At 67.3% G+C, this 57,671-nt stretch carries 51 protein-coding genes and 2 tRNA genes (2 of these 53 only partly in view); 15 read left to right on the top strand and 38 right to left on the bottom strand.

Annotated elements, in window-relative coordinates; genetic code table 11:
- A protein-coding gene (locus BSZ40_RS02345; protein WP_073822942.1) for an isochorismatase family protein crosses the window boundary here: on the top strand, nt 1-209 show its final stretch. 352 nt of this gene lie to the left of the window's left edge; 209 of the gene's 561 nt are visible here — the last part of the coding sequence; its start codon lies off the left edge, out of view; it ends in the stop codon at nt 207-209.
- Here BSZ40_RS02345 and coaE read toward each other — a convergent pair.
- The 9 genes from coaE to rpsA all read right to left on the bottom strand — a co-directional run bounded on the left by coaE (nt 206) and on the right by rpsA (nt 9,972).
- Nucleotides 206-859 (bottom strand): dephospho-CoA kinase, encoded by a 654-nt coding sequence (gene coaE, locus BSZ40_RS02340; RefSeq protein WP_084542552.1) that lies wholly within the window; start codon nt 857-859, stop codon nt 206-208. The genes BSZ40_RS02345 and coaE overlap by 4 nt on opposite strands.
- Before the next feature lie 9 nt (nt 860-868).
- The gene (locus BSZ40_RS02335; RefSeq protein ID WP_073822940.1) at nt 869-1,501 is read right to left on the bottom strand and encodes a pyroglutamyl-peptidase I; all 633 of its coding nucleotides are present in this window, start codon (nt 1,499-1,501) and stop codon (nt 869-871) included.
- 31 nt (nt 1,502-1,532) lie between these two features.
- Entirely contained in the window at nt 1,533-2,666 is a 1,134-nt protein-coding gene (locus BSZ40_RS02330; RefSeq protein ID WP_073822938.1) for a hypothetical protein, read from the bottom strand.
- A gap of 217 nt (nt 2,667-2,883) precedes the next feature.
- Nucleotides 2,884-3,129 (bottom strand): hypothetical protein, encoded by a 246-nt coding sequence (locus BSZ40_RS11485; protein ID WP_124911356.1) that lies wholly within the window; start codon nt 3,127-3,129, stop codon nt 2,884-2,886.
- Nucleotides 3,130-3,167: 38 nt separating this feature from the next.
- Nucleotides 3,168-4,454: a hypothetical protein gene (locus tag BSZ40_RS02325; RefSeq protein ID WP_143180854.1), complete on the bottom strand. Its 1,287-nt coding sequence runs from the start codon at nt 4,452-4,454 to the stop codon at nt 3,168-3,170.
- Between the two features lie 77 nt (nt 4,455-4,531).
- Nucleotides 4,532-5,839: a YncE family protein gene (locus BSZ40_RS02320; RefSeq protein WP_222842726.1), complete on the bottom strand. Its 1,308-nt coding sequence runs from the start codon at nt 5,837-5,839 to the stop codon at nt 4,532-4,534.
- Between the two features lie 37 nt (nt 5,840-5,876).
- Complete coding sequence (locus BSZ40_RS11480) at nt 5,877-7,220, bottom strand: PH domain-containing protein (protein ID WP_143180853.1); 1,344 nt, start codon at nt 7,218-7,220, stop codon at nt 5,877-5,879.
- Between the two features lie 37 nt (nt 7,221-7,257).
- Complete coding sequence (locus BSZ40_RS02315) at nt 7,258-8,442, bottom strand: serine/threonine-protein kinase (protein ID WP_073822934.1); 1,185 nt, start codon at nt 8,440-8,442, stop codon at nt 7,258-7,260.
- 69 nt (nt 8,443-8,511) lie between these two features.
- Nucleotides 8,512-9,972, bottom strand: a complete 1,461-nt coding sequence (gene rpsA / locus BSZ40_RS02310) for a 30S ribosomal protein S1 (protein ID WP_073822932.1) — start codon at nt 9,970-9,972, stop codon at nt 8,512-8,514.
- 123 nt (nt 9,973-10,095) lie between these two features.
- Between rpsA and BSZ40_RS02305 the strand changes: the two genes are divergently transcribed.
- From BSZ40_RS02305 to BSZ40_RS02265, 9 genes are all read left to right on the top strand, one after another.
- Complete coding sequence (locus tag BSZ40_RS02305) at nt 10,096-10,926, top strand: class I SAM-dependent methyltransferase (protein WP_073822930.1); 831 nt, start codon at nt 10,096-10,098, stop codon at nt 10,924-10,926.
- Entirely contained in the window at nt 10,919-11,626 is a 708-nt protein-coding gene (locus BSZ40_RS02300; RefSeq protein ID WP_073822928.1) for a 2'-5' RNA ligase family protein, read from the top strand. The genes BSZ40_RS02305 and BSZ40_RS02300 overlap by 8 nt, the downstream gene beginning before the upstream one ends.
- 9 nt (nt 11,627-11,635) lie before the next feature.
- A complete protein-coding gene (locus tag BSZ40_RS02295) occupies nt 11,636-12,445 on the top strand; it encodes an SDR family oxidoreductase (RefSeq protein ID WP_073822926.1) in 810 nt (269 codons plus the stop codon).
- Between the two features lie 78 nt (nt 12,446-12,523).
- A complete protein-coding gene (locus tag BSZ40_RS02290; protein ID WP_158020854.1) occupies nt 12,524-15,766 on the top strand; it encodes an ATP-binding protein in 3,243 nt (1,080 codons plus the stop codon).
- A gap of 80 nt (nt 15,767-15,846) precedes the next feature.
- The gene (locus BSZ40_RS02285) at nt 15,847-17,013 is read left to right on the top strand and encodes a hypothetical protein (RefSeq protein WP_073822922.1); all 1,167 of its coding nucleotides are present in this window, start codon (nt 15,847-15,849) and stop codon (nt 17,011-17,013) included.
- Between the two features lie 29 nt (nt 17,014-17,042).
- Entirely contained in the window at nt 17,043-18,368 is a 1,326-nt protein-coding gene (locus tag BSZ40_RS02280; protein WP_073822920.1) for a tetratricopeptide repeat protein, read from the top strand.
- Nucleotides 18,369-18,397: 29 nt separating this feature from the next.
- On the top strand, nt 18,398-19,219 hold the full coding sequence (locus BSZ40_RS02275; RefSeq protein WP_073822918.1) for a hypothetical protein: 822 nt from the start codon (nt 18,398-18,400) through the stop codon (nt 19,217-19,219).
- Nucleotides 19,220-19,335: 116 nt separating this feature from the next.
- On the top strand, nt 19,336-19,977 hold the full coding sequence (locus BSZ40_RS02270) for a hypothetical protein (protein ID WP_073822916.1): 642 nt from the start codon (nt 19,336-19,338) through the stop codon (nt 19,975-19,977).
- Nucleotides 19,974-20,762 (top strand): hypothetical protein, encoded by a 789-nt coding sequence (locus BSZ40_RS02265; protein ID WP_073822914.1) that lies wholly within the window; start codon nt 19,974-19,976, stop codon nt 20,760-20,762. The genes BSZ40_RS02270 and BSZ40_RS02265 overlap by 4 nt, the downstream gene beginning before the upstream one ends.
- Before the next feature lie 194 nt (nt 20,763-20,956).
- Here the strand turns inward: BSZ40_RS02265 and BSZ40_RS02260 are convergent, their stop codons facing one another.
- Entirely contained in the window at nt 20,957-22,291 is a 1,335-nt protein-coding gene (locus BSZ40_RS02260) for a PAS domain-containing protein (protein WP_073822912.1), read from the bottom strand.
- Nucleotides 22,292-22,671: 380 nt separating this feature from the next.
- The gene (gene polA / locus BSZ40_RS02255; RefSeq protein ID WP_281246627.1) at nt 22,672-25,326 is read right to left on the bottom strand and encodes a DNA polymerase I; all 2,655 of its coding nucleotides are present in this window, start codon (nt 25,324-25,326) and stop codon (nt 22,672-22,674) included.
- An 18-nt stretch (nt 25,327-25,344) separates the two neighbouring features.
- Between polA and BSZ40_RS02250 the strand changes: the two genes are divergently transcribed.
- Nucleotides 25,345-25,755: a PaaI family thioesterase gene (locus BSZ40_RS02250; protein ID WP_073822910.1), complete on the top strand. Its 411-nt coding sequence runs from the start codon at nt 25,345-25,347 to the stop codon at nt 25,753-25,755.
- A gap of 55 nt (nt 25,756-25,810) precedes the next feature.
- On the opposite strand, the gene BSZ40_RS02245 is transcribed toward BSZ40_RS02250, so the two are convergent.
- A complete protein-coding gene (locus BSZ40_RS02245; protein ID WP_222842737.1) occupies nt 25,811-26,422 on the bottom strand; it encodes an ANTAR domain-containing response regulator in 612 nt (203 codons plus the stop codon).
- 75 nt (nt 26,423-26,497) lie between these two features.
- Between BSZ40_RS02245 and BSZ40_RS02240 the strand changes: the two genes are divergently transcribed.
- Nucleotides 26,498-26,571: transfer RNA gene (locus BSZ40_RS02240), tRNA-Leu, on the top strand.
- Between the two features lie 94 nt (nt 26,572-26,665).
- Here BSZ40_RS02240 and pyk read toward each other — a convergent pair.
- The 9 genes from pyk to hisF form a co-directional block, all read right to left on the bottom strand.
- Complete coding sequence (pyk, locus tag BSZ40_RS02235; RefSeq protein WP_073822908.1) at nt 26,666-28,096, bottom strand: pyruvate kinase; 1,431 nt, start codon at nt 28,094-28,096, stop codon at nt 26,666-26,668.
- Between the two features lie 158 nt (nt 28,097-28,254).
- Nucleotides 28,255-29,304, bottom strand: coding sequence for a prolipoprotein diacylglyceryl transferase (gene lgt / locus BSZ40_RS02230; RefSeq protein ID WP_073822906.1), 1,050 nt, complete (start codon nt 29,302-29,304; stop codon nt 28,255-28,257).
- The gene (trpA, locus tag BSZ40_RS02225) at nt 29,301-30,095 is read right to left on the bottom strand and encodes a tryptophan synthase subunit alpha (RefSeq protein WP_073822904.1); all 795 of its coding nucleotides are present in this window, start codon (nt 30,093-30,095) and stop codon (nt 29,301-29,303) included. The genes lgt and trpA overlap by 4 nt, the downstream gene beginning before the upstream one ends.
- Nucleotides 30,092-31,357, bottom strand: a complete 1,266-nt coding sequence (gene trpB / locus BSZ40_RS02220) for a tryptophan synthase subunit beta (RefSeq protein WP_073822902.1) — start codon at nt 31,355-31,357, stop codon at nt 30,092-30,094. The genes trpA and trpB overlap by 4 nt, the downstream gene beginning before the upstream one ends.
- The gene (gene trpC / locus BSZ40_RS02215; RefSeq protein ID WP_073822900.1) at nt 31,354-32,187 is read right to left on the bottom strand and encodes an indole-3-glycerol phosphate synthase TrpC; all 834 of its coding nucleotides are present in this window, start codon (nt 32,185-32,187) and stop codon (nt 31,354-31,356) included. Before trpC ends, trpB begins: the two co-directional genes overlap by 4 nt.
- 81 nt (nt 32,188-32,268) lie before the next feature.
- A complete protein-coding gene (locus BSZ40_RS02210) occupies nt 32,269-33,450 on the bottom strand; it encodes a mannosyltransferase family protein (RefSeq protein WP_073822898.1) in 1,182 nt (393 codons plus the stop codon).
- A gap of 3 nt (nt 33,451-33,453) precedes the next feature.
- Nucleotides 33,454-34,965 (bottom strand): chorismate-binding protein, encoded by a 1,512-nt coding sequence (locus tag BSZ40_RS02205; RefSeq protein WP_073823267.1) that lies wholly within the window; start codon nt 34,963-34,965, stop codon nt 33,454-33,456.
- Between the two features lie 5 nt (nt 34,966-34,970).
- Nucleotides 34,971-35,339, bottom strand: coding sequence for a phosphoribosyl-AMP cyclohydrolase (hisI, locus tag BSZ40_RS02200; protein ID WP_073822896.1), 369 nt, complete (start codon nt 35,337-35,339; stop codon nt 34,971-34,973).
- Nucleotides 35,336-36,109, bottom strand: a complete 774-nt coding sequence (gene hisF / locus BSZ40_RS02195) for an imidazole glycerol phosphate synthase subunit HisF (RefSeq protein WP_073822894.1) — start codon at nt 36,107-36,109, stop codon at nt 35,336-35,338. The genes hisI and hisF overlap by 4 nt, the downstream gene beginning before the upstream one ends.
- A gap of 35 nt (nt 36,110-36,144) precedes the next feature.
- Between hisF and BSZ40_RS11475 the strand changes: the two genes are divergently transcribed.
- The gene (locus BSZ40_RS11475; protein WP_073822892.1) at nt 36,145-36,678 is read left to right on the top strand and encodes a nucleoside/nucleotide kinase family protein; all 534 of its coding nucleotides are present in this window, start codon (nt 36,145-36,147) and stop codon (nt 36,676-36,678) included.
- Between the two features lie 3 nt (nt 36,679-36,681).
- Here the strand turns inward: BSZ40_RS11475 and BSZ40_RS02185 are convergent, their stop codons facing one another.
- Genes BSZ40_RS02185 through BSZ40_RS02160 form a run of 6 tightly spaced genes read right to left on the bottom strand, consistent with a single transcriptional unit; the run spans nt 36,682 to nt 44,097 of the window.
- Nucleotides 36,682-38,526, bottom strand: coding sequence for a hypothetical protein (locus tag BSZ40_RS02185; protein ID WP_124911386.1), 1,845 nt, complete (start codon nt 38,524-38,526; stop codon nt 36,682-36,684).
- Entirely contained in the window at nt 38,523-39,884 is a 1,362-nt protein-coding gene (locus BSZ40_RS02180; protein WP_073822888.1) for a proteasome accessory factor PafA2 family protein, read from the bottom strand. The genes BSZ40_RS02185 and BSZ40_RS02180 overlap by 4 nt, the downstream gene beginning before the upstream one ends.
- A complete protein-coding gene (locus BSZ40_RS02175; protein WP_073822885.1) occupies nt 39,881-40,060 on the bottom strand; it encodes a ubiquitin-like protein Pup in 180 nt (59 codons plus the stop codon). Before BSZ40_RS02175 ends, BSZ40_RS02180 begins: the two co-directional genes overlap by 4 nt.
- A gap of 35 nt (nt 40,061-40,095) precedes the next feature.
- Nucleotides 40,096-41,643: a proteasome accessory factor PafA2 family protein gene (locus BSZ40_RS02170; protein ID WP_073822883.1), complete on the bottom strand. Its 1,548-nt coding sequence runs from the start codon at nt 41,641-41,643 to the stop codon at nt 40,096-40,098.
- Nucleotides 41,640-43,103: an AAA family ATPase gene (locus tag BSZ40_RS02165; protein WP_073822881.1), complete on the bottom strand. Its 1,464-nt coding sequence runs from the start codon at nt 43,101-43,103 to the stop codon at nt 41,640-41,642. The genes BSZ40_RS02170 and BSZ40_RS02165 overlap by 4 nt, the downstream gene beginning before the upstream one ends.
- Nucleotides 43,096-44,097 carry a tRNA (adenine-N1)-methyltransferase gene (locus BSZ40_RS02160; protein ID WP_073822879.1) on the bottom strand — a complete coding sequence of 334 codons (1,002 nt, stop codon included), beginning with the start codon at nt 44,095-44,097 and terminating at the stop codon, nt 43,096-43,098. Before BSZ40_RS02160 ends, BSZ40_RS02165 begins: the two co-directional genes overlap by 8 nt.
- A 33-nt stretch (nt 44,098-44,130) precedes the next feature.
- Here BSZ40_RS02160 and BSZ40_RS02155 point away from each other — a divergent pair, with 33 nt between their 5' ends.
- Nucleotides 44,131-45,009, top strand: coding sequence for a RecB family exonuclease (locus tag BSZ40_RS02155; RefSeq protein ID WP_187343201.1), 879 nt, complete (start codon nt 44,131-44,133; stop codon nt 45,007-45,009).
- On the opposite strand, the gene BSZ40_RS02150 is transcribed toward BSZ40_RS02155, so the two are convergent.
- The 11 genes from BSZ40_RS02150 to BSZ40_RS02105 all read right to left on the bottom strand — a co-directional run bounded on the left by BSZ40_RS02150 (nt 44,983) and on the right by BSZ40_RS02105 (nt 57,086).
- Entirely contained in the window at nt 44,983-45,504 is a 522-nt protein-coding gene (locus BSZ40_RS02150) for a hypothetical protein (RefSeq protein WP_124853033.1), read from the bottom strand. The two genes, BSZ40_RS02155 and BSZ40_RS02150, sit on opposite strands and share 27 nt — an antisense overlap.
- A 92-nt stretch (nt 45,505-45,596) precedes the next feature.
- Nucleotides 45,597-46,274 (bottom strand): HAD family hydrolase, encoded by a 678-nt coding sequence (locus BSZ40_RS02145; RefSeq protein WP_073822875.1) that lies wholly within the window; start codon nt 46,272-46,274, stop codon nt 45,597-45,599.
- A 10-nt stretch (nt 46,275-46,284) separates the two neighbouring features.
- Complete coding sequence (gene uppP, locus BSZ40_RS02140; protein ID WP_073822873.1) at nt 46,285-47,160, bottom strand: undecaprenyl-diphosphatase UppP; 876 nt, start codon at nt 47,158-47,160, stop codon at nt 46,285-46,287.
- A gap of 19 nt (nt 47,161-47,179) precedes the next feature.
- Nucleotides 47,180-47,473, bottom strand: coding sequence for a hypothetical protein (locus BSZ40_RS02135; protein WP_073822871.1), 294 nt, complete (start codon nt 47,471-47,473; stop codon nt 47,180-47,182).
- Between the two features lie 71 nt (nt 47,474-47,544).
- Nucleotides 47,545-48,639, bottom strand: a complete 1,095-nt coding sequence (locus BSZ40_RS02130) for an FAD-dependent oxidoreductase (RefSeq protein WP_073822869.1) — start codon at nt 48,637-48,639, stop codon at nt 47,545-47,547.
- 49 nt (nt 48,640-48,688) lie between these two features.
- The gene (locus BSZ40_RS02125) at nt 48,689-50,755 is read right to left on the bottom strand and encodes a M3 family metallopeptidase (RefSeq protein WP_073822867.1); all 2,067 of its coding nucleotides are present in this window, start codon (nt 50,753-50,755) and stop codon (nt 48,689-48,691) included.
- Nucleotides 50,756-50,765: 10 nt separating this feature from the next.
- Nucleotides 50,766-51,833 carry a GNAT family N-acetyltransferase gene (locus BSZ40_RS02120; protein ID WP_073822865.1) on the bottom strand — a complete coding sequence of 356 codons (1,068 nt, stop codon included), beginning with the start codon at nt 51,831-51,833 and terminating at the stop codon, nt 50,766-50,768.
- Between the two features lie 47 nt (nt 51,834-51,880).
- The gene (locus BSZ40_RS02115; protein ID WP_073822863.1) at nt 51,881-55,453 is read right to left on the bottom strand and encodes a bifunctional proline dehydrogenase/L-glutamate gamma-semialdehyde dehydrogenase; all 3,573 of its coding nucleotides are present in this window, start codon (nt 55,451-55,453) and stop codon (nt 51,881-51,883) included.
- A 234-nt stretch (nt 55,454-55,687) separates the two neighbouring features.
- Entirely contained in the window at nt 55,688-55,831 is a 144-nt protein-coding gene (locus BSZ40_RS11820; RefSeq protein WP_158020853.1) for a hypothetical protein, read from the bottom strand.
- A gap of 197 nt (nt 55,832-56,028) precedes the next feature.
- Nucleotides 56,029-56,113, bottom strand: a tRNA-Leu gene (locus BSZ40_RS02110).
- Between the two features lie 76 nt (nt 56,114-56,189).
- Nucleotides 56,190-57,086 carry a D-hexose-6-phosphate mutarotase gene (locus tag BSZ40_RS02105; RefSeq protein WP_073822861.1) on the bottom strand — a complete coding sequence of 299 codons (897 nt, stop codon included), beginning with the start codon at nt 57,084-57,086 and terminating at the stop codon, nt 56,190-56,192.
- 79 nt (nt 57,087-57,165) lie between these two features.
- Here BSZ40_RS02105 and BSZ40_RS02100 point away from each other — a divergent pair, with 79 nt between their 5' ends.
- Nucleotides 57,166-57,671: the beginning of an AI-2E family transporter gene (locus tag BSZ40_RS02100; protein ID WP_084542547.1), read on the top strand. The gene runs 751 nt beyond the window's last position; the window shows 506 of its 1,257 coding nt (coding positions 1-506); the start codon lies at nt 57,166-57,168; its stop codon lies off the right edge, out of view.

The following is a 57,671-nucleotide window of genomic DNA, read 5'->3' as shown; positions in this document are numbered from 1 at the left end:
GGCTCGCTAAGTGGCTGGAGCTGCACCAGGTGCGGGCCGTGGACGTGGTCGGGCTGGCAACCGACTATTGCGTACGCGCCACCGCCGCCGATGCGGCCCGCCACGGCCTGGACACGCGTGTCCTGGTTAACCTGACGGCGGCGGTGCACCCGGAACGGGTGGAGGCGGTGCTCGCCGAGCTGGCCGCCCAAGGGGTGCAGGCGGCCTAGCGCTCCGGCGTGCGGGCCAGCAGGGCGTGGGCCCGCTGCCGCCACCGCTGCAGGTGAGGCTCCACCTGCCGGGCCAACTGCTCTAGGTTGCCAGAGTTGTCGATGATGACGTCGGCCAGGGCGCGGCGTTCTTCGTCGCTGGCTTGCTGCTCGATGCGCGCCAACGCCGCGGCACGGTCCAGGCCACGGTCCGCCAGGCGGGCCAGACGGACTTCGAGAGGAGCCTCAACTACGCACACCTCGTCGAAATCTGCGGCATCTGCCGCCTCCACGAGCAGCGGGATGTCGTAGATGACGGTAGCGCCCGTGGGGGCGCTGGCAAACGCGTGCTTGGCCATGGCTTGGATGCGCGGATGCAGGAGCTTTTCCACGCGCCGACGCGCCTGCGGGTCGGCAAAAATGCGCTGACCGAGCGCCGCCCGGTCGAGACTGCCATCGGCGAGGAGCAGCTGACCGCCGAACTGGCGAGCCAACTGGGCGAGCGCCTCGCTGCCCGGTTCCACGACCCGGCGGGCCAGTTCGTCGGCGGACACCACGCGGGCGCCCCGCTGGGCGCACAGCTGGGCGACGGTACTTTTGCCGCTGCCGATGCCGCCGGTCAGGCCGATGAGGTAGATGCGTCCCCGGTGATGCCCACGGTGTGCTGCCATGTTGCCAGTCTAGGGGGCGGATTGGGTCCCTGGCTCGGGGGCGGCGGGGTGTCCCCACCAGGAGGTAGCGTTGGCGAGCGCCAGCACCAGGCGGGCAGCGACGGCGGTCTCAACGAAGGGCGGCTCGGCGATGTGCACGAATAGTCCCCCGTCGCCACTGGCGGGCCCCAGGTGGTGGCAGGTCACGGCCAGGGCGGCGTTGCAGAGATAGCGCCCGGCGTCGTCGGACCGCTCCACGGGATAGCCCGAGGCCCGCAGGGTGGCCACCGCTTCGTCGACCGCGAACGGACTGGGCCAGCTGGCGGGCCCGGTTGGGAACAGGGGGCCGCCCGTCTGCGTCACCCCGTCGACGTCGGGCTTGCCTGCCGCCACCTCGTTGACGGCCGTGGCTTCCAGCGCGATGTTGCGGCGGGAGACGTCCACCCCCAGGCAGATGGTCAGCGCCGGGCGGTGCCGGGTGAGCAACTCCTGCAATTGCGTGGGTGCCTGCGTGTAGGAAACCGGCAGCTCGACCGCCACCAGCGGACGGGACGGGCCGAATTCCTCCCAGTCGCGCTGCACCTGGGCCAGCACGGCACCAGTTGGGTTGACGGGCACCCCCGGGAACGGACCGTAGGCGGTGACGAGGATAGGGCGAGGCATGGGCGCGATGCTACCCCACGGCCGCGGAAACTCACTCGAACACCGGCATAGAGGTAATGTCGACTGGGTCGGCAACCTCCATATCGATGATCTCCCCAACGAGGGCCAACCGGTTCTTGATCGTGCGGGTAGGGATATCCAGCACCACGACCTCGTCCCGCAGGGGTGACAGCAGGAAGGCCAAGTCTCTGCGCGCCTGCACTATTGGCGCGTCGGGCGGCTGCGCACCAGTAGCAGTGGAAAACACCGGAATCTGGTCCACTATGGTGGCCCGCTCGGGGTCAAGTATGAGCAGTTGCCCGTCGCTGGTCAGGACCAGCCCCTCCCCATTGGGGCCGCGAGCCAGGGTCTGGGCGCTGGCGGCGGCTGGCAGCTCCAAAAGTTTTAGCGAGGCGTCACGGATGTCGATAAGCGCCAGTGTGGTGGTCTGTGCAGCTCCGGACGCTACCCGGGCAAGCACCCAGGGAGAACTGTCACTCCCCACTAGATCAGTGAGCTGCGCGGCCGCGGCAGACTGAGGCAGCGTAAAACGATAGAGCTCCCCCGCCTGGTAGAGCAGGAAAGCTCCCCGGCAGCCGACGACGTAGACGCTGCCGTGGTCAGTTTCTGCGCCCGCGGTGCCCGGCTGGGCCTGCGGACAGTCCACCACCTCGCCAACAGGCTGCCCGTCTCTGATCACCTGCACCCCGGTAGCGCCACTGCGGTCGCCTTGCGTTAGCAGGAAGTCGCCCCCAACCCAAACGGCGAAGCCGGCATGTGGGGACTGTGCTTGCAGCGGCAAGGCTCCAGTTGGGTTCCCGAGGGAGCCCACCTCGATGGCGGAGGCCTGCCCCGTACCGTTGGCGAAAAAGGTGGTAACCCCAAGGTTCGTCACCACGTGGCCGGCTTGCGGCGCGGGATAGAAGATGCTGGTCAGCAAAGGCGTGTCGCCGTGGTAGTGGATTCCGTCGTCGTTACCGAAGGCCTGGAGTCCAGTGGCAAAAACGCCGAATTGGTCCGCCTCAGTATAGATAACGTACTGACTGTCGCCGCTATTGCTGAGCGCCGAGGTGCCTGCCCGCCGCATGAACGACAATAGCTCACCGGTCTGGCTATCCCGGGTATCGATCCCGTTGCTCTCTGCCAACACGATACGCGGCGCAGGCAGCTCACTACCGGCGGTCACCGGTGTCTCCGCCGGTTTCGGCACCACCGAGGCGCGCGGATAGGGACTCGCTGGTGACGGGGTGGCTCCGGGCGGTGGGACCGTGCCGGAAGCGCAGGCCGCCAAGGTAAGACTGACCGCCAGCAATGGGAGAAACGGTTTTCGCACCCCCCTAGGCTGGCACAGACATCCCGGACCGCACAGCTTTTTTGGGGTCCGGGATGTGTAAGGTGGTGCGCTACCGGCCTGCCTGAGTGGACAAAACTAGTGTTTGGCGGCGTGGCCGTCGACCACCGTCATCTCGACGGCGGGGGCTGCCCGTCTGCGTCACCCCGTCGACGTCGGGCTTGCCTGCCGCCACCAGCGGACGGGACGGGCCGAACTCCTCCCAATCGCGCTGCACCTGAGCCAGCACGGCACCAGTTGGGTTGACGGACACCCCCGGGAACGGACCGTAGGCGGTGACGAGGATAGGGCGCGGCATGGGCGCGCTGCTACCCCACGGCCGCTTAACGCCGAGCGCTACGCCGGTACCGGCTGCATGTCGCCAAGCGTATCGACCACCTCCATGTCGATGATCTCGTCGAGGTCGGCGATCCGGGTCTTGATTTGGCGGCTGGCAATGTCCAGCACGACGACCTCATCCCGGGCCGGGGACAGCAGGAAAGCCTGCTCTCCGTACGCTTGCAGGAGTGGGGCGGCGGGCTCTCGGCCGCCCGCGGGTGCGGAAAACACCGGCACCTGGTCCACTGTGGCGGCCCGCTCAGGGTCAATTATCAGCAGCTGGCCGTCGGCGGTGAGGGCGAGCCCTTCGTGGCCCGGCCCGCGGGCGAGGGACTCCGCGCCGATGGGCGACGACACCTCCAGTAGCTTTATGGAGTCGTCACGGGTGTCGATGAGCGCGATCTGGGTGGACGGAGTCGTGTCGCCTTCGACGCGGGCCAGCACCCACGGCGAGTTGTAACTGCCCGCCAAGTCGGTCAGGCGAGCGACCGCAGCGGGCCCGGGCAGCGGAACGCGGTGTAGTTCTCCCTCCCGGTACATCAGGAACGCTCCCTGGCAACCGACGACATAGACGTGGCCGTGGTCGGTGCCCGCTCCTGGAGCACCCGCCTGGGCCTGCGGGCAGTCCACCAGCTCGCCAACAGGCTGCCCGTCTCTGATCACCTGCACCCCGGTAGCGCCACTGCGGTCGCCTTGCGTTAGCAGGAAGTCTCCCCCAACCCATACGGCGAAGCCGGCATGTGGGGACTGTGCTTGCAGCGGCGGGAAGGCGGCGTCCGGGTTCAGGTAGGACCCCACCGGCCGGGCGAACGCTTGCCCGGTGCCATCGGCGAAGAGGGTGAGCACCCCGAGGTTGGTTGTCACCTGGCCGGCCCGCGGCGCGGGATAGAAGTGCTTGGTCAGCAAGGGCGTGTCGGTGTTGTAGTGCGCCCCGTTGACATCAAACCGGAGGTACAGCCCGGAGTCAAAGACGCCAAATTGATCTGTCTCGGTATAGATGACGCTGCTGCCGTCACCACCGTCGCTGAGCGCCGAGATGAGCGGTCGCCTTATGAACGACAGCATCTGTCCGCTCTGGCTGTCCCTCGTGTCTATGCCGGTGGGGGTGGCCAGCACGATGCGCGGGCCGGGAATTTTCTCGCCGTCGGCGGCGGTTGGTGAGGCGGACGGGCTCGCCGCGGACGATCCGTTGGGGCCGAAAGTGGGGTGCGGGCCCGGAGGTGTCCCGGCCTGTGGGGCGGCATTGGCGGCGCAGGCCGCCAAGGTCAGACCAGCGGCCAGCAATGGGAGAAACGGTTTTCGCACCGTTACAGGGTGACACAATCATCCCGGGCTCCGCAGGCATTGCGAAGCCCGGGATGGGACCCAGCGCCCCGGACTGGCTAGTGTTTGGCGGCGTGGCCGTCGACCACCGTCATCTCGACGGCGGGGGCCGCCAAGGGGAAGCGGGATCGCACCTCCTGGCTGGTCAGGTCCACGACTACCAGTTCGTTCTTGACCGCATCGGTCACGTAGGCCTTGTCACCGCGCACTCGCAGGATGGGCCCGGGCTCCTGCCAGTTCTGCTTTTCTTCCCACGGGGAGATGACGGGGATCTTTTTGGTGACGGCGGCGCCGGCCATGTCGATGACCTGCAGGTGTCCGTCGTAGGTCAACACCAGGCCCTCCCCGTTGGGTCCACGGCCCAGGGACCGGAACCAGTAGGACGAGCCAAGGTCGACCAGTTGGAGGGTGTCGTGGTGCGCGTCAATGATCGCCACCCGGGTCGGGCGCTCCTGTTCGGCGTCCTTGTCTACCTTGTAGTCACCAAGCACCAGTGGGGAGGCCTCGCTCCCGGCAAGGTTGCCGGACCGGGCATAGGCGTCGGCAACGGCCACCTTATGGAATGCCCCGTCGCGGTAGACGACGGGACCGTTGGTGCAGCCGATGACGATAACGTCCCCGTTTGCGGTGGGTGCGGCGGCGGCTTCTCCGTGCGAACCGGGACAGTCGGTGGTCTCGGCCGTCACCTGGTTGTCTTTGCGCACCTGCACGGTCTTTCGTTCCTCCTCCGTGCCCTGGGTCACAAAGAGGGAGCCGTCGGTGAGGGCCACGGCGACACCGTGGTGCGGGGAGTCGGCCTGAAACTTGGAAACCTGCGCCTGTGGGTCCGCCACGGTGGCGGAGTCGATGACCTGCACGGACCCGTCGCCGTCGGCGAAAAGTACCGTCTTGTTGCCGTGGGTGACGACGTGCCCGGCCTTGGGGGCGGGGTACGACGTTTCGGTCAGCTTGGGGGCCTCCTGGTAGTAGTGGTAGTGGTCGCCGTGCTTCTCCGCCTCCAGGCCGGTGTCGAACACCAGGAATTGGTCGGAGTCGGAAACCAGAACATGGCGGCCATCGCCAGCGTCGTTGAGGCGGAGGAATCCCGGCCGCGGGATGGTGGCCACCACCTCGCCGGTTTCGGCGTCCAGGGTGGTCAGGCCGCCGTCGGCCGCCAACACAATCCGGGGCGTGAGCGCAGCTACCTCCTGGCGCTGCCCAGCGGAGTCGACCTCCGGGGCCACTGTCGAGGTGGGGGAATTCGATGCGGCGGTCGGGGCCACGGCGGGAGAACTGCTGGTTGGGCTACTGCCCGACGCTGGGGCCCCTGCCGAGCAAGCGACGAGCACGAGGGCGGCCGCAGCCGCGGGGAACATGAGTTTTCGCATGCCCCCACCCTGACATAGATGAGAACGATTCTCAATCTCATTCGAAGAGATAAACCGTTCTCCGACTGGGGGACCGGGCCCGCACCTCACCCCGGCCGTCTCGCCCACCGTCGCGTGAGACGACCACATCATCCCGGCGGCGCACACCGCGCCGCGGCGGGAGCACACGGCACGCCCCCTCATCCGCTTCCGTCGCTTCCATCCGCTCACCTACCGCCGCCAACCAGCGCAAATAAAACTCCCGTTGCAGGTCGGACAGGAATTGCCGCCCGTTTACTCGTTGGCCCGCGCCGCAGCACCCCGGCAGCGGTATTTCTCTCCCGCGTCTGTCCAACACCAAAAATAGCGAGACGGAGCGCGAACCATAGTGGCCATTGTGATGCTTAGTTGTCTTGGTCCGCAGCCCCCTCACATCCAGCCAGGCCAGGTGCCGTGTGCGCCCGAAAAGTGGATGAAAATGTACGCCCTCTTCGTCCACATTGGTCGTCCCCAGATGAAAGCGAAGGCGCCGACCGCAGAAAAATAGACCGCCAGCCAACACGGCACAGAGCAGCGACGCCATCAGCGGGGCATCATGAAATCCCATCACGGACGCGCCGAACAATAGTCCCCACACTGCGAATACCACTAGGCCCACCAGGATCCACCACCACCAAAGTAGCGCGCCCTTGCGCACCACGAAGGACCCCAGACCGGCATCCGGGACGGACACTTGATAGCCGGTACACTGCGGCGCCTCCTGGGATTGTTCCGCAAACCCCAGCACCCAGCCATCCGGCAATAGTGTCACAAATTCGCCTGGACAAAGCACCGAAAACTGGTTACCTGCTGCATCCGTCAGCACTGGCGCGGGCTGTCCCATCGTCGAGCCAGATTCCCGCAGCAATCTCGCCAGCCCCCGCCACGGACCATCTTCCCACGAGGCATGTTGGGCGACGGCGCGAGACCGCGCCAGCAGCGACTGGCGATCCTCGCCTGGCTTACCTAACAAGGCCACTCGCCACCGGCCAGTTAAGTCACAGGGCAGCAGCATATCCACTTGTCTGACCATCCGCCCTCGGGCGGCGACGAAAGCGTAGTTTCCGGCCGCTTGCCGGGCTTCTAGTCGCGCATACGAGGCGGGTCTCAACGCGAACCAAAACAGCAGAGCCGCTATGGCACCGTAAGCCAGAAAAGCGAAAAAGAATCCAGTATCTTTTCCAGCCTGGAACAAAGAAAGCAGGCAGAGAACCGAGGCCGCCAAGGCGACCACGAGCTTGGGGGCAAAGGCGGTCCAGGGCGGCGCCCAGCGGCTGGAGCTCCACGGCAGGCCGCGCGCCCGCTCAGCAAAAACTTCGCGGTCGGACAGTCCCGTCCATCGCTGTGCTCGGCTTGACAACACGCACCTCCTGAGGCCCGCCGCCGAAAGCCTGCCAAAGTTAATCTAAGTTACCGCTGTCTCGAAAGCGCTGGAGTTCACGACACTGACGCACCGCCTCCGGATGCCAGCCGCAGCGCGGCGCGTCGCGTTCGAAACCGGCAAGCAGCCGTAGCCGCCAGTCATCGTCAACTACCGCCAAGCGCGCGGCGACGGTGCGACGGCCCGGATGCAGGGTGTAGCGGTGGACGGGCACGAAACCCCGCACCCGCGTCCACGGCAGGTGACGGGGCAGAAAACCGAGACGGTAGGTGTGCACCCCGCTGGCGTCCAGCACCGTCCGTCCCAGATTGGCCGTGGCCACCTGCCAGGCGATTAGCAGGAAGGTGCCCGCCAGCAGGGCGCCGGTCAGATAGCCGACCCACGGCACCGCCGTGCGGTAACGCCAGGCCATGCCCCCGAACACCGCGGCAATGACCAGCGCGGCCGCGGCGAGCGCACCGTGGGCGAGGCGTTCAGGCCGACCGCGGTGCAGCACGTAGGGGGCGCTGCCGGGCGGCGGCCCGGAGGAGCTCGCGACGCTGGCGGCGGCCTGCGCCTGCCCGGCTATCCCCAGCACCTCCCCGTCGGGCAGCAGCACAACGAACCGTCCCGGGTGCAAAGGCGCCAGGCGGTGGCCCTGTTTGTCGGTGACACTGCGGGGCGGAGACCACTTGGCGCTCAGGCCGCGCTCCCAGCGGGCAAAGGGCAGGTCCTTGCCCCCACGGGCGCCACGGGCGAGGTGCCGGGCCACCCGCGCCAGGTCGTCGGTGGCCTGCCCGGGCCGCCCGACAAGCGCCACCCCGCTCGCAGTGCGGGCCGTGGCCGACAGCGGCGGGGCCACCAAGTCCAGGTCGAACTGTTCAACGATCACCCCGCCCGCCCGAAAAGCGGCGTGGCTGCGCCGCACGTAGCGACGCGTGCTCGCCCCACGCCACACCCGCCACCCCAGCGGGGTAAGGGCAATCGTCGCCACCGCCAAACCTGCCACCCACACCCCGACCCGCCAGGAGGCGGGGGTGGCGGGGGCGGTGCCCAGCCGCCAGGTGCCCCACCCCGCGGCAGCCGCCAGCAGCGTCGCTCCCCAGGCCGCTAGCCAGGCGCGCCGCCGGACGGCTGCGGTGGCAGGCCAGCGCCGCACGCGGCGGCAGTAGACCCGCCGCTCCTGCAGCGCCTGCGTCAACTCGGCAGCACTCTGTTGTCTCATAGCCTCCTCCCGGTACGCCGAGGCGGCAGGCAGATCCACCTGGAACTACCCGCCGCCTCAACTATCGGTTCAGTTGCCGGTCAGCTTCTCCCGCAGCGCAGCCAGCGCCTCATCGGAAGCCAGGGTGCCCGAGTTGTCGTCCGAGGACGAGCTGTAGGACGTTGCGGCCTCTTCGGCAGCGGCCTCGCCCGCCTCGGCGGCCGACTCCTGGGCGGCAGCCACCTGGGCGCGGTGCGCCTCCCAGCGGGCGTGCGCCTCGGCGTACTGCTTCTCCCACGCCTCGCGCTGCGCCTCGAAGCCCTCGAGCCACTCGTTGGTCTCCGGGTCGAAGCCTTCAGGGTACTTGTAGTTGCCCTCTTCGTCGTACTCGGCGGCCATGCCGTACAGCGACGGGTCGAATTCGTCGGAGGCCGGGTCGACCCCCTCGTTGGCCTGCTTGAGGGACAGCGAGATGCGGCGCCGCTCCAGGTCGATGTCGATGACCTTGACGAACACCTCGTCGCCCACCTTCGCGACCTGCTCCGGGACCTCCACGTGGCGGATGGCCAGCTCGGAGATGTGCACCAGGCCCTCGATGCCGTCTTCGACGCGCACGAACGCCCCGAACGGCACCAGCTTGGTGACCTTCCCGGGCACGACCTGGCCGATGGCGTGGGTGCGGGCGAAGGCCTGCCACGGGTCTTCCTGGGTGGCCTTCAGCGACAGCGAGACCCGCTCGCGGTCCATGTCGACGTCCAGCACCTCGACGGTAACTTCCTGGCCGACCTCGACGATCTCGTTCGGGTGGTCGATGTGCTTCCAGGACAGCTCGGAGACGTGCACCAGGCCGTCGACGCCGCCCAGGTCCACGAACGCACCGAAGTTGACGATCGAGGAGACCACCCCGGAGCGCACCTGGCCCTTCTTGAGGGTCTGCAGGAAGTGGCTGCGCACCTCGGACTGGGTCTGCTCCAGCCAGGCCCGCCGCGAGAGCACCACGTTGTTACGGTTCTTGTCCAGCTCGATGATCTTGGCTTCGAGCTCCTGGCCGACGTACGGCTGCAGGTCGCGCACGCGCTGCATCTCCACCAGCGAGGCGGGCAGGAAGCCGCGCAGGCCGATGTCGATGATGAGACCGCCCTTGACGACCTCGATGACGGAACCGGTGACGACGCCGTCGTTCTCCTTGATCTGCTCGATGGTGCCCCAAGCGCGCTCGTACTGGGCGCGCTTCTTGCTCAGCAGCAGACGGCCTTCCTTGTCTTCCTTCTGGATGACCAGGGCTTCGACCTCGTCGCCAACGGCAACGATCTCGTCGGGGTTGACGTCGTTCTTGATGGACAACTCACGAGAGAGGATGACACCCTCGGTCTTGTAGCCGATGTCGAGCAGGACCTCGTCGCGGTCCACCTTGACGATGGTGCCGGTGACGATGTCGCCGTCGTTGAAGTACTTGATGGTCTCGTCGATTGCGGCGAGCAGGTCCTCGGACGAGCCGATGTCGTTGATAGCGACCTGCGGGGTCGTCTGCGAGGGGGTAGAGGTGGTCAAGAGATAACTCCGATGGAATATGGACAGTTTGCGGTGCGGCACGGCTGCCGAGGGCAGGCCACACCGTGGGATAGCTTAACAGGAGTGGGCGAGCGCCCGCAGCAGTTTGCGGAAGGATCACCGGTGAGCGACGACATTAATTACGTCACGGGCGGCTACGACGACCTCTCCCCCGCCGAACAGGAGGCCACGGTGGCGGCAACGGGCCGGTGGTGGGACGGCCAGGCGGCGGAATACTACGCCGAGCACGGGGAGTTCCTGGGCGATACCGAGTTGACGTGGTGCGTGGAGGGCTGGCGCGAGCGCGACGTGGAGCTGCTGGGGCCGGTGGCGGGCCGGGACGTGGTGGAGATCGGGGCGGGCGCGGCGCAGGGTTCGCGCTACCTGGCGGGCCAAGGGGCCCGCGTGGTAGCCACGGATATCTCGGCCGGGATGTTGGCGCAGGCGCGGGCACTCAACGAGCGGCACGGGGTGGAGTTTCCGCTGGTGGTGGCGGACGCGCGGGCGCTACCGTTGGCGGACGAGAGCGCTGACGTGTGCTTCACGGCCTACGGGGCGATCCCGTTCGTTCCGGACCCGGAGCGGATCCACGCCGAGGTGGCGCGGGTGTTGCGGCCGGGCGGGCGGTGGGTGTTTTCCACCTCGCACCCGGTGCGGTGGATGTTTCCGGACACCGACAGCGAGGCGGGACTGACGATTAGCCGGTCGTACTTCGATACCCGGCCGTATGTGGAGCGCCAGGGCGAGCAGGTGGTGTATGCGGAGCACCACCGGCCCGTCTCGACGCACGTGGCCGACGTGTTGGCGGCGGGTTTGCAGATTACGGGCATGTGGGAGCCGACGTGGCGGGCCGGGCGCTCCACGTGGGGCGGTTGGGGTCCGCGCCGCGGCGAGCTCATGCCGGGCACGCTGATCATCGCCGCCCGCAAGCCGACGGGGGCCGCCGGTGAGTGACTGGCGCCGCGAGTCCCTCGCCGCTTTCGCCGCCCGGATCGGCGCCTTCGCCGCGGATTCGGTGCCGCACGATTTCGCGGTCAATCCGGCCGTCGCCGAGAAGGTGGCAGCCGAAACGGGACGGTTTTTGCCCTTCTTCGGCAACACCACGGCCTATTTGCTGCCCGCCTCCGCACAAGAGTATGTCGCGCGGCTGGCGGACACATTGCACGCCCGCCACGGGGAGCACCTGGCCGCTCCCCTCCCGCCCGCGCTCGCCCACGTCACCTTGCACGATCTGCGCGCCAGCAGCCAGCTGGCGGCGGTGGCAGCGGACGTCTTTCGGGACGGCCCGGCACTGGGGGTGGCGGTGGCGGCGGCCCGCGCGCTCGGCCCCGTCCGCTGCCGCTTGACCTACGTCTTCAACCTGGTGAACACGAGTGTGGTGGTGGGGCTGCAGGCCGTGGACGAGGCCGCCCACCGGCGCCTGCTAGCGGCGCGCGACTGCGTCAGCCACCTGGTGCCCCACCCGCACTTCACGCCTCACCTCACGCTGGCCTACTACCGGTCCGGCCCGGTGGCGCCGGAGTTTCCGCCCGCCTTGGCGGCCACCCTGCGGGAGCTGAGCTTAAAGGTGCGAGACTACGAGGTGGAGCTGCTGCCCGAGCTACTGCACGGGCTGCACTTTTCGTCGATGGCCACCTACTGGCCGGTCTGTTAGGAGGCAGCGATGCCGGAAAAGCTGACGATCGATCCTGTGCCGTTGCGGGGCCGGACGGTGCTCGTCACCGGGGCGAGTCGGCGGGCCGGGATTGGGTTTGCGACTGCCTGCCGCGCGGCCGCGGCGGGCGCGAACGTGTTCGTGCACCACTTCTCGCCACACGACGTTGAGCAGCCGTGGGGCGCCGACGACGTCAAGACGGTGGTGGCGGGGATCCGCTCCCACCTGACGCCGGGGGCGCGCCTGGCGGAGGTGAGCCTCGACCTGAGCGACCCGACCGCGCCGGGCCAGCTGGTCGCGGCGGCGGTCGCCGAGTTCGGGCGGGTGCACGGCCTGGTGTGCAACCAAGCGCTCTCGGGCAGTGACGGACCGCTAGCGAGCATCACGGCGGCCGAGCTGGACCGGCATTGGGCGGTCAACACGCGGGCGTCGCTGCTGCTGGCACAGGCGTTCGCGGCCCAGCATCCGGCGGGCCAGGCGGGGGCGATCGTGTTGCTGACCTCGGGGCAGGGTCTCGGGCCGCTGCCGGGCGAGGTCGCCTACGGCACCGCGAAGGCGGCCCTGGCGGGGATCACGTTGACGCTCGCCGACGAGTTGGCCGACGTCGGCATCCGGGTCAACTGCGTCAACCCGGGCCCGGTGGACACGGGCTACGTCACCCCCGAGATGCTGGCGGCCACCGCCCACATGTTCCCGGCGGGCCGCTGGGGCGAGCCGGACGACGCCGCCCGCCTGCTGACCTGGCTGCTCACCGACGATGCGCGTTGGATAACCGGGCAGGTGCTGCACAGCGAAGGCGGCTTCGCGCGCTGGCGGTAGGTCAGCGGGAATGTAGCCTGTTGGACCCGTGAGGCAGCGGTGTGAGCGCGGGCTCTGCTGCTACAGCCCGCTGGGCCCGTGAGTTGGCGGCTGCTATCTTCGGAGCAGCTACTCCGCTGGTTGGAAGGAGACGTCGTGGTCTCGCGCGTAGGCAGTGTTGTGCAAGGTGGTGCGGTCTTAGGGGCGGTCGTCGGCGGGGACTATTTGGGGGCCGGGGCTGGGCTCTTTGCCCTCCTGCGGGATTGTCTGCCGGGCGCAGATGTCGAGAAGTGGCACCAGGCGCTAGCCAGGTTGGCCCGCCAGGGCTGGGACCGGGCCGAGGAGCTCCGTACCGGATCTGGCAGCCAGTGGATGCAGGCGGAGCGCGACGGCTGCGTGGCGTACTTCTTGCAGTGTCTGGACCGCGGCGTCCCACCGACGGTTGAGGGGCTGCGCGATCACCCCGGGACGGGCTTGGCTGATCGCCGGGATCCCGCGGCTGGCGCCCGGGCAGCGCGGGAATACCTGTCCCACATGCTGCAGCAGGTGCTGACTGACCGCACCTACGCCGTCGCCGCCCAGGTGGCGCAATTCGCGGCCCGGAGCAAGGCCGACCGGGAGCACCTGCGCACGCGTGTCAGTCAGTTGGAAGCCCAGCTGCCGCAACTCCGGGGACTTTCCTCTGCTCTGGAACTGGAGTGCCATCCCGGCCTGCGCGCTGACGAGCGCGAGGTGCGGGAAAGCAGCGCCTTCTTCGATTTTCGCTCGGAACAGGTGCCGTTCGTCGGCAGGGCGGAGCCCCTGGCGCGCCTAGAGAGGTTCTGCCTGGACGGCCCGGCAGACCGCTGGCGCTGGACTGCCATCACCGGCCCGGGTGGGACCGGCAAGTCGCGCCTTGCGTGGGAGCTGTGTGCGCGGATGCGGGAGCAGGGCTGGCAGGCCTTCTTTCTGCACCGCAACGCCCTACAGCACACTGACCTCCAGGCGCTGGCTCAGGCGCCCATCGGCTATTTGCTCGTTATCGACTACGTCTCGGTGGACGCGCCCCAGGTCGCCAGGTGGCTCAGCGGGCTGCCCACCATTACCGGTAGTCCGGTGCGTGTCGTGTTACTAGAGCGTGAGGATTGGCGGGAGGACGAAAAAGCAGGCTTTACGCGGGAGCCGCAGTGGTACTCCCAGCTGTGCCAGTACTACGGCGCTGCGGACCTTGAGCAGCATCGGGGTCTGGTAAACCTCAGACTCAACCGGAACCATATTCCTACCGCAGAGAAAATTCAGCTGGTTGAAGAGCTAGGTCGCTTGGACGCGTCCTCCAGCGCAATTGTTCGCCGGATGGAACCCCGCACCGCGCGGGAGCTCGTAGCACGGCTGGAACGGGAGATTGATCCCGAGGGCCAACGTCCGCTCTATTTGCTCTTCCTGGTCCGCGCTCACCTCGACAATCCCGATAGCGATTGGCGGAGCTGGAGCGCCCATGACCTCCGGTCGGTGATATACGAACGCGAAAAGCAACGTCTGCAACGCGCGCTGCCGGACTGGTGGGACCATGCGCTAGATCTCTGGGTGTTCGCCACCGCCACCAAGAGCACCCTGGCCACTGCGGAGCAGCAGGCTCCAGAGTTTCTCCTCCGCCTCATAAAGGAAGAGAAACCAAAATTCAAAGAATGTTACGGCAGCACCCTAAAAACTATCGTCGGCGACGGGAGTAACCAAGTCATCCCATATCAGCCGGACATTCCGGGCGAACATCTAGTGGTATCCCGCGTGCAGGAATGGCTTGCAGAGGGATACGAGAGTAAGGTAGCAGACCTGGTCGCCGCCGCATACGAGCGAGATGCAGATAGCTTCGCGGACTTTCTCGCGCGAGCGTTGGCTGACTTGGATACGCAAGACAAGATGGTAAATCTTGTTCTAAGCACTAAGTACCTACTCGCGCCCCCTGCCACCCCCTCTGCCGCCAAAGCGCTGGCTTCTGCCCTGGTATTTCCGATCTATAGCACCACTGCAGCAAAGCGCCCGCAGTTACTGGCGTTACTCGAAGAGATTTACCAGACACACCACACCCCCGAAATTGCCGCCTTCCTGGCGGGAGCCCTGGTCAATCTCACTGTGAGGCAGGAAACTGCCACGGAGCGGGCGGAAACCGTCGCTCAGATCCAGGCCCTATACCAGGAACACCCCCACCCCGAAATCGCCACCCCACTAGCAATGGCCCTATTCAACCTCACCGCGAGGCAGGAAACCGCCCCCCAGCGGGCGGAAACCGTCGCTCAGATCCAGGCTCTGTACCAACAGCACCCCACCCCCGAAATCGCCACCCGACTAGCACGGGCACTATTCAACCTCACCGTGAGGCAGGAAACCGCCACCGAGCGAGCGAGCACCATCGACCACATTCAGGCTCTGTACCAACAGCACCCCACCCCCGAAATCGCCACCCCACTAGCAATGGCCCTATTCAACCTCACCGCTACACAGGAAACCGCCACCGACCTTGAGGATACGGTCGCCCAGATCAAGGCACTACACGAAAAACACCCCCACCCCGAAATCGCCACCGAACTGGCAAAGGCACTAGTCAACCTTACTATCAGGCAAGAAACCGCCACCGAGCTGACCAATACTGTTGATCGCATCCAAGCTCTATACCAACAGCACCCCACCCCCGAAATCGCCACCCGACTAGCACGGGCCCTATTCAACCTCACCGTGAGGCAGGAAACCGCCACCGAGCGAGCGAGCACCATCGACCACATTCAGGCTCTGTACCAACAGCACCTCATTCCCGACATCGCCAATCCACTGGCGCAGGCGCTATACATCGTCAACTCAAGACAGCGAACTCCCTCCGAGTTGCTGGATACCGTCACCCAAATTAGGGCACTGCACGAGGCGCACCCAATTCCTGAAATTGGCCTCACACTGGCGATGGCTCTATTCAACCTCAGCTCGAGGTTGGCCCTATTCAGGCTCGACTTGGAACAGCGAACTGCCTTCGAGCTGATGGATCCCGTCGCCCAAATTAAGTCACTGCATGAGGCACACCCAATTCCTGAGATCGTCATCCTGCAGGCGATGACCCTCAACAGCCTTAACATCGCTAAGAAAACTGCCCCTGAGCGGTTTTCTACCGTCTCTCAGCTCAAAGCCTTGTACGAGGAACACCGACTTCCCGAAATTGCTTACCAGCTAGCAGAGTCCTTATTCAATTTTATCAGAAAATACGGAACCACCATTGAGATGAAGAAAGCGGCCACCAGCATCGCAAAATTAGCTGAGGCACATCCTGAGGCCCCTGACATAAGGGAGCTTCTTAGCAAACTACGCAAATGGATGGAGTAAACCCACCCCTAGCTCCAGGCTCCCTGCACTAGGCTGCCAGGGTTCCCATTCCTTCCGAGTCCTTTCTAGCCGAGCTGGAGTTGGCCTACCGCGCCGCGCCCGCCACCGAGCGTGCCGCTGCTTTGGCCGTGGTGCTGATCCTTCTCGCCGTCACACAGGAAACCGTCACCAAGCGGGCCAGCACTATCCCCCAAATCCAGGCCCTATACCAGCAGCACCCCACCTCCGAAATCACGACCCCACTGACAAAGACCTTATTCAACCTTACTATCAGACGGGAAACCACCACTGAAATGAAGAAAATAACCGCCCACATCCAGGCCCTATACCAGCAGCACCCCACCTCCGAAATCGCCACCGAACTGGCAATGGCCCTATTTAATCTTACTATTAAACAGGAAACCACCACCGAGCAGGCACGCGCCATTAACCACATCAGGGCCCTGTACCAGGAACACCCCACCCCCGAAATCGCCACCGAACTGGCGAAGTCCCTATTTAATCTTATCGTGAGGCAGGCAACCGCCACCGAGCGGGCTAGCACCATCGACCACATCAAGGCCCTGTACCAGGAACACTCCACCCCCGAAATCGCCACCGTGCTGGCGATGGCTCTAGCCAATCTCTCTGCTGCACAGGAAACCACCTCCGAGTCAGCGGGAACTCTTGCCTACATCCAAGCCCTATACCAGGAACACCCCACCCCCAAAATCGCCACCGTGCTGGCGAGGGTCCTATTTAATCTTATCGTGAGGCAGGCAACCGCCGCCGAGCGGGCTGGCACCATCGACCACATCAGGGCCCTATATCAGCAGCATCCCACCCCCGAAGTCGCCAACTCACTAGCGCAGGCACTATTCAATCTCAACACGAAACAGCAAACCGCCTCCGAGCAGGTGGATACCGTCGCCCAAATTAAGGCACTGCACGAGGCACACCCAATTCCTAAGATCGCCATCCTGCAGGCGATGGCCCTCCTCAACCTCACCGCAGCTCAGGAAACTGCCCCCGAGCTTATTTATACCGTCTCCCAACTCAAAGCCCTGTACGAGGAACACCACCTTCCCCAAATTGCCATCCAGCTAGCAAAGGGACTACACAATTTTATCGTGCGGCACGGAACCGCCGATGAAATGATGAAAGCGGCCACCGGCATCGCAAAACTAGCTGAGGCACATCCCGAGGCTCCCGAACTAGGCAAGATTTTTGCCGCGCTCCACAAGCGTGCGTCGCAAATTCGCCCCTAGCGCGCCCCTCCCCGCACTATGCTGCCAGGGTGCCCATTCCTTCCGAGTCCTTTCTAGCCGAGCTGGAGCGGACCTACCGCGCCGCGCCCACCGCCAAGCACGCCGCCGCCTTGGCTGAGGCGCTGGCCCGCCTCACCGTCGAGCAGGAGCCACCGTCTGCCGTGGCCGCCACGGTGCAGAGACTTCGCACCCTCCACGCCGAGCATCCCAGCCGGGAGGTGGGCGGGATGCTCGCCATCGGCCTGCACAGTCTCACCGCCGTGCAGCGCTCCGTCGCCGAGATCACGGACACGGTGGCCGAGATTCAGACCCTGCACACATTGCACCCCAGCGACACCATCACCATCGCCCTGGCCAGGGCCCTGTTCAACCTCACTGCGGTGCAGGCCACTGCCGCTGAACGCGCCGCTACCGTCGCTCAGCTCCGGTCCCTACACACCGCGCAGCCCAATTCTGAGACTGCCCTTGCCCTAGGCAGGGCACTGTTCAACCTGGCTCTTCGGCAGCACTCCCGCGCGCAGGCTGAGGAAACTGTCGGCCAGCTAGAGTCCCTCTACCGCGCTTACCCCACTCCCGCCCTCGCCGTCTGCCTCGCGCAGGCCCTGTTTCACCTCTTCCGTCAGCAGGACAGTCGTGCCGCCACCGTGGAAATCTCGGCTCGCCTGCGTGCCCTGTACCAAGCGCACCCGACCCCCAACGTCGGACAGGCCTTGGCTAGGTGTCTGGCCACTCTCGCCCTCAACCCGCGAGCTACCAGCGACCGGGCGGACCTCATCAATCAGTTGCAGGCGTTGCAGGCCACCCACCCCACCCCCGACATCACCAACAGCTTCGCCACCGCGCTGTTCAATCTCACCGGTCTGGCCAACTCGGCTCCCGAGGCCGCACAGGCCGTCGCCAGGCTCGCGGGGCTATATCAGGCCCAGCCGACGACGGAGCTGGCCACCCCGCTGGCAAAGGCTCTCAACAACCTGGCCATCAGATATGCCACCGCGACCGAGCGGGCCGCGGCCGTGGCACGGATTGCGGACCTGTTCGCGGTCCACCCGCAAACCGACATCGCGAACCTGCTGGCAATAGGCTTGTTCAATCTCTCCCTCAAGCAAAATGCCCCAGCCGAGCTAGCGCAGACAGTGCAACGCCTGCGGGAACACTACGGCACTTACCACACCGATACGGTCGCCACCGCCCTGGCCCGCACGCTGCTGCACCAGCAACGGTCGGACCGCAACCAGCCCACCGATCCGCGTCTCCTCGCCGAGCTGCAGGCCCTCCGCGAGGCCCACCCCCTGGCTCCCCAGATCGACGAGGTGCTGGCGGAGTTACGGCGAGACCCGCCGCTCAACCCGAATTAGTCCATCCTCGCGAGCACTAAGCTGCCAGGGTGCCCATTCTTCCCGCAGCCCCACTAGCCGAGTTGGAGCGTACCTACCGCGCCGCACCCACCGCCGAGCACGCCGCCGCCTTGGCTGAGGCGCTGGCCCGCCACGCCCAAGAGCAGCCCACCGTTGCCGAGCGGGAGGCGACGGCGTGGCGCTGCGAGGAGCTGTACCGCGCGCACCCCGGCCAGGCGATCGCCGAAAACCTGGCGTCCGTGTTGGCGAGCGTCGTCTTGGCGCAGCACAAGGAGTCGGCGATCATCGACGGCACGGCTCGCGTCGAGCACCTCTACCGCGCTTGCCCGACCACAGGGGTGGCCTCAGCCCTCGCCGTCTGCTTGCTCAAACTAGCCGCCGGGCAGGCGACCGTTGCCGCTCACGCCACCGCGGTGGCCCGCCTAGAGGGTCTGTACCAATCCCACCCGACCGCTGGTGTCGCCCGGTATCTGGCGGTGTGCCTCGCCAACCTCGCACTGCTGCGGCCGACAGTCACCGAGCGCGCCGCCGCCGTCGAGCGCCTCCAGGCCCTGCACGCCGCCTACCCCGGCGACGACACCGCCTTCGCCCTGGCGCGCGCCCTCGCGCTGCTGGCCGCCGTCCAACCTCAGATCTCCGCGGTGGCGGGCAGCGTGACTCTCCTCGAACGGCTCTACCGCGCACACCCAACCGGCTACACCGCCTTTCCCCTCGCCGAGGCCCTGGCTCGCCTGGCTGGGATGCAAACCGCCCCCGCCCGGGCGGCAACGCTGGCCCACCTCACGTCCCTCGCGGGCGCCCACCCGGAGGTTCCTCAGATCAGGGACCTGCAAACTGGAGTGAAATCCTGACCGACAAAAACCGCCCCACCCGGAGGAGCTCGCCCCCGATTCCCGACACCGATCCCACGGCGCGGGCCGCCGCGTTGGCCGCCCGCGCCCGCACGCAAGAGGAACCGACTGTCCTGATGCACGCTATCGCCCAGCTGACGGCGCTCTACGAGGCGCATCCCGCGCCGCGCGTCGGCGAGGCTTTGGCGTGGGCGTGGAGCTTCTTGGCCGAAACCCAGGAGGACGCCGCACAGCTGGACGAAACCGGCAGGCACATCGCGGCGCTCTACGCCGCCCACCAAACACTGCCCCTCGCCGAGGCCCTGGCCGGGACGCTGGTTCTCCTTAGTTCAGCACAAGCGGACGGTCAGGAGGTGGCACAGATATCCACCCGCCTGCGCGCGCTCTACCTGTCCCACCCCACGACCGAGATCGCCCAGGCCCTGGCCTGGGGGCTCGTCGACCTAGTGGCCGCCCAGGAGACCACCGCAGACGTCCTCACCTCCCTCGCTCAAGTAGAGGCTCTCGCCGCTCGCCACCCCGGGCAGGAAGTTGCCGAGCCGCTGGCCGCCGCATTGGCCAACTACTCCTGCCACCTGACCGCCACCACCGAGGTGGAGGCTGTTGTTTCCCGCCTCACCGAGCTGTTCACCCGCTTCCCGACACCGCCCATCCGGCGGGCTCGTGCGCTCGCGCAGGAGAATCTGGCTGGGCTAACCACCGCTCCTGCCCCGGCCGAGCCTCGGCAGGACCCGAAATTAGAGGGCACCGCCCTATGACGGAGACCTCGCTATCCCAGGCTGCCGCGCTGGTGGCGCGCGCCCGTGCGACGGAGGACTCCGAGGTCGTCGCTGAGCTCATCGCCCAGGTGCGCGGCCTCTACCAGGCCCAGCCCTCGCCCGCCCTCGCGCAGTCGCTGGCCGAGGCCTACTTCCTGTTGCCCGGCCTCGACGAGTCGCCGCGTAACGTGCAGGTGGCCCTGGCCGAGATCTCGGCGCTCTACGCCCGCCACCGAACGGCCGAAATCGCTCTCTGGCTGGCCCAGACCTGGGTGATCGTCCTGTTGGGCGCCGCCACCGCCGCGGAAACCCTCCCCGCGGTGCGGCAGCTGCAACGGCTCTTCCAGTCCCATCCCACCGCCGAGCAGGCCGACTGCCTCGGCTACGGTCTGCTGCTACACACCGTCGAGCTAGCGGACAGCGCCCACTTCGCCGCCCCACTAGCCCAATTGCGAGACCTGCACCGCCGCTATCCGTCCCCGGCGCAGGCCCTGCACCTGGCCCGGGCCCTGGGCAACTACTGCAAGACGGACAGCGCCGAGGAAGACGCCATCATCGCCGAACTGGAGGCGCTGCTCCAGGCCCACCCCACGCCGGACTTAGCAGCCCAGCTGGCGGTCAATCTGCTGTTGTTCTTCGTCCGCCGCGGCACGCCAGCCGAGCGCGCTGCCCCGCTCGCCCGGGTCACCGAACTGGCCGCGCGCTTTGAGCACCCGACCATTGCTGGGCTGCGCGACCGGATGGCCGCCATCCTGGCGTCCTCCCACCCCGGGGCGGGCGCCTAACCCCGCCCTAACTGGTCACCAGCGCGTCACAGGCGCCACATGCACCGGATGACGCGCCCTGGTAGCCAGTTAGGGCGGTGGCCCCCGCCACCCACCACGCCTAAACCGACCGCCCCCGCGCGCCTTTCGCGCCCAAAGAGTGGTGGGTGGGGCAGCCAGAGGCCGCCCCACCCACCGAGGGATGCGGATAATAGCTAGTTCAGGGTGGTCAGCGCTTGCCGGATGCGGTGCAGTTGGTTGTCAACGGCAGGCTGATCGAACGGCAGGTCCAGGCCCCGGCACTGGGCCGCTAGCTCCGCCAGCGGGCGCACCTCCGGGAAGCCCTGCTCGGCGAGCACGTTGGCACGCTCCAGCGCCGGGGCCACCGCGCGCGTCGGGTTGCTGGCTTTGCGGGCGTCCACCCACCGCATCAGCGGTCGCAGCACCCGGTCGAGGTCTGCCACGGCCCCCTGCAGGGAGCTGGACATGTCGTCCACGCCAAGGGTGACCTTCCGCAACGCCGGCACCAGTCCGTGCACCGAGGACTCCATCGCCTCGCACAGGTCGTTGATCGCGCCAATGGCGTCGGCCTCCCCGCCGTCCAGGATCGAGGCGGCGAAGCGTCCCACCATGAGGGTCTCCAGGCGCACCAGGGCGATGCGGAAACGCAAGTCGGTGACGGCCTTGTGCAAGCCCACCATGCGGCCCGGCAGGGTTCGCAGCACGGCCGCAGCGCTGGTGGCGTGATTGGTGACCCGCTCCCCGAACTCTTCGACCTTGGGCTTCTCCCCCGGCGCCCAGCCGGCGGCCACCGCCGCCACCACCGAGTCGGCGCGCTCGGCCACGGGCTCAACCTGCTGGGAGCGGGAGGTCAGCGAGTTCAGCAAACGCTCGTACTCGTCGAGCCGGAAGACCAGCAAGTTGGTCTCCCGCTCAATTTCGTTGACGGAATCCAGCACCTCGGCTACGCCGCCAGTCGCCTGCGGCCGGGCGGGCACCCGCACCCCGGCATTGATGAGCGACTCGACCTCGGCAGGCAGGGCCACCGACGTCATCGCGTACAGGCTCGGGTAGCCCAAGCTGGACAGTTCCTGCCCCAGGGCCTCCGCTCCCTTGATGGCGACCTCGCGCTTGGGCATGCCAGCCGCCTCATGCTTGCGCTCCAGGGAGCGCACGCGCCGGTAGGCATCCTCCACTGCCTGCTGAGTGTCGGACTGCAGCGGCTTCAGACGCACCGACAGGTAGCCGTCGTGCAGGGGCACAACCGTGGCGAAGACCCGGTAGTCCAGGTGGTCGGCGGCGCGGTTGGTGACGTAGGCACACACCGGCAGCCCAGAGGACAGATCGTCCCACATGCATTTAAATACGGCGGCCGGCATATCCGCGTGCCGAATAATGTTGTGAGGCGAACCAATGAGTTTCTCCCGGTCATACCGGGAGAGCACGTCAAAAGTACGATTAGACCGCGTGATCACGCCTCGGCGATCGGTAGTAGAGAAGAAGATGTCTTCGGGGTCGAAGTGACGCTCATAGCCGATGACGCTCTCCATGATCCACTTGTCCTTTACTCCCGACGGTGGCGCTTCGACCCGCGACGCGCCACCGACACATGCCACTAGGGGCGAAACAGGGGCTGGCCCCGTTCCGTCAGAGGGACGCAGGTCCCGCCCGGACCCTCCGAAACCATGGTTGCACACCTAAATGGCGCGCACGTAGTGGGCGGCACCACGACCTTTTGTGGCGGCCGCCCGACGCCTGCGTTCTGCCTCACTTATGAGGCAGTTGGGCTCGGACGGCCATCCGAGGCTTCCCTTGCAATCTCGCACTTTGGGACACCTGTACCTTTCCTGTCATCCACCGCTAGGCGTACCCGACACCGCGAACGACTGTGGGGAACTTCACGTTTGGGTATGTTCGCCCCTATTTCGCCCTAATGCCCCGCTTCCAGCCAGTTGGTGCCGCTTCCCATCGATACGTCCAGTGGCACGCGCAGGCTGACGGCCCCACTCATCTCCCGCCGCACGATTTCTTGCACGGCCTCCAACTCCCCCGGAGCAATTTCTAAAACCAATTCGTCGTGCACCTGCAACAAGATGCTCGATTCAAGTTCTGCCTCGAACAGCGCCCGCACCGTATTGAGCATCGCCACCTTAATAATGTCAGCGGCGCTGCCTTGAATTGGGGCATTAAGAGCCGCCCGCTCCGCCATTTCTCGCCGCTGCCGGTTATCGGAAGTCAGATCCGGCAGGTAGCGGCGCCGCCCCATGATGGTCTCGGTATAGCCCCGCACCCGCGCCTGCGCCACCACCTGCTCCAGGTAGTCGCGCACCGCCCCGAAACGGGCGAAGAAGTCGTCGCGCAGGCGGTTGGCCTCGGCCACCTCGATGCGCAGTTGCTTGGACAGACCGTAGGCAGACAAGCCGTAGGCCAGGCCGTAGGTCATAGCTTTGATGCGGGAACGCTGCTGCGGCGTGACCGCGTCAGGCGTGCCGCCGAAGACCCGGGACGCCGTGTAGGAGTGCAGGTCTTCCCCGCTGTGGAACGCCTCGATCAGGCCCGGATCCTCCGTCAGGTGGGCCAGGATCCGCATCTCGATCTGCGAGTAATCGGCCGTCAGCAGGCACTCGCCCCCGTCGCCTGCCACAAACGCCGAGCGGATGGCGCGTCCCTCCGGGGTGCGGGCGGGAATGTTTTGCAAGTTCGGGTCGGTCGACGACAGCCGACCCGTGGCTGCCACCGTCTGTTGGAAAGTCGAGTGAATCCGCCCGTCGTCGCTGACAGACTTCTGCAACGTCTCCACTATCTGACGCAACTTGATCTTGTCGCGGTGCGCCAGCAGGTGATCCAGGAACGGGTGCGGGTGGGCCACCGCCAGGTCCGTCAGCGCCTCCGCGTCAGTGGAGTACCCCGTTTTGGTTTTCCGGGTCTTGGGCAGGGCCAAATCGGTAAACAGGACCTGCTGCAGTTGCTTGGGGCTGGAGAGGTTGATCTCCTTGCCGATGGCGTCGTAGGCACCGCGGGCCGCGGCCTGCACCTCGGCGTCGAACTCGGCATGCAGTTGCGCCAGCCGCTCCCGATCAACCGCGATGCCCCAGTTTTCCATGGCCCACAGGCAGCGGCTGACCGGCAGTTCGACATCGTCCAACAGCTGACGAGCCGAGCGCCGCTCCACTTCCGCGGCCAACACGTCGGCCAGTTGCCGTACCGCCTGGGCCCGCATCACCGTCGGGCGAGAGGTGCCGTCCAAGTCGAGGGTGTCGCTGTCTGCCTCCAGCTCCCGGCCCAGGTAGCGGCGGGTCAGCTCCGCCACGTCGAACTTCCGCCCGTCCGGGTGGCACAGGTAGGCCGCCAAGGCCACGTCGAAGACCGGGGCTCCGATCGCCACCAGGCGCCCGTTGAGCATGTGCATGATTGCCTTCAAGTCGCACACGGCCAGCTGCGACAGGGAGGCGCAGAAGATCTGCACCGCCACGGGTTCTTCCTGGAGGTCATAGACCACTGCCGTTTGCCCATCGGTGAAGGCCACCTCCCAGGCGTCGGCCCGCGCCGGGTCCGGGCTGGCTACCCCCTCCACGTCCATCCCCACCAGCGTGCCGTCCCGCTGCCAGGCCTCCAGCTGCGCCGCAGCGCGCTCCGGGGCGACCGTGGCGTCGACCACCACCAGCTCTGTCGGGGCGGCATCGACCACGGCAGTGGCCCCATCCGCCACATCCAACTGCGCCAAGACCCGCTCGCGTAGAGTGGCGAACTCTAGGGCGTCAAAGGTCTCGTGCAGGGCGGCGGCGTCCACCCCCCGCGGCCGCAAATCCGCCAGCTCCACCCCCAGCTCCACGTCGGTCAAGAGCCGGTTGAGTTGCCGGTTGCGGCGCACCTGCTCCACCGAGTCGCGCAACGCTTGGCCGCGTTTGCCGGTGATCTGGTCGGCGTGCGCCAGCACCCCCTCCAGGCCGTCGTACTTGCGGAGCCAGTCGGCCGCCGTCTTCGGGCCGACGCCCTCCACCCCCGGCAGGTTGTCGCTCGTCTCGCCCACCAGCGCCGCCAGGTGTGGGTAGCGCTGCGGGGGCACCCCGTAGCGCGCCTCCACCTCGGCCGGGGTCATACGCCGCAGCTCCGAGACGCCCTTGACGGGGTAAAGCACCGTCACGTGTTCGGTGACCAGCTGGAACGTGTCCCGATCGCCCGAGCACAGCAACACCTCGGCTCCCGCCGCCGCCCCCTGCGTGGCCAAGGTGGCCAGGATGTCGTCGGCCTCGAAGCCGTCCAACGAAAAGTGCGCCACCCCCACGGCGTCTAGCACGTCCTGGATGAGGCTGACCTGCCCCTTAAACGGCTCCGGCGTGGCCTCCCGCGTGCCCTTGTACTCCGGATACTGCTGCAGCCGGAAAGTGGGAGCCTTGGTGTCGAAGGCCACCGCCACGTGTGTCGGCTTCTCTGCCTCCAGCAACCGCAGCAGCATCGAAGTAAAACCGTGTACCGCGTTGGTGGCCTGCCCCGCCGAGGTGGTGAAGTTATCCACCGGCAACGCGTAGTAGGCCCGGAAGGCCATCGAATGTCCATCAATCAGCAAAAGACGCGAAGTGCTCACCTGTGCCACCCTAGGCCCATGACTGCCGATTCTTACCTCGCCACCACCGAACTTGGCCCCTTCGCGACCAAACTGGGCATCGCTGTGCAGGAGGTCGGTCCCACCCGGTGCGTGGCCACCATGCCGGTGGAGGGCAATACCCAGCCGCTCGGCATCCTGCACGGGGGCGCCAACGCCGCCCTGGCCGAGACGGCCGGTTCGCTGGCCGGGCGCGCCCAAGCGTTGGCGGTCGGGGCGAGCGCCGCCGTCGGCGTGGACCTGAGTGTCACCCATCATCGGGCCGCCCGTAGCGGGCAGCTGACGGCCACCGCCACCGCCGCCCACCTCGGACGCACCATCGCCACCTACGACATCACCATCGTCGACGACGCCGGGCGCCGCACCGCCTCGGCCCGCCTGACGTTGCTCCTGCTGACGGGCACCCGCTAGGCGAAGCCAAGAGTTTAGGGGGGTGAGCGTTGCTCACCCCCCTAAACCTGTGCGGCTACTTCTTGCCGATCTGCTCGATGACGGCGTCGGCGACCTCCCGCATGGTCAGGCGCCGATCCATGGAGGTTTTCTGGATCCAGCGGAAGGCCTCGGCCTCCGTCAGGTTCATCTCGGTCATCAGCAGCCCGCGGGCGCGGTCCACTCGCTTGCGGGTCTCGAAGCGGTCCTGCATGTCCGCGATCTCGTCTTCTAACGCCACGATCTCTTGGTAGCGGGCGTAGGCAATCTCCAGGGCGGGCAGCAAGTCAGCTTCCGTGAACGGTTTCGTGACGTACGCCATGGCGCCCACGTCCCGGGCCCGCTCCACCAGTTCCTTCTGGGAAAAGGCCGTCAGCATCACTACTGCACAGGCGTTGTCCTTCAAAATGCGGTCAGCCGCGGTAATGCCGTCCATGCCAGGCATCTTCACGTCCATGACCACGAGGTCTGGCGCGAGCTCGTCAACTAGGCTGACGGCCTCTTCGCCGTTGGTAGCCTCGCCTACCACTTCGTAGCCGGCGGCCTCGAGGATCTCCACGATGTCAACGCGGATCAAGGCCTCATCCTCGGCCACCACCACCCGGCGGGCGGGCGACTGTTCGCCCTGCGGATCCGATGTGGCGAGGATTGCATCCACTGAATCGTCGTTTTTGTGCTCGTTCACTCTCGCAATACTAGTAGACTATCCCCGGTTCACACCGGAGCCCCGGTGGCCCAACTGGCAGAGGCGGTCGACTCAAAATCGACAGGTTGTGGGTTCGAATCCCACCCGGGGCACTTTCGGCCCGCTGCACTAAAGGTGCGGCGGGCCGTTGTTGTTGCGGGAAAAGTAAAAGGTAAGGGGGCCGCGCGGCCCCCTTACCTTGCTGCGTCACGCGTGGTGATCGGATTCGTCCCCCACCGTGTGTACCCGGATCGCGTTAGTGGAGCCGGGCGTGCCCGGCGGCATGCCCGCGCAGATGATGATCGTGTCGCCTTCTTCAGCCAGGTGCGCCGATTGCAACACCTGATCCACCTGCCGCACCATCTGGTCGGTGTGCGACACGTGCGGCACCTTGTAGGGCTGCACGCCCCAGGACAGCGCCAGCTGCGAGCGGGTCTCGTCTAGGGGCGTGAAAGCCAGCAGCGGAATGGTGGGACGCAGACGAGACATCCGGCGCGCCGTATCCCCGGACTGGGTGAAGGTCACCAGGTACTTCACGTCTAGGACGTCAGCCATCTCGACGGCGGCCTTCGTGATCACCCCGCCGCGGGTCCGCGGAATCGAACCGAGGGGCGCGATCCGCTCCCCACCGTTTTCTTCCACGTTCTCGATGATGCGCGACATGGTGCGCACCGCCTCGATCGGATACTTGCCGACGGAGGTCTCCCCCGAGAGCATGACGGCATCGGCGCCATCCAGGATGGCGTTGGCGCAGTCGGAGGCTTCCGCGCGGGTCGGGCGCGGGTTTTGAATCATCGACTCCAACACCTGGGTGGCCACGATGACCGGCTTGGCATCCCGCCGGGCCAGTTCGATGGCCCGCTTCTGGACGAGCGGCACGGCCTCCAGCGGCATCTCAACCCCGAGGTCTCCGCGGGCCACCATCACACCGTCGAACGCGTCGATGATCTCCCGCAGGGCGCTGACCGCCTGCGGCTTTTCAATCTTGGCGATAACCGGAATCATGCGCCCCTCTTCGCGCATGATCTCGTGCACGTCCTTAACATCGTCAGCGTTGCGGACGAAAGACAGGGCGATGACGTCCACCCCCAAACGCAGGGCCCACCGCAGATCGTCGCGATCCTTCTCCGACAGCGCAGGCACCGACACCGCCACCCCAGGCAGGTTGATGCCCTTGGAATTGGAGACGTAACCAGCCACCTCACAGCGCGTAATGACGTCCGTAGCGGTGACTTCCACCACCCGTACCGCCACGTTGCCGTCATCGATCAGCAGCCGGTCGCCCGGGCGGCAGTCAGCGGGAAGTCCCTTGAACGTGGTGGAAACCCGCTCCTTGGTGCCGAGAATGTCGTCGACCGTGATGGTGAACGTGTCGCCCACTTCCAGATAGTGCTTGGCGTCGTCCTGGAACTTGCCGAGCCGAATCTTCGGCCCCTGCAAGTCGGCCAGGATAGCCACGGCCCGCCCGGAGGCGTCAGCGGACCGGCGCACGTTGCGGTAGACCTCCTCGTGCCCTGCCTGGGTGCCGTGGGAGCAGTTGATGCGGGCAATGTCCATGCCTGCGTCTACCAGGGCTTGGACCTGGTCGGGGTTTGAGGTGACTGGACCAATCGTGCACACGATCTTCGCTCTACGCATAGCTCCTAGCCTAATGGAAAGTCGTCCGACAACTACGGTGGGGCGGGCGCCTGCCAGCGGCCGCGCCTACGGATTTCCGGCCGCCGCGGGGGCCCGCCGTCTACATTCGCCTGCGAAGCATTATCCCGGCTAATGGTCGACGGCGCGAATCACCGGGACTAATCGGCGGGCTGATCGGCTGCTCGCCCACCGGGGACGGGCGGCTCAGCCTGCGGCTCTTCGGTCTCGGGCTCTCTCGCCAGGGCCGCGTCTTTCCCGGCAGGTGCGGCAGCTTCGTCGTCCGCCACTGCCGTGGCCGACGCGGCAGGCTCGTCCACTTCGGCCGCGGCGTCCGCGGCGGCTTCAGCTTCCGCCGACAGGGCAGGCGTTTCGTCCGCGGCGGCCCCTGCGGCAACCGGGGGCAGACCGCGGCGCGGGTGGCGGCCCAGCCACCAGTAGGCCACGAGAGCTCCGATACCCACCAGCAGTGCCACCCACACGTTCAACCGCACGCCGAAGATGAGCTCCGCGTCGTCGATGCGCAGCATCTCGATCCACACGCGCCCGAGTGTGTAACCAAACACGTACAGGGCAAACAACTGCCCGGGCGCCAGTCGCCGCCGCCGCTCAATGAAAACCAGGAAGGCCGCCACCGCCAGGTTCCACAGCAGCTCATACAGGAAAGTCGGGTGGAACAGGGTACCGGGAGCGTACCCCGCCGGCAGGTGCGCATTGTCGATCTGCAGCCCCCACGGCAGGGTGGTCGGGGCACCGAAGAGCTCCTGGTTGAACCAGTTCCCCAGCCGCCCGATGGCCTGCGCCACGATGACGGCGGGGGCCAGGGCATCGGCAAACGGCGCGAACGCGACGTTGCGACGCCGCAGATACCACCACGCCACCAACGCCCCGAGCGTGATCGCCCCCCAGATTCCCAGTCCCCCGGTCCAGATCTGCGGAATGCGGCTGAGGTCACCGTCCGCCCCAAAGTAACGGTCCGGACTGGAGACCACATGGTAGAGGCGCCCACCGATGATGCCCGCTGGCACCAACCAGACGGCGGCATCGAACACGAGCTCGCCGTCTCCTCCGGCGCGGGCGTACCGCTTGGCGGTCCACCACACCGCCACCACGATGCCGACGATGATGCACAAGGCGTAGGCCCGCAGCGGTAGCGGACCCAGGTACCAAACAGATTCGCCGGGGCTCGGGATGCTCGCGGGCAACTTCATGGGCGGGTTCCTTCCTTGATGCTTTGCGCTAGGGCCGTCAATTTCCGCAGCTCGGCGGGCTGCGCCTCGCCAACCGCCCGCACAAACGCCGAACCGACAATCACCCCGTCAGCGTAAGCCGCCAGCTCGGCTGCCTGCTCCCGGTTGGATACCCCGAGACCGACACACACGTTCTCGGCCCCGGCGGCCCGTGTCCGGGCCACCAGCTCCTGGGCGACACCGTCGACCTGGCTGCGCACCCCCGTCACCCCCATGGTGGAGGCCGCGTAAATCCAGCCCCGATGCGCCGCCACCGTCAATTCCAGGCGCGCCGTGGTGGATGACGGAGCCACCAAGAAAATGCGCTCCAAGCCCGCCGCGTCGGTCGCCGCTATCCACTCGCCACCCGCATCGGGAGTCAGATCCGGGGTGATGACCCCGGCGCCCCCGGCGTTAGCCACGTCCCGGGCGAAGGCCGCCTGTCCGTAACGGAAAACCGGGTTGAAGTAGGTCATCAAGGTGATCGGCACGCCCAGCGGGGCCAGCGTTTCGACGGCAGCCAGATAGTCCCGCATGCGCACACCGCGCTCCAAGGCGAGCTTGTTGGCGGCCTGAATCACTTCGCCATCCATGCCCGGATCGGAGTAGGGAAAACCCAGCTCGATGACATCCACCCCGCCATCTATCAGGGCCCGCACCGCGTCCAACGACCCAGCCACCGTTGGATAGCCCACCGGCAGAAAACCCACCAGGGCGGCCTGTCCCGCCTGCCGCAAGGCGCTGATGCGCGGACCCGAGAGAATCGCCGTCATTCGCTCTGCCCCATTTCTTTCGCGGCCTGCCCGGCCTCGTGCGCGTCCAGCAGGCCAAACCATTGGGCCGCCGTCGCCACGTCCTTGTCGCCGCGCCCCGACAGATTTACCAAAATGACGGGCTGGCTGCCGTCGGCGGCCCGCTGTCCCGCCTGCGTCATGGCCCGCCCCGCGCGCAGCGCCCCCGCCAGGGCGTGCGCGGACTCGATGGCGGGGATGATTCCCTCCGAGTGGCTGAGCAGCCGGAAGGCCTCCATGGCTTCGGCGTCCGTGACCGGTTCGTATTCGACCCGGTTGATGTCGTGCAGCCAGGAGTGCTGCGGGCCGACACCGGGGTAATCCAGGCCGGCGGAAATCGAATGGGAGTCCAGGGTCTGCCCGTCGGCATCCTGCAGCAGGTAGGACTTCGAGCCGTGCAGCACGCCGACCTGGCCGTGGTTGATGGAGGCGGCGTGCCTGCCGGTGTCGACCCCGTCCCCCGCCGCTTCCAGTCCCAACAGGCGCACGTCGGGGTCGTCGAGGAAGGCATTGAAAATGCCGATCGCGTTAGAGCCGCCCCCGATGCAGGCGCACACGAGGTCCGGCAGTCGGCCGGTCAGTTCCCGCACCTGGGTGCGGGCTTCTTCCCCGATGATCTTTTGCAGGTCCCGGACCAGGGCCGGGAACGGTGCGGGCCCCGCCGCGGTGCCGAAAATGTAGTTGGTGGTCTCGATGTTGGCCACCCAATCCCGAAATGCCTCGTTGATGGCATCTTTCAGGGTGCGGGAACCGGCCTGCACCCCGCGCACTTCGGTGCCGAGCAGTCGCATGCGGGCAACATTCAGGGCCTGCCGCCGCATATCCTCCTGCCCCATGTAGATCACGCACTCCAGCCCGAGCAGGGCCGCGGCCGTGGCGGTGGCCACCCCGTGCTGACCCGCGCCCGTCTCGGCAATGATGCGGCGCTTGCCCACCTTACGGGTCAGCAGCGCCTGCCCCAGCACATTGTTGATCTTATGGCTGCCCGTGTGGTTCAGGTCTTCCCGCTTGAGGATTATCCGTACCTCGCCGGCGTGGGAGGCAAACTTCGGCACCTCCGTGATGATGGAGGGACGGCCGACGTAGGTGCGGTGCAGCTCTGCGAGCTCTGCCTGAAAGGCGGGATCGTCCCGCAGCTCCTGCCAGGCGGCGGACAGCTCATCAAGGGTGGCTTGCAGGGCTTCTGGCACATACCGGCCACCGAACTGGCCAAAGTAGGGGCCGGGCGCTTGCGACAGACTCACGCTTCTTCCCTTCCAAGATCGGGATTCGGGCCGAGGATTGGGTGGGAGCAGGCGGCGATGAACGACGCGACCGCCCCCTGCGGATCCCCGGACTTCACTAGGGCCTCCCCCACTAACACCGCTTGCGCACCGTCGCGGCAGTAGTCGACGACGTCGTGCGGCCCCCGGACACCGGACTCCGCCACCACGGTCACGTCGGCGGGCAGGACGTCGACTACCTGGGCAAAGACTCCCCGGTCTACCTCCAAGGTGGTCAAGTCGCGGGCATTGACGCCCACCAGGCGGGCGCCAGCGTCGACAGCCCGGCGGGCCTCTAACCGCGTGTGGGTCTCCACCAGCGCCGTCATCCCCAACGAATGGACCCGCTCGATGAGTGACTCAAGAGCAGGCTGGGCCAGCGCGGCCACGATCAGCAGGACGGCGTCGGCCCCATAGGCCCGCGCTTCGTGCACCTGGTAGGGCGAGACGACGAAGTCCTTGCGGAGCACCGGCACGTCGACGGCCGCGCGTACGGCCGCCAGGTCCGCCAGCGATCCCTTGAAGCGCCGCTGTTCTGTCAGGACCGAGATCATGGACGCGCCCCCGGCCTCGTACATGCGAGCCAGGGTCGCCGGGTCGGGAATGTCGGCAAGCAGCCCCTTGGAGGGGCTGGAGCGCTTGACCTCGGCGATGACGGTCACCGGGCCAGCCCCTGCGCGCAGCGCGGGAATGACCGCCCGTGCGCTGGCAACCTTCGCCGCCTCCTCCTTGATCATCTCAAGAGGCTTGGCAGCCTCGCGGACAGCGAGATCCTCCCGCACGCCGGCGATTATCTCGTCAAGTACGTTCATCCGTTGTCCTTTGCGCTTGTCGGCACCGCTAACCCTATCGGCACTTGCGGTCTCGTCCGCACCAAATTCTGTCCAGCGCCCTCACCCGGCCCACTGCCCCAGGTAGAACAGGCGCGCCCACCACAGGCTCATCCCGAAGGCGGCCACCACGTAGGTCGCGTATAGGCCCACCCGCCAGGCCGCTACCGGCCACCCGCCCCCGGCGGGTGCCAGTGGTTGCGCCGCCGGGATCGTCTCTGGCTGCTCCGCTGCCTCCCCGGGGGCCGGAGTCGGCCTGCGCCTGACCCAGGCCCCGATCACGAGCCACAGCGGCCACCAATACAGCATCGAGCGGGGCACCGAGAAGAGCCAGATCGAGGTGCCAAACGCCGCTAGGGTCACCGCTAGGTAGGCGCCGTCGGCCCAGGCGCGCCGCCCCACCAGCCAGGCCAACAACAGCAGCCCGAGGACGAACACCACCAGTTCGAACCGGAACATGAGCGCGAAGTCTGGATAGTCATGGATAGCCCGGAGGGTGGCCTTGATGGTGTCCCAGGGCCAGGTGAACTCCCGTTGCCAGCCCTCCTTTTGGGCATCCAACCAGGCGCGCGAATTGCCGGTCAGCCACCACAGGTAGCCCATGTAGGCCGCGAAGGTGACGGCGGGCAAAGTCAGCCAACCGATCGCGCGCGCCTTGGCCGCCAGGCCCCGCACCTGTAACAAGATCAGCAAACCTATCGCCCCGGCCACGAATAACCCGTTGACCCGTAGCGTGCAGGCCAGGGCCGTCAGGGCCGCGGCGGCGGGCCACTGCCCGCGCCGCGCCCGCTCCCAGGCCCAGAAGGCGGCCGCCGCGAACGGGGCCTCGGTGTAGACCACCATGGCGAAGACGCTCATGGGCGCCACCAGCCAGGCAAGAGCCACCCAGCGGCCCCCCAAGCGGGCCAGGGCCAAGGCCGCGAGCAGGGAACAGACGGCAGACAGCACCACCCCGGTCAACAGGTTGCTAAGTCCGAACAGCTGCCCCGCCCGCAGCACCAGCGGCAAGCCCGGGAAGAACGCCACGCGGGGGGCAAAGTCGGACAGGTCGTAGCCGTTGTCGGCAATCGCCAGGTAGTGGACCGTGTCCCAGTTACGCAGCATGCTGTCCACACTTCGGCCATTTTGCGCGCCGACGATAGCCAGCCATAGGCCGTGCAGGATGCGGGTGAGCGCCCACAGGGTCACCACGAACCAGGTGTCCGAGAGCTGGGCGAGTCTCTTTCCACCGCGGAGCAACTCCACCGGTTATTCCTCTCCTGCTAGTGGGGCCAGGCTGGCGGCCAGCTGCACCGCTCGCACCACGGCTGCCGCCTTGTGGCGGGTCTCCTCGTGTTCCAGTTGGGGTACCGAGTCGGCGACGACACCGGCCCCGGCCTGGATGTGTGCCACGCCGCGCCGCAGGACGGCGGTGCGGATGGCGATCGCCAGGTCGGCGTTCCCAGCGAAGTCGAAGTAGCCCACCACCCCGCCGTACAGGCCGCGCCGCACCGGCTCCAGTGTGTCGATCAGCTCCACCGCCCGCGGTTTGGGGGCCCCCGAGAGGGTTCCGGCTGGGAAGGTTGCCACCAGGGCATCGAGCGCCGTCTTGCCGGGCCGCAGCTGGCCGCGGACCGTGGAGGAAATGTGCATGATGTGGCTGAAGCGTTTGATTTCCATGAGCGGGTTGACGGCGATTGACTCTGGCCGGCACACCTTCGTGAGGTCGTTCCGGGCTAGGTCCACCAACATCGTGTGCTCGCTCAGCTCCTTCGGGTCAGCCAAGAGCTCGGCGGCCCGCGCCTGATCGGTTTGCGGAGCAGCGGCGCGGGGGCGGGAGCCCGCGATGGGGAAAGTCTGGACGCTGCCTTCTTGCACTCGTACCAGGGTCTCAGGCGAGGAACCGACGACGCTAAAGGGTTCGCCGTCGGCCTGCAGGTTCAGCAGGTACATGTAGGGCGACGGATTGATGGTGCGCAGGGCCCGGTAGACCGCCAGTGGGCTGGCCGCGCAGTCGACATCAGTGCGTTGGGAGAGCACCACCTGGAAGACCTCGCCGTCAACGATCGCTTCCTGCGCCGCGCGGACAGCGGCTTGAAAGTCCGCCGCCGCCGTGCGGTGCCGGACCTCCCCCGCCTCCGCCTGCCCCTGTGCGGCTAGGGCGGGCGCCGCCGGGGCCGCCAACGCCTGCTGCATCTGGTCCAGGCGGTCCACCGCGGCCTGGTAGGCGTCGTGGGTGGTGGGATCGGTCAAAGTGATCAGCCACATCTCCCCGGCCGCGTGGTCGAGGGCGACGACGTCGCCCGCCAGCAGCAACGCGACATCCGGCAGCGCCAGCTCAGCGGGAGCCTGCCGCCGCAGGGTCGGCTCCCAGGCGTAGACCAGATCCCAGCCGAGCGCCCCCACCAGGGCGCCCGCCAGGGGTGGCAGCCCTGGCAGCGGCGCGCTTTGGAGCGCCGCCAGGCTCTGTTCCAGCACCGGCAGGGCGGGGCCTTGCCGCGGCACCCCGGCGGGCAGCTGTCCCTGCCAACGCACGTGCTCGATAGTGCCGGTGCAGTGCGCCAGGGCCCGCACCCCGATGAAGCTCCAGCGCCCCCAGGCCCCACCGTGCTCGGCCGATTCCAGCAGGAACGTCCCGTCCTGCCCCGCGGCCAGGTGCCGGTACACCCCGACCGCGGTGAGCTCCTCGGCCAGCAACCGACGCACCACCGGCACCAACGCCCGATCCGTTGCCACCTGGGGAAATTCGGCGGGCGACGGCCACGTCTGCCCCCACGCCATCTCGTTCACCGTTCTTCCTCTCCCGTCGTCAGCGACAAAAATCCTCCGGCAGTAAAGCAACTGCGGGTGCCGGTGTGGCAGGCAGCCCCCACTTGGCGCGCCCGCACCAAGACGGTGTCACCATCGCAGTCCACCTGCACATCCACCACCTGCTGGATATGCCCCGAAGTGTCGCCCTTGCGCCAGTAGGTCTGCCGGGAGCGGGACCAGAACCACACTCGGCCCGTGCGCAACGTCCGGGCCAATGCCGTCTCGTCCATCCACGCCAACATGAGCACCTGCCCCGATTCGGCGTCCTGCACGATGGCCGGTAAGAGGTTGTCGGCATTGAAGCGCAGCCGTTGCCGCAGCTGGGCAGGCAGGTGGTCGCTCACGGTGCCGTCACCTGTCGCACTAGGTGTCCCGCCGCGGCCAGGCCCGCCTTGACCTGCGGGATCGTCAGGGTGCCGTAGTGAAACACCGAGGCCGCCAGCACGGCGTCGGCCCCCGCCGCGGCGGCCGCTACGAAGTGCTCCACCGCCCCGGCTCCCCCGGACGCGATGATGGGCACCCGCACGGCGGCCCGCACCGCCTGCAGCATCTCTATATCGAAGCCGCCGCGCACCCCATCGGCGTCCATCGAGTTCAGCAAGATCTCCCCCACGCCCAGGGCGCCAGCCTGCTCGACCCAGGCCAGCGCGTCCACACCCGCCGCCCGGCGGCCGCCGTGCGTGGTTACCTCGAAGCCGGAATCGGTCGGGCCTCGCCGCGCATCGACGGACAAAACGACCACTTGGTCACCAAAACGGTCCGCTATTTCGGCCAGCAGCGACGGGCGGGCAAGGGCACCGGTGTTTATCCCTACCTTGTCTGCCCCCGCCCGCAGCAACCGGTCAACGTCTTCCACGCTGCGCACCCCGCCGCCCACCGTCAGTGGCACAAAAACGTTCTCGGCGGTGCGGGAGACGATCTCCAGGGTGGTGGCCCTGCCCTCTGCCGAGGCCGAGACGTCGAGGAACGTTATTTCGTCAGCGCCCTGCGCGCAGTACTGACCGGCCAAGGCCACCGGGTCACCCGCGTCTTGCAAATTCGCGAAGTTCACGCCCTTGACTACCCGACCGGCATCGACGTCCAGACAGGGGATGACCCGCAGTGCCACGCTCATCGTTCCTCCTTCCTGGCCAAGGGTAGCGTTAAGCCATGCCTGCCTTGCACACATTCCACTCTGCGGTGCGCGTCCTGGCCGCCACCAGCCGCGGGCGGGCGCTGCTGGTGGCAGTCGGCGGTCCCTCCGGGGCTGGCAAGTCGACGCTGGCCGCGGCCCTCGCCACGCTGCCCGCCGCTGGGATCTTCCCGCTGGAGACGTGCTACCGCGGTTGGCGCGGCCTGCACTTGGGGCTACACCTGGCGGCCGACCACCTAGCGGCGCTGCGCGCCGGGCAAGGTGCCGTGGCTTGGCCGCAGTGGGACTGGGCAGCCGCCCGGCCCCTGCCGCCCCGTCCCTTACCGCGCCCTCTCCTGCTGATCGTTGAAGGGGTGGGGGCCGATCATCCGCTCATTGCCGCCCACGCGGATGTGGTGGTGCGGGTGGAGGCAGGCGCTGCGGTGCGCCAGCAGCGCGTGGCAGCCCGGGACGGCCGTTGGGATTTTGCCTGGCACGAATGGGCCCGCCTGGAGGCAAGCCTGCCACGGGTGCGCCCCCACCTGCTGGTGCAGGCGGGGGCGGCAAGTTAGGGGCTAGTTGGTGGCCGTCTCGCTGGCCGTGGGAGTGGCTGGCGTCGGGCTTTCGCTCGGGTTAGTTGGTTGCTCAATGACCGCCAGGATGTCGATCATGCCGGCCACCGGTTTGTCTCCCCCGGCCAAAGCGGCGGGAGCCCGGAAGACGATTCGCGACCCCACCTGCCGGTCGATCACCGCCTCCGCCAGCACCGGCTGGATCCGGTTGAGATCCACCACTTCAGGACCGCCCCGTTTGAAGGTCGAACTGATGACGTTGCCCTGGAAGTCGATCAGCACGAACTGGGCGACGATCCGCGCCCCGGGTTGGACCTGCTCCCCCCCGCCGATGACGACGGTGTGGGTTTCCGTGCGATCCGGTACTTCGCCCGTGACCTTGGACAGCACCGGTTCTTCGTCGTTTTGGAACGTCACGGTCGGATCGGTGTAGAGGGAGGAGTTGTAGGAAACCCGGTGCCGCAACACATCGGCGACCACGATCTCCATGTACTGGCCCTTTTCCCTATCGTCCACCATGTGGGTAACCAGCACGCGGGAACCACCCGGCACCTGCAGGAGCCGGTGATAGAGCCACTCTGGCAAGTGCTGCGGGGTGGCGTAGGTGACGCGTACCTCGGGAGAGTCGCCACGCGAGGTGCGTTCGCCGGTGGTGCCGTTGAACGTGGTCAGGGCCAACACAATGCGGGCGCCGTCGCGGATGGGGGTGCCGTTGCCGCGCCGCGTCACCACGGATTCCACGCGGTCGACCACTTCCAGCGGCTGCTCCAACACCATGGAGGGCAGTGCCCCCGGCCGACCAGCCACGGTCATGTGTTTCAAAGTTGGGTAGACCAAGCCCTCTTGCTGCGAGGACTGCGACTCGTCAGCGCCTTGGGCCTGCCACACCGCTATCGCTACCCCAACTCCCCCCAGGAGCGCTAGTGCTAGTGCCACCGGCCACCAGGCCAGCAGGCGCCGCAGGCGGGATTTGCGTGGTCGCTTACTGACCAGCACGATCGAGCCAGTGTCGGTGCGAACCTCTTCCAGTTCCTCCTCGTCGACCGCCGCAACCCGCTCCTTCAGCGCCTTGGCCGAACGGGTCCAAGGGGCATCAGAGCCGTCGGGAGACCCAAAGCTGGGTGCTGCGGGCACCGCACCGTCCTCGGTCGCGGCCGCTGGTGCCTCCGCCTCGGGGATCGCCGCGGCGGATTCTTCCCCTTCGCTGGTCGCCGACTGGGCTCCGGGGACGGCCTGCTGCGCCCGAAAGGCCGTTGCCGCCCACTTGCCGTAGGAGTCCGCTAGGCCGTCTGCCGCCTGCGCGGCCTGTTCCGAGACGGCCTCACTGAGGCTGTCCCCGAGGGCTGTCAGCTCCTCGGTGACCGCTTCCTCGGTCGCCGGCCCCGCTTGGGACCAGCCCTTCGCCGCGAGCTTGCGGGCCTTGGAGAGGCCAAACCGCGGTTGGGAGGCTGCCGCAGCGCCCGCACCAGCCGGGGCCATCTCCGCCTGCGGCGGTGGACCGGCGGACTCGGGCGGCTCGGCAGCCGAGGGAGTTTCGTCCCCACCGGCAGCGTCGGCCGCTGGCAGGGCCGCAGCAGCCGGGGTCACTGGCACACCCCGGATCGGCGTCGCGGCACCGGGCGGCAACGGGCTGGCGGGCCAGCGCGGCGCTGGCTGCCCCACCGGCGGCGTTGGAGCCTGTGTCGTTAGGCGGGGACGCTGCGGCTCTCGCAGTTGCGCCGCCGCGCCACTTCCCTCGTATTCAGGGGTCGGTACCTGGGGCACGCCCCGCGGGTTGGTGCGGGGATGCAGGTCTCGGCGCCGCGGCAGCGGACGTTCGCTGCCCGTGCGGGCGTCAGACTCGCTCATACCGGCATTACCTCGGTTCTTCTCAGTTCGGTCAGCAGCTGCTCGACCTCGGGGTTTTGAGTCTGCCACGGGTCCTTCAAAGTGATGGCAGACAAGGAGCGGTCAAGGATTCGCAGGCTGGTCCAGTCGACTGCCAGATCCCGCCGCATTTGCCTCGCCACCGATACTGCCTCACCGCGTAGGGCAGCCCGCGTAGCAGGCGGTGTGTTTTTCGCCGCAGTGACTTCGCTGGGGGTGGTGAATCGCCTGAGCATTCCCCGCGCTTCCAGCTGCTGCCGCAAACCGGTGTTTCCAATGTCATGGTAGGCGAAGGCCAGTCGGGCGGTGGTCGGGTGGGCGAGGTCGACGCCATGACGCTGGCAGTGCCGCTCCAGGAGGCGGCGTTTAGCCACGTGATCGAGCAGGTCCGCCACCGCTGCGGCGTTGTCTGCCCGCAGGGCCTCCACGGCAATGGCCCACAGCTCGTGTCCCAACCGCACCCAGGGATCGGCGTCGGCGGCCGCCAAGCTACCGGTGCGCTCCACCAGCTCGGCCTGCAACTCCAGCGCGGTCCGCCGCTGCCCGTTCGCCAGCTCCAGCACGGTGGCAGGTTGCGCGCTGACCGCGTGCAGGGCCGCCAGCGGATCTGCCAGGGCCAGGTCGGCCAATCGGGCACCGCTCTCCAAGGCGGTGACCAGCAGGCAAGCGGCCGCCAGCAAGATGAGCTGGGTGCCCTCTGCCATCGGCGTGTCAGCGTTGATGAGGTGCAGGCGCCGGAACTGCGCAATATCCGCGTGCGGCTCATCGCGGGTGTTTATTAGCGGCCGGGAGCGGGAGGTCGCGGCCGAGATCACATCGGAGACCACGGCTGCCCGTTGCGACAGCACGTAGCGCGGGGTGGGATCGCATACCACGTGCCCCGTACCGGTTATGACCTGGCGGGTAACCAAGTGCGTTACCAGGCCGAGCACGCGCTCGTGAAAGTCGTGGCGGCGCCGCAGCAGATAGTTTTCGTGGCACCCAAACGATGTTCCCTCCGCGTCTAGATTGTTGCGCAGCAGGTGAATATTTCCTGCCACTCCCCGCGCCTGCAGGCGAGCCGTGGCCCGGGCGGCCAGCGCGGCCAACAGTTCACTGCCGGCCCGGTCGTTATTCAGCAGCTCCTGCAGCGTGGCGCACTCCGCCGTGGCGTACTCCGGATGCGCGCCCACATCCAGGTAGAGGCGCGCCCCGTTGGGCAGGAACATGTTGGCGCCGCGTTCCAGTTCCGGATCGGCGAAGAGCTCAGCGGCTGCCGCCTCCGCGCTGAGGGCCTGCGGGCCGACATGCGTGATGCCGTACTCGATCTCCAGCCCGGCTATCCGGCGCAGATTGCTCACTGCCCGCCCTTTTGCACAAATCCCTGCACAAAAGTCTCCGCGTCGGCCGCCAAGACCGCGTCAATATCGTCTAACAGCGCGTCGACGTCGGCCACCTGGGCAGCGGGGGCGGGGAGGGGCGGGGCCAGCTCCTGCTCTTCCTGCCCTGCTGCTTGGCGCGGTACCTGCCGGTTCATGCCTGTCCTTCCTTCCCCTTTTGTGGTCTCTCAGCCTACTGGGCGGTGAGCTGTGCTAGCACGGGCGGAATCTGCCCGTCGGCGGCGGTGGGCAGCGCCAACCGCCGCAAATAGGGGTCGCCCGGCAGGTCCAAAATCACAGATGTCCACGAGGCGGCAAATGCTCGCCCGCTGCGCACGGCGGCGGCCCGGACGGCCGCCCGCGTGGTGCCCACCGGTCGCTCGACTGCCGCCCGTACCTCCGCCGCGGAAAACAGACGCCCCACCTGCCCGGCAGCATCCAGGCGGGCAACGATGGAGGATGACGGGCGCAGGTCGTGCCATTGCAGATCCAACGCTTGCAGCTTTGGGTGCTGCCAATCGCCGCCGAGCCGGGCGGCGAGCGCCCCCAGCACCTGGTACTTGGCCACCCACTCAACGTAGCGAGCAGCCGCGGGGCGGGCGAACTCGAGCAGGTCCAGCACCTTGCCCCACAGCGCGAAGATCTCTGCCTCCTCTCCAGTCAGAGGGCCAAGCTGCGCGCCGACGATTTCGCGTAGCTGCCGCTGAATTTCCAACGCGGTAGCGGTCTTGCCGTTGCGCAGCTCTACCCGGTGGGTGAGCGTAGGGTCGTGGGAGATCTCCCGCGCAGCGGCCACCGGGTTGGCCAGGGCCAGACCGCTGATGGACAGCGGCAACCCCGCCTCCGCAAGGGAGAGCACCAGGCTCGTGGTGCCTAAGCGCAGGAACAGCGAGTAGTCAAAGAGATTGGCGTCGCCGTTGATGATGTGCAGTCGCCGCCACTGGCTGGCATCCGCGTGCGGCTCGTCGCGCATATTGACGATGGGCCGGTTGAAGGTCGTCTCTAAACCAATGTCGTTTTCGATGAAATCGGCACGTTGGGAGATCTGGAAGCCGGGTTGTTCGCTGCGTTGGCCGCGGCCGAGCCGCCCGGTGCCGCACAGGATCGGCCGGGTAACGAGGAACGGCAGCAACACGGCAATGATGTCGTCCAAATCGGTCGCGCGGCTGACCTGGTAGTTCTCGTGGGCACCGTAGGCTGCCCCCTTGCCGTCGGTGTTGTTCTTAAACAGGACGGTGCCGTCGCCGAGGGCGGCCATTGCTTGGGCGGCCACGACGTCGCCTGCCCGGTCGGCCAGCACCGCGTCGCGGACGGAGGCCGCCTCGCCGGCCGAGTACTCGGGGTGGGCGTGGTCGACGTAGAAACGGGCTCCGGCCAAGGTCACGCAGTTGGTGGGGGTCGCTAGGGACAGTTCGGCGGAGCTCGGGCGAGGCAATGCGGGCAGTGCCGCCGCCCCCGCCTCGCCTGTGCCGCTTGGCGGCAGGTTGGGCGCGGGCACCGGAGCGGGCAGGTGGCTGCGCGGAGCATCGGTGAGCTGGCTCGGGTGAGCTGCGGCTCGGGGGAGGCGGTGTCCCCGCAGGTCGTTTAGCGGGTCTTCCCCCGCATAGTCCCACCGCACAGGCGGCACCGGCAGCGTGGCGGCGTAGGCAGCCACTATGTTGCTGGCCAATGTTTGGGCCTGGGCGCGGGGGTTTCCTTCCTGGATGATGCCGTATTCGGTTTCGGTGGACAGGATTCTCATGCGTCTAACTCCGGGGCCGGGCCGAGGTTTGGCAGACCCGGTGTCGGGGTGTCGCCCAAGAGGTCGGCCAGTTGGGCGGCCTCTTGGGCGAGGGCCACCTCGATGTCGGTCAGGCGCAGGCCGCTGGCTTCGCCCCGGGTTTCGGCCAGGAGCGCGGACAGCTTGGCCCGGGCAACGATTTGCGCGAGCATGGCCCCCGATATGTGGGCGGCCAGGCGGGGGTGGGTGCGAAGCCCGGCCACCACGGCGTCGGCGAGGTGGGCGCGCTGGCCCTCCCCGTGCCCCGGGACGGAGGGGTCCAGCGGCACGGTCAGCGGCAGGTGCTTGGTCACGATGTCGCGGGCGGCCGACAGGTCGGGGCGGGGAATGCGCAACTTCAGGTCCAGGCGGCCGGGGCGTAAAACCGCCGGGTCGATCATGTCTTCCCGGTTGGTGGCCCCGATGACGCGGACGTTGCCGAGGGCGGTGACCCCATCGAGTTCGGCCAGCAATTGCGGGACGATCGTGGTTTCCATGTCCGAGGAGATGCCGCTGCCGCGGGTGCGGAACAGGGCTTCCATCTCGTCGAAGAACAGCACGACGGCGTGCCCGGCGGCCGCTAGTTCGCGGGCACGCGCAAAGACTGCCCGTATTTTGCGTTCGGATTCGCCGACGTACATGTCGAGAAGTTCCGGTCCGTCTACTGCCAGGAAGTAGCCGGTGACGTCCTGCCCGGCACGGGAACGCACGCCGCGGGCCAGGGAGGTGGCCAGGGCTTTGGCGATCATGGTTTTGCCGCAGCCGGGCGGGCCGTAGAGCAACACTCCGTGGGTAGTGGCCAGCTGGTAGCGGGCAAAAAGTTCCGGGTGGGTCAGCGGCAGCTCGATGCTCTGGCGTATCTGGGTCACCAGGTGGTCTAGTCCCCCGATGTCGGTGAAGTCGACGTCGGGCATCTGCGGGGTCAGGAGCTGTTCGACGTCTCGGCGTACCAGGACCTCGGTGGCCACGGCGGTACGGGGATCGAAACGCATCGTCGCCCCGATCTCTACCTGCGCGCCGTGCAAGGCTCGGCTGCGGCGCACCACCCGTTCGCCACCACCCGTGGTGGCGACAATGAGGCGCGTCTCGTCGACGATCTCCTTGACGGTGCCCAGCTCCCCGGTTGAGGGGCCTGGCACGACGTCAACCGCCACGGCGTGTGCGTCCAGTGCCACCCAGGTACCTGGTCCCAGGGTGCCGAGCACCAGGTGCCCGGCGGCCGGAACAGAGCGCACCACTGGGCCCTCTTGCACCGTCAGTCGCCGCTCGGTGAGATCCACCTCCAGGACGGGCACCTGGGTGAGGGGCGAGCGGCGCCAAGCCTCGAGTTGCTGCCCGAGCTGCGTTAGCTGGGAGCGGGCGTCGGCCAGGGCGGCGGCCAGGCGGGTGTTCTTTTCCCGCAGGCTGGCCAGTTCGCGCGCGGCGGCGGTGGGGTCACTCACCGTCGTCCTCCACTAGGCGCGCGGCCCGCGCCTGGATGTCTCGCCGCACCCGCCGGACCTTTTTGTCGGAGATGGGGCGTTCGCCGACGTCGGCGCTCGTCCACTCGGCGTCTGGTTCGTAGGCACCTTTGGCGGGGCGCCGGGTCCGCACCGGGGGTTCGGTGCCGGGTGCGAGTCGCCGGGTGGTCAGCAGGAAGCCGGTGTGGGCGATCATGCGGTGCTCGGGTCGCACCGCGAGGCCCTCCAGGTGCCAGTCGCGCACCAGCGACTCCCAGGCGCGTGGTTCCGTGAATTGGCCGGTGTCGCGCAGATCCTCGGCCAGGCGCGAAAGCTGGGTGGTGGTGGCCACGTAGCACAGCAGCACCCCGCCGGGGGCGAGCGCGGTTGCGCAGGCCGCCAGGTTCTCCCACGGTGCCAGCATGTCCAGCACGATGCGGTCGACGCTGCCGGGCGGGCAGTGCTCGGGCAGGACGGTGGCTAAGTCCCCCACCTCGACCTGCCAGGCCGGGTGGCGGCGCCCGAACCACATGTCGACGTTGCCTTGGGCGATGTCAGCGAAGTCGGCGCGGCGCTCCACCGAGAGCAGCCGCCCGTGCTCGCCAATGGCGGACAGCAGGGACATGGTCAGTGCGCCCGACCCCACCCCGGCCTCCACCACTGTGGCTCCCGGGAATATGTCTCCCATCTGCACGATCTGGCCGGCGTCCTTGGGGTAGACGACGGCCGCGCCGCGCGGCATGGACAGCACGTAGTCGCTCAGCAGTGGCCGCAGGGCCAGGTATTGGGTGCCGATGGAGGTGGTCATGACGGTGCCTTCGGGCAGTCCGATCAGCTCCGCGTGTTTGAACGAGCCTCGGTGAGTATGAAACCACCCGTCTTGCGTTAAGACGATGGTGTGCATGCGTCCCTTGGAGTCGGTGAGTTGCACGCGGTCACCCCAGGTCAGGGGCCCGCGCCGGGAGGCTGGGCCGAGCGGCAGGCTGCTATTGGTCACGCAGGCAGTCTACGGGGGCGCTACGGTGGCTTCATGACCGAGTCCGTCACACGCCGCGCCGCCCTGTCCCCGTCGCGGGCTAAGGAGTTCAAGCAGTGTCCCTTGCTGTTTCGGTTGCGGCAGGTTGACCGCTTGCCGGAGCCGCCCAGTTCGGCCGCCGTGCGCGGCACGCTGGTGCATGCGGTGCTGGAGCACCTGTTCGACCTGCCAGCGGCGGAACGCACCCCGGCTGCTGCCCTGGCGCTGCTACCGCAGCGGTGGCAGGTGTTGCAACAGGAACGGCCCGAGGTGCAGCAGTTGTTCGCCGCAGAGGATGAGATGGAGTGGCTGGGGCGGGCCCGAGCATTGCTGGAGCAGTATTTCCGGCAGGAAAATCCCGTCCGCTTGGCTCCCGCGGCGCGGGAGTTGTTTGTGGAAACCGAGTTGGCTGACGGGACGCTGCTGCGCGGCATCATCGACCGGCTAGACGAAGCCCCCGACGGCCGCCTGCGGGTGGTGGACTACAAGACCGGTAAGGCGCCCCACCCGCGTTTCTTGGACGACGCGCTGTTCCAGCTGCGTTTCTACGCCCTCCTCATTGAGGCCACGCGCGGGGTGCTGCCCGCCCGCCTGCAGATTGTCTACCTCGGCTCCGGGCAGACGCTGACCCACGACCCCCTGCCGACCGAGACCAAACAGTTGGCAACAGAGTTGTCCCGCCTGTGGGATGAGGTGGACACCTGCCTGCAAAGCGGCGACTTCGCGCCCCGCCAGTCCCGGCTATGCGACTGGTGTGCATTTCAGGCCCACTGCCCGGCCTTTGGTGGCACGCCACCCCCGTTGCAGGCGGCCGATGTGGCGCGCGTGGCCGATACCCGCCGCGCGCGGGCTGGTGCTACGGAAGCATCAGTTGTAGCGAGCGGTCAGCAGTAGCAGTTGACAGTCGCGCGAGATCGCCACTTCGCCCAGGTTGAAGGTGTGCGGACTGTGCAGCTGTTGCTCGTAGCCCAGTTCGGTTTTGGCCACCTCGTGCGGCACGGTCTCGAAGATGCATTCCCGGGGCACGTACTCATACAGTTCCGCCACGAGCCCCGGTAGTTTCTCCGCCGGGGCCAGGGCTTCGGCGCTGAGGGACGTGGCGTCCGCTGCCGAGATCTTCAGCACGGCGTTGTACCAGTACCAGGGGTCTTGGTCCGGTATCCCCCGGTCGTCGTGCAGCGGGGCCCCGGCCGTGTGCGCGTCCAACAATTCGAGCCCGGGAAAGCGCCGCTGGGTCTCTGCGACCTGCGAGACGACCTCCACCGGCCGGAAAGTCTGCTCGGTGAACGGGGCAAACCGCGTGTCACTTGGTGCTGCCGCTCCGCTTGCCCCGCAGCCGCCCACGGCCATTGCTGCCACCACGATCCTGCAGGACCACCGGTTTCGCATCTCTACTCCCCCCTTGGTTACCCACCATCCTGCCTCGCCAAGGCGCGAGGCCCCAAGAGGCTAGAAGCAACAAAAGTATGCCCCTTGCGCTGCTACTTGGTTAAGTCAATCACTTCTCCGGCTGCCAGACGTGCGAGCACCGGGATATCAACTTGTCCGAGCGAATCTACCCAGGACAGCTGCGGCAATCGCGGCAGGTCCACCATGAAAGGCACCGCCACCGCCCGCGTGCCAGCCGCCACCGCGGCCCGCACCCCGGCGGGGGAATCCTCGAAGGCGACACACTGGCTCGGTTCCACCCCGAGCAGGTCGCAGGCTGTCAGGTACCCCTCGGGGGCGGGTTTTAGCTGGGAGACCTGATCGCCGCTCACGATCACGGAAAACACCCCGGCCTGCTGGGCCACCTCGTGGGCTAGCACGGCGTAGGACGACGTCACCAGCGCCTGCTTGATCCCGTGCCGGGCCGCCAGTTGCATCAGTTCGCGCGCGCCGGGCCGCCACGGGGCCCCCTCCGTGACCACGCGCTGGCGCACCGCGCTGATCCACCAGTCGACTACCTCGCTGGCAGGCAGATCTATCCCAGTGGCTGCTTTGAAGGTGCGGGCAGATTCCAGCAAGCCGTTGCCGATGAGCTGGAGGGCCTGGGCCTGACTCCAGGTGGCACCGAACTGGGCGGCCATGTCTTGCTCGGCCTCCACCCAGTAGGTTTCGGTATCCACGGCGGTGCCGTCCATGTCCCACAGCAGCGCCGCGGGCAACTTCTCATGCATAAGGCAATCCCTAGGAAACAAACGACGGCAGGGCGGGCACGATTCCGCCGAGCAGCAGGCCGATAACTACGAAACCGAAAACGATGCGGTAGAGCACAAACGGCACGAAGGTGCGGGTTTGCACAAACTTTAAAAAGCCGACGATGACGATGTAGCCAACCACAAAGGCGATGATCGTTGCCACCAGGGTCGGTACCGCCCCCACGCTCACCCCCGAGCTGTCCCCCTTGAACAGCTTATACAGCCCGGCCCCAAACACTGCGGGCATCGCCAGGAGGAACGAGTAGCGAGCTGCCTCGGCGCGCTGGAAACCCATCAACCGTCCCGCGGTGATCGTGCCGCCCGAACGGGACACGCCGGGCACCAGCGCAGCGGCCTGGGACAGGCCGTACAACACCGCCTCGCCCCAGCGCATGTGCCGCAGGGTCTTCGTGTTCGCCCCGCGCCGGTCCGCCCACCCGAGAATCAACCCGAAGACGATCAACATCGTCGCGGTGATCCACAGGTTGCGCAGCGCCGAGTCGATGGCCTCCTCGAAGAGCACCCCGAGCCCCACGATGGGTAGCGAACCAACGATGATCATCCACCCCAGCCGGGCGTCCGGATCTGCCAGCGCGGCCCCGGAGTGGCGGGACTTTTGACCGCTCGCCGCGTGCCACAAGCCGGGCAGCGCCCGCCACCACGCCCCGATAATCCGCACGATGTCGCGGCGGAAATACACCAAAACCGCCAACTCGGTGCCGATCTGCGTGATGGCCGTAAAGGCGGCCCCGGGGTCCTGCCCGAGCAGCTCACCCACCACCCGCAGATGCGCGGAAGAGGAGATGGGGAGGAACTCCGTTAGCGCCTGCAGGAGGCCCAGGATGATGGCATCAACAATATTCACCCCAGCACCCTAAAGGCAGCTAGCTGTCCTGCAGGTCCGACTCGCGGTCCTCGAACTCAAACTCGTCCTCGTCGGCCAGCTCGTCGTCCTCATCGAGATCTTCCTCGTCGAAATCCTCGTCGAAAAGATCGAAGGGCAACGCCACCCCGTACCGGCTGGCCAGGGCGTCGTCGTAGGTAAAAAACGCATCCTCCAACACCGCCTCAGCGTCCACGACGGCGTCGGAATCGCCCTCGGCCTGGCGAATGGCGTCGAAGTGCACCTCTAAAGCCGCCAAAAAACGATCAAGGGCGGCGCGTGGATCCGTGTTCATGGGGCTAATCGTAATCCAGTAGCGGCAAAAGCGCGGCGCCCGGGAGCACTGCTCCCGGGCGCCTGTCGCCGCTACAGCCGCAACTGCCCGCGAACCATGTCCAGCATCAGGTCCTGACCCTTGATCTCGTTGGTCTCATCCGGCCCCACCACCCGGAACTGGCCGGTCTGGGGGTCCTGCAACTGCGACGCCCCGCCGCTCTGCCCGAGCGGCAAAACCACCCACCGCTTGCCCGGCTGGTAGGTGGCCGACGGTGCCCGGCCTGCCGCCAAGTCGCGGATGTTGCGCGCCACGACTTGGGCGTGCTCCCGGGCCGCATCCGCCCGCTTGGACTCTGGCACGGCGGTAATGTCCCCGACAGCGAAGACGCGCTCGCGCCCCTCCACCCGCAGGTGGGAATCGACCCGCACCGACCCGTCGCCACGCTTGAGCTCCTCGTAGTCCTCCCCCAGGTAGGCCGAGGCCACGCGCGAGCCGTAGCACCTGAACCACATGTCGGCCTCAATGATCCGGCCGTCCTTAGTCTCCACCTCGAACGGGCTGAGCGTAGCCACGTCCACCGGCGGCAGGAAACCGAGCGAGGACCCCAGCACAAACTCCACGTTGCGCTGCGTCAGTTGGGCGCGCAGTTCGCGCCGCAGGGCAGGCTCGTAATCGCCCGTCGACAGGATCTCGTCGGCCTTGTCTAGCATGATCACTGTCAGGTCGGGGTAACGCTCGGTCAGTTCCCCGGCCAGCTCCACCCCCACGGCCCCGGCTCCCACCAGCAGTACCCGGCGAGCCCGCTGCAGGTCCGTGTGTGACCGTGCGATGCGGGCCTGGGCGATGGCGGCCGTGGTCTCCATGAGCTTGGCCGGGAACGGGTAGGCCGTGCCGGTGGCGAGCACCAGGTAGTCGCCGGTGATTTCGCTGCCGTCCGACACGTGCACGGTGGTGCCGTCTACCTTCATCGCGGTCCCGTGCACCACTCGCCCGTTGGTGAGCAGATTGTCGTAGCTGAGGAAGATGGCCTGGGCCCAATCGGGGTCCACGGCCGCCCGTAAAGCGGCGGCGTGGTGGACGAATTGGTCCTTGGCTTCAATGAGCACGACCTCGAATTCGTCGTCCAGTTCCCGCGCTACGGTGATCCCCCCGTAGCCACCACCGATTACCACGACCCTCTTCATGTTTTTCCTCTCCGTCAAGGCGTCACCGCATTCTCCCACGGAAATGTCCTTAGCCCAGGCCACGCTTGGCCAGCAGGTGTTCCACCTGCGGTGTCCGCCCGGCAAAAGCTTGGTAGGACTCCATGGCGTCCCGCGAGCTGCCCCGCGAGAGCACCTCGGCAGCGAAGCGACGGCCCGCCTGCCGGTTGAGACCAAGATCATCGCCCTGGGCTCCCTCGGAGCGGAACCACGCCACGGCGTCGGCGGCCAGCACTTCAGCCCACACGTAGGCGTAGTAGCCCGCGTCGTAGCCTCCCCCGAACGTGTGGTTGAAGTAGGTGGAGCGGTAGCGCGCCACCGGCTGCTGCGGATCGAGACCGGCCGCACGCAGGAGCTGCTCCTCGGTGGCGGCCACCGCGGCGGAGTCCGTGGGCACCTGGGCAGCGGTGAACTGGTGCCAGCCCTGGTCGAGCAGGGCGGCGGCCAGGTACTCGGCCGTGGCGTATCCCTGCCCGAACTTTGCCATCTCCTCCAAGCGTGCCACGTGCTCGGCGGGCAGCACCTCGCCCGTGCGGTAGTGCCGCGCGTAGTTAGCTAGCACGCGCGGATGGGTGGCCCAGTTCTCGTTAAATTGGCTCGGCAACTCCACAAAGTCCCGCGACGTGTTTGCCCCCGCCACGCTGGCGTAGCGCGTGTTGGACAACAGTCCGTTCAGGGCGTGCCCGAACTCGTGGAATGCTGTGATTACCTCGTCGAACGTCATGAGCGTCGGCTGGCCGGGCGGCGGCGGAACCAGGTTCTGGCAGTTGATGACCACCGGCTTTTTGCCCGTCAGGTGCGACTGCTCCACGAAGTTCGCCATCCAGGCGCCTCCGGCTTTGCCGTCGCGGGTGTAGTAGTCGCCGACGAAGAGGCCAATTCCCTGCCCGTCCTCGTCTTTGACTTCCCAGATCTTGACCGTCTCAGCAAAGCCCTGCAGGTCCTCGCGCGGGGTGAAGGTCAGGCCGTACAACTCGTGGGCGGCGAAGAACACTCCGTCCTCGATGACCCTGTGCAACTCGAAGTAGGGCCGGAGCACCTCGTCGTCCAGTGCGAACCGACGCCGTTTTGCCACCGCCTCGGCCCGCGCCCAGTCGGCGGGGGTGAAGTCGGCGGCGCTCGCAATCTCGCCGCTCGCGGCGAGTTCGGTAGCCAGTTCGTCGGCTTCGCGGGCGAGATTGGCCAGGGCGGGGCTGACCAACGAGTTGAGCAGCTCCATGACAGCTTCAGTGGTGCGCGCCGTCTCCCCGGCCGCCACGAGGGCCGCGTGGTGTTCGAACCCTAAAAGGGCCGCCCGCTCCGCCCGCAGGCGAGCAATCTCCAAGACCAGGGCGCGGGTGTCACCGGGCTCCTGCCAGCCGCGGCTAACAGAAGCGGCATGCACCTTGGCCCGCGCAGCCGGGTTGGTAAGGGCGGCCGCGATGGCCTGGATCGAGGGAGTGTCCACCGTGGTCAGGTAGGGGGACTGCACGCCTGCCTCTTGGGCGGTGCGGGCCAGGGCGGCCCGGGTGGCCTCGTCCAGTCCCGCGACCTCTTCCTCGTTGAGCTCCACTGCCGCCGACTTTAGGCCCGCGATGACTCTCTGTCCGAAGGTGGTTTGCAGATCGGCGAGTCGAGCGTTGAGTTCCCGCAGTTTTTCCTTCTCCGCTGCGGCCAGGGCGATACCGCCGCGTTCGAACTCCTTGAGGTCCTCGCTCATCATGTAGCGGGTCTCCGGATCGGCCGCGCTCAGGTCCACCGCCCGCAACCGCTGATAGATCCGCTCGTCAAGCCAGTAGGCGTCGTTGTGGGCGGCCAGCTTCGGGGCCAGTTCTGTCTCCAGCGCCTCGTACTCGGGGCCGCCCACTGCGCTGGCCAGGTTGAAGAAGATGTCGGTGGCCCGGTCAAAGAGCTCGCCGGTCAATTCCAGGGCTTCGACCGTGTTGGCGACGGTGGGGGGAGCCGGGTTAGTCGCGATCGCTTCCCACTCGGCCCGCTCGCTCTCCATGCCCGCCTCGATCGCCTCGGCTAGGAGCGCAGGCGTTAGTTTGGCAAACTCGGGCAATTCGTAGGGCAGCGGGGAGGCGGTGGCCAGCGGATGGTCGGGTGACAGGGGCATGGTTTCTCCGTTACTCGTGGTTTAGGTCAGTGCTAAGCCCCAGCGCGCGCGCCACGTTTGGGGCGAAGAAGTGTGGGCCCTTGAGAACTTTGCCGTCTTCCCGGTAGATCGGTCGGCCGTCGGCACCCAACTTGGACAGGTTAGATGCCTGCACTTCTGCCAGGACTCGGGGCAGGTCTATACCCGCCTCGATCGCCATACCGTAGACGACGTAGGTCAGGTCCGCCAGCGCGTCAGCTGCCTCGACGACGTCACGCTTGCCGTCGTCCTGTGCAACGACGCCCGCCAGTGCCTGCTCTAGGGCTGTACGCGCCGCCGCACCGTAGACGGCGCCCACCAGTTCGGCGGTCTCCTCCAGGATCAGTCCCATGCGCATGTGCACCCGTTCGAAGTCGACACTCGGCACGTCACGCCCCGCGGGCATCGCGTAGGTGGCGTGAAATTGCCGCACCAGGGCGTCGGGATCCCGGGGGTCGACGGCGGGGGCCCCGCCCGGGCTCGCCCCCGGACCGTCCCACGGGCAGGCCGGTTGGCGCGCGTCCTCGGCTAGGAGGGTGCCCACCCAACAGTCCACTGGGGTGGGATCGGTGGCGCACCGCGCCATGTACTGCCGGATCGTGCCCTCGCGCTGGAAGCCCAGGCGCCACACGGCCTTCCACGATGGCCAGTTGCCGGTCATCGCCACCCAGCCGACGCTCTGGAGACCAAGGGGCCCAAACGCAAAGTCGAGCACCAGCTGCAGGGCGCGGTGTAGGTAGCCGCGCCCGCGTGCTGCGGCCTCCAGGTAGAAGCCGATCTCCGCGCGCCCGGCCACGGGCGGAGCAAGCGCGATCATGCCCACCCCGTGTCGCTGCCCGGCGTCTTCGACGTGGATCATCCAGGTGGGGCCATCCTTGGCCCACCCCGCGGGGACCATTTCTCGCACGAAATACTCGGCGTCGGCCTGGCCGTACGGCTGCGGAATGGTAGTCCACTGCTGAATGTCTGGGTCTTGGCAGATCTGGCGGATGCGTTCAATGTCTCCCTCACCGGGACAGATCAGATGCAGCTCGCCGTCATGCAAGGTGATGGGTTCCATGGGGCAACAGTCTACGGTGGGGCGGGACCCGCCCCACCGTGGCGTCTTTAGGCGAGCACTTGGCGGGTCAGGGGCGTGGGGTTGCCGAACCGGTGGTTCGTGATCGAGACGGCTTGTTCGTGCACAAACGGCAGGATCTCCACCCGCCCGCAATGCGTCACGGGATCTGCCCACACCGCCACGTCGATGGAGCCGCCCAGGTCGCCTAGCAGCCGAGCCCCGCTACCGCCCAAGAGACGCACCCGGACGTCCTGGGCTGGGGCACCGGGTTCTGGGGCAGCTAGCTGCCGCTTGGTCCGGGCGCGGAACTCTTCGGCTGACTCAGTGCGCACGTCAAGGCCGTAGCGGCGGGCAAATTCGGCCAGCGCCTCCGGCACCGGGGTGGCGGTGGACAGCAGCAGCTGCGGTACCCCAGTCTTGCTTCCGCCGGCCTGCCGGGTAATCCGGGTCCCGTCTTCGCGCTCGTTGAGCTCGAAGCTGCCCTGGGCCAGGGCTGCCCCCAGGCTCCGCACGATGTCGGCGAGGGGGGCGTCTGCTTCGGCGCGCACGGTGGCGCGGGCGGGCAGGTAACGCAGAATGTTGCGTTCCGAGGCGTTGCCGGTCGGATCGTGCAAGACGTCAAACTCGGTGAGGCAGGCCCGTTCCAAGTCCGCCAAATCGCGGGCCACGCCGACCGCGACGGTTTCCTCCAGCAGGGGCAGGGCAACCCGGGACAGTTCCCGCAGCTGCGGCTTGGTCAGCGGCTCCTCCCCGCCCGTGCGCTCGGCGGGCGTCACTGTGCCGAAGGCCAGCAGATAGTTCGGTCCCCCGGCCTTCGTGCCGTTACCGACAGCGGACCGTTTCCAGCCGCCGAACGGCTGGCGCTGCACGATGGCCCCGGTGATGCCACGATTGACGTATACGTTGCCCGCCTGGACGTGGTCTAGCCAGTAGTTGATTTCCTTGGCGTCAAGCGAATGCAGACCCGCCGTCAGGCCGTACTGGGTAGCGTTTTGCAGCTCCACCGCCTCGGCCAGCGTGGTGGCCCGCATGACCCCGAGTACTGGGCCGAAGTACTCCACCAGGTGGAACTCGCTGCCTGCGTTGACGCCCGCCCGGACGCCCGGGCTCCACAGGCGCCCGGAATCGTCGAGCTGGCGGGGACGCACCACCCAGTTCTGCCCCTCCTCCAGCACGGTCAGTCCGCGGGTGAGCTTGTCACCCGGAAGCTCCGAGAGCGGGCCAACCTGGGCGCGCGGGTTTGTCGGCCAGTCGACCACCAACGATTGCACCGCGTCGACTAGCTGGTTCTTGAACCTCTTCGAGCGGGCCGCTGACCCCACCAGGATCACCAGGCTAGCGGCCGAGCATTTTTGCCCGGCGTGACCGAAGGCCGAGTACACCACGTCCTTGACAGCGAGGTCGAGGTCGGCCGAGGGGGTGACGATGATGGCGTTCTTGCCGGAGGTCTCGGCCAACAGCGGCAGATCCGGCCGCCAGTTGCGGAACATTTCGGCGGTGTCTGACGCCCCGGTCAGGACGACGCGCTCCACGCGGGGATCGGTCACCAACGGCTGTCCGATCTCTTCGTCCTGCCCGACGACGAACTGCATCACCTCGCGCGGGACCCCAGCCGCCCACAAGCACTCGGCGATAAGGGCCGCGCAGCGGCGGGCAGTGGGGGCGGGCTTAAGCACGACGGCGCACCCAGCGGCCAGGGCCGCCGCCACCCCGCCGAAGGGGATCGCCAGGGGGAAGTTCCACGGCGGAGTCACCAGGGTGACCCGGGCGGGCGTGAAGGTGGCGCCGGACAGCTGCTCCAACTCCCGGGAGCGCTCGGCGTAGTAGTGGGCGAAGTCGACGGCTTCGGAGACTTCGACGTCGGCCTGGTCCAGTCCCTTGCCGAGTTCCGCCGCCGCCACCTCGATCAACTCTCCGCGGCGGCGCGCCAGCTCGACTCCGACGCGGTGCAGTAGTTCGGCGCGCTCGCGGGCCGGGCGCGCGGCCCACTGCTGGCCTGCGGCGGTGGCCCGCGCCAGGACGTCCGCCACGTCCGCCGCCCCGATCCACGCCTCGGCCACGGTCTGTTCCCCCAGCCGCGAATCAGGGACCCGGGCCAGGATCTGGCGGGCCCAGCGCTGGTTGGCGGGCAGGGCAGGGTCGGAGTCCGGGGTGTTGGCAAAGCGCCAGCGACCGTCGGCGTCCTGTTGCGCAGCCGTCAACTGGTCGGCGGTTTCACTGCTGCGGTCTTGTTGCCGGGTGGGGCGCACGCGCCGCTCGCCTTCCGCCTGCCACATGTCCGCCGCCCGGGCGAAACGCTCGGCTTCCTTGGCGAAGGCCTGAGTGTCGTGCCCGATGTCGAATATCGAGGCCATGAAGTTCTCGGGGGCCGCGTTCTCCTCCAGCCGCCGCACCAGGTAGGCGATGGCGACGTCGTACTCCGCCGGACGCACCACCGGGACGTACAGCAGCAGGTCACCGACGTCCTGCCGCACCGCGGCGGCCTGGGGGGTGGCCATGCCGGCCAACATCTCGACATCAAGGTGTTCCCGGGCGCCCCGCAGGCCTGCCAACTCCCACGCGAACGCCAACGTAAATAGGTTGTGCCCCGCCACCCCGATGTGGACGGCATCCATGCGTTGCGGGGTCAAGGCCCACTCCAGCACCCGCAGATAGTTGGCATCGGTGGCGGTCTTGGACTCCCAGGTCACCAGCTCCCAGCCTTTTTCTTCGGCGGCCACCCGCTCCATGGCCAGGTTGGCTCCCTTGACCACCCGCACCTTGATGGGAGCGCCGCCGCGGGCGCGGCGGGCGGCCGCCCACTCTTGCAGGCGTTGCATGGCGGGCAGGGCATCCGGGAGGTAGGCCTGCAGTACGATGCCTGCCCGCAGGTGCAGACAGTTGTCCCGGTCGAGCAGCTTGGTGAAGACCTTGATGGTCATGTCTAGGTCCCGGTACTCCTCCATGTCCAGGTTGATGAACTTGGGGGTCGGTTGGGCCGCGGCGTAATCGTAGAGGGGAGCCAGCCTCTCGACCGCCTCTGCCACCACCTCGGCGTGTGCCCACGGGTTGTGTGGTCCGGTGACCGCCGAGACTTTCAGTGATACGTAGTCAACGTCGTCCCGCTGCAGCAGCTTGAAGGTATCGGCCAGGCGGCGGGCGGCCTCCTTGTCCCCCAGCACCGCCTCCCCCAGCAAGTTGACGTTTAGGCGGGAGCCGTCCTCCCGCAGCCGAGCGATCGCGGGGCCGAGCTTTTCGTCCGTGACGTCAATGACGAGGTCGCCGACCAGCTGGCGGAACACGTAGCGCGCCGCGGGGATGGTTACGCTCGGCAGTAGACGACCAGAAACACCGCCCAGGCGGGCGGGGGCCTTGAGCCAGGACGGCAGGAATGCCGGGGTGCGTTTGGCCAGCTCGGCGAGATTGCGGGCGGCGACCGACAGGTCCTCGGGGCGAATCACCTTGTCGACAAACTGGACGGTGTAGTCCAGGCCGTCGGCGTCCTTCAGCGCCTGCCCCAGCAATTGGGCCGCGCGGGTAGCGGAGTACTGTTCCGCGGCGGCGGCCCACCGCTGCGCGGTCTGCCCCGCGCGCATGATTGCCTGATCAATTTCGGTGCGGGCTGCGGCGGCAGTGGTCATCGTTAACCTCTCGTGCTAGGGCAGTGCGGCGGCATTGCGTATCTTTCCACGATACTTAAGCGCGTTTAAGTTCGCCACCGTCACGCATTCACACTTTCTGAACCACTGCTGTGTCGGGACTAAAGACCCGGGGCGCGGGCGGCCCAATTCCCTTCTGCCCACCGCGGGGGCGGGCTGGGCCGCGGGTGGGCAGAAAAAAGCGGCCAGCCCGCACCGGGCTGGCCGCCACCGCACTCAGGCGGCGAGTTCGAGTGCAGCCTGCGCGGCGGCGAGGCGCTGGTAAGCGCGCTCCACCCGGCCGGGCGCGGCGTGCTCCGCCAAAGAAGCCACCTCAGCGGCCGCCTGGGCGAATTCATGCTGGCAAAGTTCCCTGTCCATCATGTCGCATCTCCTTCCCTCTTCTTCCAACTGCGGCGCGCGCTCTAGTTGCGCGTGTACACCGCTCCCCCGCAACAGGGGATAAATGACGTAACACCGCCAGGTGCAGGATCATTCCCGCACTGTGTGATGTCACCGGCCGCACGGCCAATCAGGCTCCTGCCTGACCACTCGGACTGTCACCGACAGTCACCCAGTGTCCGAGGGGGGACTCGAACCCCCACGCCCTATTGCGGGCACTAGCACCTCAAGCTAGCGCGTCTACCATTCCGCCACCCGGACAGGTGCGCTCAACGCGACCTGGCAGAGCCTACCACCCCCGCGAACTTCAGCGCAAAACGCGGGGCGGTGGGCTTGCTCACCGCCCGCTAGGCAGCTCGCTGACCGCTAATTCCACCGCCACGCACGACGTCGCCCCTGGCGCCACCGTCACGGCCGCATCGCGGGCCCGCGCCGTCTCCACGCACAGCATCTGCACCCACTCATGCTCGGCCATGTCCGCCATATCAGCTGCCCCCTGCGGCCCCGGGTTCCACACGATCGCGTGCGAGGAGTTCTCCCCCGTAATAGTGATTCGCCGCCCAAAACCAGGATCGTCCAGCAGCAGCTGCGCCGCCGAGTCGTAAACCCGGTCTATGTGCCCGTCCACCCGCAGCGGGTAGCGCGAACCAACCCCCGCCACGCCGTCCTGCACGAACTCCGCGCCTTCCAGGCCGCGCAAGCGGCACGCCGTCACGTCCAAGACCGAGAAGTAGGTATGGAACGCCACCTCGTACGTCAACGGCTCAATGTCAGTATTGGTGACCGCCAACTCTAGGCGCAGCGTCTGCCCCATTCGCACCTCCAGCTCCGCCGTGAAGTCCTGCGGCACCAGGTGTCGGCCCGGCGCGTCCTGCGCCACCTGCCCAGTGAGCCGCAAACGCGAGGTGACCACCGCGTCGTCGTCGACCACCTCCACCAACTCCCACGGCAGCTTGCGGGCAAAACCGTGCAGCGGCTCCATCCGCTCCTCCATGAACCCCACCCCAAACCACGGGAAACACACCGGGATGCCGCCCCGCACCGGCCGCGAACCATCGCGCACCGCCTTCTTCGAGACGAACAGCAACTCCCGGCCCCCAGCGGGCACAAAGCTCGTGACGGTGGCGCCATGCAGGCCCACCTCCCCCCGGCAGCGGCGGGTATCCACCACCAGGCGGGGGGAGGCGTCGGCGGTCAGGAAGGCGGTCGTAGGCAAGTTCGCGTTGTCGGTCATAGCTAAGACCGTAGCGGCAAAATGCAAACCGCGGCGCCCAAGCGCGCTGTTCACTTCACCGGCTCGCTACTGTGACCCCATGGAAACGCCCCGGCTCTCCGCCCGCCCCACCCGCGCCCGCTCCCCCCTGGGGCGTATGGCGCGCGCACTTCGCTCCCCTCGCCCCTTACCGCCCCGCACTTCCCTGGCCACCCGCCGGGCCCCTCGCCCCCAGTCCCTCCACGAAGGCATCCCCAACTGGCTGCGGCGCTCCGGGATGTCAGCCTGGTACATCATCGGCTTGTGCATCGTCGTGTACTTCGCGTTCACTTCGATCGCCCGCATCGACATGGTGTTCATCGCCATCTTCCTGGCGCTGGTCGTTTCCTCCATCCTGTTGCCCATCGTCAACTGGCTCTCCCGCTTCATGCCGCAAGTCATAGCCGTCATCGCCACCGTGCTGGTGACGATGGCCAGCGTGGCAGCCATGATCTTCTACGTCGTCACCTCGGTGGTGGACCAAATTCCGCACTTGACCGGGCAATTCCAGTACGGTGCCTACAAACTGCTCGACTTCCTGGAGAGCGATTCCTCTCCCTTCTCAGT

This window comes from Buchananella hordeovulneris (assembly GCF_001907235.1).
Taxonomy (GTDB): Bacteria; Actinomycetota; Actinomycetes; order Actinomycetales; family Actinomycetaceae; genus Buchananella; species Buchananella hordeovulneris.
This window is presented reverse-complemented; position numbering and strand designations above follow the sequence as displayed.

Excerpts from the sequence above, each read along its gene's own strand:
- coaE (WP_084542552.1), bottom strand. The coding sequence starts at position 859 with ATGGCAGCACACCGTGGGCATCACCGGGGACGCATCTACCTCATCGGC.
- BSZ40_RS02335 (WP_073822940.1), bottom strand. The coding sequence starts at position 1,501 with ATGCCTCGCCCTATCCTCGTCACCGCCTACGGTCCGTTCCCGGGGGTG.
- BSZ40_RS11485 (WP_124911356.1), bottom strand. The coding sequence starts at position 3,129 with ATGCCGCGCCCTATCCTCGTCACCGCCTACGGTCCGTTCCCGGGGGTG.
- BSZ40_RS02320 (WP_222842726.1), bottom strand. The coding sequence starts at position 5,839 with ATGCGAAAACTCATGTTCCCCGCGGCTGCGGCCGCCCTCGTGCTCGTC.
- BSZ40_RS02315 (WP_073822934.1), bottom strand. The coding sequence starts at position 8,442 with ATGAGACAACAGAGTGCTGCCGAGTTGACGCAGGCGCTGCAGGAGCGG.
- BSZ40_RS02295 (WP_073822926.1), top strand. The coding sequence starts at position 11,636 with ATGCCGGAAAAGCTGACGATCGATCCTGTGCCGTTGCGGGGCCGGACG.
- BSZ40_RS02270 (WP_073822916.1), top strand. The coding sequence starts at position 19,336 with ATGCACGCTATCGCCCAGCTGACGGCGCTCTACGAGGCGCATCCCGCG.
- BSZ40_RS02265 (WP_073822914.1), top strand. The coding sequence starts at position 19,974 with ATGACGGAGACCTCGCTATCCCAGGCTGCCGCGCTGGTGGCGCGCGCC.
- BSZ40_RS02260 (WP_073822912.1), bottom strand. The coding sequence starts at position 22,291 with ATGGAGAGCGTCATCGGCTATGAGCGTCACTTCGACCCCGAAGACATC.
- BSZ40_RS02250 (WP_073822910.1), top strand. The coding sequence starts at position 25,345 with ATGACTGCCGATTCTTACCTCGCCACCACCGAACTTGGCCCCTTCGCG.
- pyk (WP_073822908.1), bottom strand. The coding sequence starts at position 28,096 with ATGCGTAGAGCGAAGATCGTGTGCACGATTGGTCCAGTCACCTCAAAC.
- lgt (WP_073822906.1), bottom strand. The coding sequence starts at position 29,304 with ATGAAGTTGCCCGCGAGCATCCCGAGCCCCGGCGAATCTGTTTGGTAC.
- trpA (WP_073822904.1), bottom strand. The coding sequence starts at position 30,095 with ATGACGGCGATTCTCTCGGGTCCGCGCATCAGCGCCTTGCGGCAGGCG.
- trpC (WP_073822900.1), bottom strand. The coding sequence starts at position 32,187 with ATGAACGTACTTGACGAGATAATCGCCGGCGTGCGGGAGGATCTCGCT.
- BSZ40_RS02205 (WP_073823267.1), bottom strand. The coding sequence starts at position 34,965 with ATGGCGTGGGGGCAGACGTGGCCGTCGCCCGCCGAATTTCCCCAGGTG.
- hisF (WP_073822894.1), bottom strand. The coding sequence starts at position 36,109 with ATGAGCGTGGCACTGCGGGTCATCCCCTGTCTGGACGTCGATGCCGGT.
- BSZ40_RS11475 (WP_073822892.1), top strand. The coding sequence starts at position 36,145 with ATGCCTGCCTTGCACACATTCCACTCTGCGGTGCGCGTCCTGGCCGCC.
- BSZ40_RS02185 (WP_124911386.1), bottom strand. The coding sequence starts at position 38,526 with ATGAGCGAGTCTGACGCCCGCACGGGCAGCGAACGTCCGCTGCCGCGG.
- BSZ40_RS02175 (WP_073822885.1), bottom strand. The coding sequence starts at position 40,060 with ATGAACCGGCAGGTACCGCGCCAAGCAGCAGGGCAGGAAGAGCAGGAG.
- BSZ40_RS02170 (WP_073822883.1), bottom strand. The coding sequence starts at position 41,643 with ATGAGAATCCTGTCCACCGAAACCGAATACGGCATCATCCAGGAAGGA.
- BSZ40_RS02155 (WP_187343201.1), top strand. The coding sequence starts at position 44,131 with ATGACCGAGTCCGTCACACGCCGCGCCGCCCTGTCCCCGTCGCGGGCT.
- BSZ40_RS02150 (WP_124853033.1), bottom strand. The coding sequence starts at position 45,504 with ATGCGAAACCGGTGGTCCTGCAGGATCGTGGTGGCAGCAATGGCCGTG.
- BSZ40_RS02145 (WP_073822875.1), bottom strand. The coding sequence starts at position 46,274 with ATGCATGAGAAGTTGCCCGCGGCGCTGCTGTGGGACATGGACGGCACC.
- BSZ40_RS02135 (WP_073822871.1), bottom strand. The coding sequence starts at position 47,473 with ATGAACACGGATCCACGCGCCGCCCTTGATCGTTTTTTGGCGGCTTTA.
- BSZ40_RS02130 (WP_073822869.1), bottom strand. The coding sequence starts at position 48,639 with ATGAAGAGGGTCGTGGTAATCGGTGGTGGCTACGGGGGGATCACCGTA.
- BSZ40_RS02125 (WP_073822867.1), bottom strand. The coding sequence starts at position 50,755 with ATGCCCCTGTCACCCGACCATCCGCTGGCCACCGCCTCCCCGCTGCCC.
- BSZ40_RS02120 (WP_073822865.1), bottom strand. The coding sequence starts at position 51,833 with ATGGAACCCATCACCTTGCATGACGGCGAGCTGCATCTGATCTGTCCC.
- BSZ40_RS02115 (WP_073822863.1), bottom strand. The coding sequence starts at position 55,453 with ATGACCACTGCCGCCGCAGCCCGCACCGAAATTGATCAGGCAATCATG.
- BSZ40_RS11820 (WP_158020853.1), bottom strand. The coding sequence starts at position 55,831 with ATGGACAGGGAACTTTGCCAGCATGAATTCGCCCAGGCGGCCGCTGAG.
- BSZ40_RS02105 (WP_073822861.1), bottom strand. The coding sequence starts at position 57,086 with ATGACCGACAACGCGAACTTGCCTACGACCGCCTTCCTGACCGCCGAC.